This is a genomic window from Rubellimicrobium thermophilum DSM 16684 (assembly GCF_000442315.1).
In the GTDB taxonomy this organism is placed as follows: domain Bacteria; phylum Pseudomonadota; class Alphaproteobacteria; order Rhodobacterales; family Rhodobacteraceae; genus Rubellimicrobium; species Rubellimicrobium thermophilum.
Genome location: NZ_KE557322.1, coordinates 33,118 through 81,966 on the forward strand (window position 1 = coordinate 33,118; position 48,849 = coordinate 81,966).

At 69.5% G+C, this 48,849-nt stretch carries 42 protein-coding genes and 1 pseudogene; 18 read left to right on the top strand and 25 right to left on the bottom strand.

What is annotated here, in order from left to right; all coding sequences use genetic code 11:
* From RUTHE_RS09785 to RUTHE_RS09825, 9 genes are all read left to right on the top strand, one after another.
* Positions 1-1,177, top strand: a 1,177-nt coding sequence (locus RUTHE_RS09785; RefSeq protein WP_021098233.1) for a KpsE/RkpR family capsule polysaccharide export protein, incomplete at its 5' end; no start/stop codon positions are given.
* 12 nt (positions 1,178-1,189) lie between these two features.
* On the top strand, positions 1,190-1,849 hold the full coding sequence (locus tag RUTHE_RS09790; protein WP_021098234.1) for an ABC transporter ATP-binding protein: 660 nt from the start codon (positions 1,190-1,192) through the stop codon (positions 1,847-1,849).
* Positions 1,850-2,035: 186 nt separating this feature from the next.
* Positions 2,036-2,431 (top strand): hypothetical protein, encoded by a 396-nt coding sequence (locus RUTHE_RS09795; protein WP_021098235.1) that lies wholly within the window; start codon positions 2,036-2,038, stop codon positions 2,429-2,431.
* Positions 2,432-2,460: 29 nt separating this feature from the next.
* Complete coding sequence (locus RUTHE_RS09800) at positions 2,461-3,114, top strand: hypothetical protein (protein WP_021098236.1); 654 nt, start codon at positions 2,461-2,463, stop codon at positions 3,112-3,114.
* A gap of 62 nt (positions 3,115-3,176) precedes the next feature.
* On the top strand, positions 3,177-4,754 hold the full coding sequence (locus RUTHE_RS09805; protein WP_281167470.1) for a DUF4214 domain-containing protein: 1,578 nt from the start codon (positions 3,177-3,179) through the stop codon (positions 4,752-4,754).
* A 144-nt stretch (positions 4,755-4,898) separates the two neighbouring features.
* Positions 4,899-5,912 (top strand): GDP-mannose 4,6-dehydratase, encoded by a 1,014-nt coding sequence (gene gmd, locus RUTHE_RS09810; protein ID WP_021098238.1) that lies wholly within the window; start codon positions 4,899-4,901, stop codon positions 5,910-5,912.
* Between the two features lie 45 nt (positions 5,913-5,957).
* Positions 5,958-8,483, top strand: a complete 2,526-nt coding sequence (locus tag RUTHE_RS09815) for a glycosyltransferase (RefSeq protein ID WP_051150437.1) — start codon at positions 5,958-5,960, stop codon at positions 8,481-8,483.
* A gap of 3 nt (positions 8,484-8,486) precedes the next feature.
* Positions 8,487-10,274, top strand: coding sequence for a hypothetical protein (locus tag RUTHE_RS09820; protein ID WP_021098240.1), 1,788 nt, complete (start codon positions 8,487-8,489; stop codon positions 10,272-10,274).
* Positions 10,275-10,277: 3 nt separating this feature from the next.
* Positions 10,278-11,699 carry a mannose-1-phosphate guanylyltransferase/mannose-6-phosphate isomerase gene (locus RUTHE_RS09825; protein WP_021098241.1) on the top strand — a complete coding sequence of 474 codons (1,422 nt, stop codon included), beginning with the start codon at positions 10,278-10,280 and terminating at the stop codon, positions 11,697-11,699.
* 17 nt (positions 11,700-11,716) lie between these two features.
* Here RUTHE_RS09825 and RUTHE_RS09830 read toward each other — a convergent pair whose 3' ends face one another.
* Positions 11,717-12,049 carry a hypothetical protein gene (locus RUTHE_RS09830; protein WP_021098242.1) on the bottom strand — a complete coding sequence of 111 codons (333 nt, stop codon included), beginning with the start codon at positions 12,047-12,049 and terminating at the stop codon, positions 11,717-11,719.
* An 11-nt stretch (positions 12,050-12,060) separates the two neighbouring features.
* Complete coding sequence (locus RUTHE_RS09835; protein ID WP_021098243.1) at positions 12,061-13,146, bottom strand: DUF2793 domain-containing protein; 1,086 nt, start codon at positions 13,144-13,146, stop codon at positions 12,061-12,063.
* A 171-nt stretch (positions 13,147-13,317) separates the two neighbouring features.
* Here RUTHE_RS09835 and RUTHE_RS09840 point away from each other — a divergent pair.
* The 3 genes and pseudogenes from RUTHE_RS09840 (at position 13,318) to pncB (ending at position 16,644) form a co-directional block, all read left to right on the top strand.
* Positions 13,318-14,718, top strand: a pseudogene (locus RUTHE_RS09840) (phosphohexomutase domain-containing protein).
* A 37-nt stretch (positions 14,719-14,755) separates the two neighbouring features.
* Positions 14,756-15,355, top strand: coding sequence for a bifunctional nicotinamidase/pyrazinamidase (gene pncA / locus RUTHE_RS09845; RefSeq protein WP_021098246.1), 600 nt, complete (start codon positions 14,756-14,758; stop codon positions 15,353-15,355).
* Positions 15,355-16,644 carry a nicotinate phosphoribosyltransferase gene (pncB, locus tag RUTHE_RS09850; protein ID WP_040645746.1) on the top strand — a complete coding sequence of 430 codons (1,290 nt, stop codon included), beginning with the start codon at positions 15,355-15,357 and terminating at the stop codon, positions 16,642-16,644. Before pncA ends, pncB begins: the two co-directional genes overlap by 1 nt.
* Before the next feature lie 15 nt (positions 16,645-16,659).
* Here pncB and RUTHE_RS09855 read toward each other — a convergent pair whose 3' ends face one another.
* The 15 genes from RUTHE_RS09855 to RUTHE_RS15505 all read right to left on the bottom strand — a co-directional run bounded on the left by RUTHE_RS09855 (position 16,660) and on the right by RUTHE_RS15505 (position 36,880).
* Complete coding sequence (locus RUTHE_RS09855; RefSeq protein WP_021098248.1) at positions 16,660-18,777, bottom strand: glycosyltransferase family 2 protein; 2,118 nt, start codon at positions 18,775-18,777, stop codon at positions 16,660-16,662.
* A complete protein-coding gene (locus RUTHE_RS17050) occupies positions 18,774-19,166 on the bottom strand; it encodes a hypothetical protein (RefSeq protein ID WP_211217746.1) in 393 nt (130 codons plus the stop codon). The genes RUTHE_RS09855 and RUTHE_RS17050 overlap by 4 nt, the downstream gene beginning before the upstream one ends.
* Before the next feature lie 63 nt (positions 19,167-19,229).
* The gene (locus RUTHE_RS09860) at positions 19,230-21,725 is read right to left on the bottom strand and encodes a motility associated factor glycosyltransferase family protein (RefSeq protein WP_021098249.1); all 2,496 of its coding nucleotides are present in this window, start codon (positions 21,723-21,725) and stop codon (positions 19,230-19,232) included.
* The gene (locus RUTHE_RS09865) at positions 21,722-25,456 is read right to left on the bottom strand and encodes a hypothetical protein (RefSeq protein WP_245542228.1); all 3,735 of its coding nucleotides are present in this window, start codon (positions 25,454-25,456) and stop codon (positions 21,722-21,724) included. Before RUTHE_RS09865 ends, RUTHE_RS09860 begins: the two co-directional genes overlap by 4 nt.
* Entirely contained in the window at positions 25,353-26,294 is a 942-nt protein-coding gene (locus RUTHE_RS17580; protein WP_021098251.1) for a hypothetical protein, read from the bottom strand. The genes RUTHE_RS09865 and RUTHE_RS17580 overlap by 104 nt, the downstream gene beginning before the upstream one ends.
* Positions 26,295-26,346: 52 nt before the next feature.
* Complete coding sequence (locus tag RUTHE_RS09875) at positions 26,347-26,676, bottom strand: inositol monophosphatase family protein (protein WP_021098252.1); 330 nt, start codon at positions 26,674-26,676, stop codon at positions 26,347-26,349.
* A 7-nt stretch (positions 26,677-26,683) separates the two neighbouring features.
* On the bottom strand, positions 26,684-27,160 hold the full coding sequence (locus tag RUTHE_RS15500; RefSeq protein WP_021098253.1) for an inositol monophosphatase family protein: 477 nt from the start codon (positions 27,158-27,160) through the stop codon (positions 26,684-26,686).
* Complete coding sequence (locus RUTHE_RS16675; protein ID WP_021098254.1) at positions 27,157-27,882, bottom strand: 2-keto-4-pentenoate hydratase; 726 nt, start codon at positions 27,880-27,882, stop codon at positions 27,157-27,159. The genes RUTHE_RS15500 and RUTHE_RS16675 overlap by 4 nt, the downstream gene beginning before the upstream one ends.
* On the bottom strand, positions 27,882-28,460 hold the full coding sequence (locus RUTHE_RS09890) for a D-sedoheptulose-7-phosphate isomerase (protein ID WP_021098255.1): 579 nt from the start codon (positions 28,458-28,460) through the stop codon (positions 27,882-27,884). The genes RUTHE_RS16675 and RUTHE_RS09890 overlap by 1 nt, the downstream gene beginning before the upstream one ends.
* A 25-nt stretch (positions 28,461-28,485) precedes the next feature.
* Complete coding sequence (locus RUTHE_RS09895; RefSeq protein ID WP_021098256.1) at positions 28,486-29,538, bottom strand: Gfo/Idh/MocA family protein; 1,053 nt, start codon at positions 29,536-29,538, stop codon at positions 28,486-28,488.
* A 189-nt stretch (positions 29,539-29,727) separates the two neighbouring features.
* Positions 29,728-30,732: a sulfotransferase family 2 domain-containing protein gene (locus tag RUTHE_RS09900; protein WP_021098257.1), complete on the bottom strand. Its 1,005-nt coding sequence runs from the start codon at positions 30,730-30,732 to the stop codon at positions 29,728-29,730.
* A gap of 25 nt (positions 30,733-30,757) precedes the next feature.
* The gene (locus tag RUTHE_RS09905) at positions 30,758-31,438 is read right to left on the bottom strand and encodes a hypothetical protein (protein WP_021098258.1); all 681 of its coding nucleotides are present in this window, start codon (positions 31,436-31,438) and stop codon (positions 30,758-30,760) included.
* Between the two features lie 137 nt (positions 31,439-31,575).
* The gene (locus tag RUTHE_RS09910) at positions 31,576-32,493 is read right to left on the bottom strand and encodes a phosphoglycerate dehydrogenase (protein WP_021098259.1); all 918 of its coding nucleotides are present in this window, start codon (positions 32,491-32,493) and stop codon (positions 31,576-31,578) included.
* 81 nt (positions 32,494-32,574) lie between these two features.
* A complete protein-coding gene (locus RUTHE_RS09915; RefSeq protein WP_021098260.1) occupies positions 32,575-33,243 on the bottom strand; it encodes an acylneuraminate cytidylyltransferase family protein in 669 nt (222 codons plus the stop codon).
* Between the two features lie 133 nt (positions 33,244-33,376).
* Entirely contained in the window at positions 33,377-36,880 is a 3,504-nt protein-coding gene (locus RUTHE_RS15505; protein ID WP_021098261.1) for a M10 family metallopeptidase, read from the bottom strand.
* Positions 36,881-37,164: 284 nt separating this feature from the next.
* Between RUTHE_RS15505 and RUTHE_RS09925 the strand changes: the two genes are divergently transcribed.
* The 3 genes from RUTHE_RS09925 to phoB all read left to right on the top strand — a co-directional run bounded on the left by RUTHE_RS09925 (position 37,165) and on the right by phoB (position 39,365).
* Positions 37,165-37,509 carry a hypothetical protein gene (locus RUTHE_RS09925; RefSeq protein ID WP_144079655.1) on the top strand — a complete coding sequence of 115 codons (345 nt, stop codon included), beginning with the start codon at positions 37,165-37,167 and terminating at the stop codon, positions 37,507-37,509.
* Positions 37,510-37,911: 402 nt separating this feature from the next.
* A complete protein-coding gene (phoU, locus tag RUTHE_RS09930; protein ID WP_021098264.1) occupies positions 37,912-38,670 on the top strand; it encodes a phosphate signaling complex protein PhoU in 759 nt (252 codons plus the stop codon).
* Complete coding sequence (phoB, locus tag RUTHE_RS09935; RefSeq protein WP_021098265.1) at positions 38,667-39,365, top strand: phosphate regulon transcriptional regulator PhoB; 699 nt, start codon at positions 38,667-38,669, stop codon at positions 39,363-39,365. Before phoU ends, phoB begins: the two co-directional genes overlap by 4 nt.
* 118 nt (positions 39,366-39,483) lie before the next feature.
* Here the strand turns inward: phoB and RUTHE_RS09940 are convergent, their stop codons facing one another.
* Positions 39,484-40,092, bottom strand: coding sequence for an alpha-ketoglutarate-dependent dioxygenase AlkB (locus tag RUTHE_RS09940; protein ID WP_021098266.1), 609 nt, complete (start codon positions 40,090-40,092; stop codon positions 39,484-39,486).
* 173 nt (positions 40,093-40,265) lie between these two features.
* On the opposite strand from RUTHE_RS09940, the gene dnaK reads away from it, so the two are divergent.
* Positions 40,266-42,179: a molecular chaperone DnaK gene (dnaK, locus tag RUTHE_RS09945; protein WP_021098267.1), complete on the top strand. Its 1,914-nt coding sequence runs from the start codon at positions 40,266-40,268 to the stop codon at positions 42,177-42,179.
* A gap of 83 nt (positions 42,180-42,262) precedes the next feature.
* Positions 42,263-43,417 carry a molecular chaperone DnaJ gene (gene dnaJ / locus RUTHE_RS09950; protein WP_040645690.1) on the top strand — a complete coding sequence of 385 codons (1,155 nt, stop codon included), beginning with the start codon at positions 42,263-42,265 and terminating at the stop codon, positions 43,415-43,417.
* Between the two features lie 3 nt (positions 43,418-43,420).
* Here dnaJ and RUTHE_RS09955 read toward each other — a convergent pair whose 3' ends face one another.
* From RUTHE_RS09955 to RUTHE_RS09975, 6 genes are read right to left on the bottom strand one after another with little or no spacing between them, the layout of a single operon-like run.
* On the bottom strand, positions 43,421-44,158 hold the full coding sequence (locus RUTHE_RS09955) for an MBL fold metallo-hydrolase (RefSeq protein WP_021098269.1): 738 nt from the start codon (positions 44,156-44,158) through the stop codon (positions 43,421-43,423).
* A complete protein-coding gene (locus tag RUTHE_RS17585) occupies positions 44,155-44,850 on the bottom strand; it encodes an ABC transporter ATP-binding protein (RefSeq protein WP_021098270.1) in 696 nt (231 codons plus the stop codon). The genes RUTHE_RS09955 and RUTHE_RS17585 overlap by 4 nt, the downstream gene beginning before the upstream one ends.
* A complete protein-coding gene (locus tag RUTHE_RS17590) occupies positions 44,810-45,211 on the bottom strand; it encodes an ABC transporter ATP-binding protein (RefSeq protein ID WP_021098271.1) in 402 nt (133 codons plus the stop codon). The genes RUTHE_RS17585 and RUTHE_RS17590 overlap by 41 nt, the downstream gene beginning before the upstream one ends.
* A complete protein-coding gene (locus RUTHE_RS16800) occupies positions 45,208-45,981 on the bottom strand; it encodes an ABC transporter permease (RefSeq protein ID WP_021098272.1) in 774 nt (257 codons plus the stop codon). Before RUTHE_RS16800 ends, RUTHE_RS17590 begins: the two co-directional genes overlap by 4 nt.
* The gene (locus tag RUTHE_RS16805; RefSeq protein WP_021098273.1) at positions 45,978-46,817 is read right to left on the bottom strand and encodes an ABC transporter permease; all 840 of its coding nucleotides are present in this window, start codon (positions 46,815-46,817) and stop codon (positions 45,978-45,980) included. Before RUTHE_RS16805 ends, RUTHE_RS16800 begins: the two co-directional genes overlap by 4 nt.
* Positions 46,814-47,863 carry a polyamine ABC transporter substrate-binding protein gene (locus RUTHE_RS09975; RefSeq protein ID WP_021098274.1) on the bottom strand — a complete coding sequence of 350 codons (1,050 nt, stop codon included), beginning with the start codon at positions 47,861-47,863 and terminating at the stop codon, positions 46,814-46,816. The genes RUTHE_RS16805 and RUTHE_RS09975 overlap by 4 nt, the downstream gene beginning before the upstream one ends.
* A gap of 145 nt (positions 47,864-48,008) precedes the next feature.
* Between RUTHE_RS09975 and RUTHE_RS09980 the strand changes: the two genes are divergently transcribed.
* Positions 48,009-48,584, top strand: a complete 576-nt coding sequence (locus tag RUTHE_RS09980; protein WP_281167471.1) for a TetR/AcrR family transcriptional regulator — start codon at positions 48,009-48,011, stop codon at positions 48,582-48,584.
* Here the strand turns inward: RUTHE_RS09980 and RUTHE_RS09985 are convergent.
* A partial coding sequence (locus tag RUTHE_RS09985) for a glycerol-3-phosphate dehydrogenase C-terminal domain-containing protein (protein ID WP_040645692.1) occupies positions 48,562-48,849 on the bottom strand: 288 nt, incomplete at its 5' end. The two genes, RUTHE_RS09980 and RUTHE_RS09985, sit on opposite strands and share 23 nt — an antisense overlap.

Here is a 48,849-nt window from a genome sequence, read left to right on the forward strand (position 1 = left end):
TCGCCCGCCGGCGGCCCCAGCGTCCCCGCCGGCCAGCGCCCTTGGCGCCGCAGTGGGCCCGACGGCGCGCCCGGCCGGGATCCGCGGCCGGCACATCCTGCTGATGCTGAGCTTCCTGCTCTTCGTCGTGGCCCCGCTGGCCGTCACGGGCTGGTATCTCTGGGCACGGGCGGCGGATCAGTATGCCTCCACCGTCGGCTTTTCCGTCCGGCGCGAGGAGGGGGGGACGGCGATGGACATCCTCGGCGGGATCACGGCCATCACGGGCTCGAGCTCGAGCGATACCGACATCCTCTATGAATTCCTGCGCAGCCAGGAGCTTGTCGCGCGCCTCGATGCCGAACTCGACCTGCGGGCCATCTGGTCCAAGCCTCAGGACGACCCGGTCTTCGCCCTCGATCCCGAAGGAACCATCGAGGATCTCGTCGCCTACTGGAACCGGATGGTGCAAATCGGCTACGACAGCAATTCCGGCCTCATCGAGATCCGTGCCCTGGCCTTCGACCCCGCCGATGCGACGCGGATCACCCGGGCACTGTTCGACCGCAGCGCCGAGATGATCAACGAGCTCAGCGCCGTCGCGCGCGAGGATGCCATCGCCTATGCCCGCCAGGAACTGGCCGATTCGGTCGAGCGGCTCAAGGAGGCCCGCCAGGCCCTGACCGCCTTCCGCAACCGCAACCAGATCGTCGATCCCACGCTGGACCTGCAGAGTCAGGCCGGCCTGATCGGCACGCTGCAGGGCCAGCTTGCCGAGGCCCTGATCGAGGTGGACCTGCTGCGCGAGACGACCTCTGCCAGCGATCCCCGTATCGCCCAGGCCGAAAGGCGGGTGGCCGTCATCGAGGAGCGCATCGCCGAGGAACGCCGCAAGCTCGGCCTCGGGACCGATACCGAGGGCGAAGCCTATGCCGAGCTGATCGCCGAATACGAGAGCCTGGCCGTCGAGCACGACTTCGCCCAGCGCTCCTATGTGGCAGCACTGGCCGCCTATGACGCCGCCCTTGCCGAGGCACGGCGCAAGACGCGCTACCTGGCTGCCCATATCCTGCCCACCACCGCCGAAAGCGCGCGCTTTCCCCGGCGCTGGATGCTGTTCGGTCTGACCGGGCTCTTCCTCTTCATGGCCTGGTCGATCGGGGCGCTGGTCGCCTATTCCCTCAAGGACCGCCGCTGAGGGGACAGGGCCGTGGTCCGCCTCGAGAATCTCACCAAGGTCTTCGTCCTCGAGGGGCGACGCAAGGTTGTGGCGCGCAACATCACCGCCACCTTTCCCACGGGGCGGTCCGTGGCGCTGCTGGGCCGCAACGGGGCGGGCAAGTCGTCCCTTCTGCAGATGATCGCCGGAACGATGCGGCCGACATCCGGGCGCGTCCTGTCCACGGGAACCATCTCCTGGCCCGTGGGCTTTGCCGGCTCCTTCCATGCGGATCTGACGGGTCTGCAGAACACGCGCTTCATCGCCCGCATCTATGGCGTGGACAGCGACGAACTGGTCGCCTTCGTCGAGGATTTCGCCGGTCTCGGCCAGCATTTCCGGCTGCCGCTGCGAACCTATTCCTCGGGGATGAGATCGCGCCTTGCCTTCGGCGTGTCGATGGGGATCGCCTTCGACACCTATCTGGTGGACGAGGTGACGGCGGTGGGCGACGCCGCCTTCCGGGCCAAGAGCACCGAGGTCTTCCGTGCCAGGATGGCCAATGCCGGGGCCATCGTCGTCAGCCACGCCATGAACCAGCTGCGCGAGATCTGCGATTGCGGCGCGGTTCTCGAGGATGGGCATCTCTACTATTACGACGATCTCGAGGACGCCATCGCCCATCACACGCGAAACATGGACGCCGGCTGAGAACGCGGGTGGCCGGTCGGGCCATCCCGGAACCGAACAAGGCAGCGGCATGGCAAGGTGTTGACGCAAGCTTGACCCATCGCGCGCATGCCGCGCGAATGCCTTCGGCCTGCCATCTTCCTTTCCGATCCTGTCGCAAGCCGCACCCGACCCTGCCCGCCAGACGATGGCGAAAGGGCAGCGGGGATGGCGGCCTTCGGAATCGTGCGGGTGCGGGCGGACGGGCCGGCCGATCTGGCCACCGGGATCACGGGCCTTGCCCTGCATGAGGGGAGTGGCACTGTCCGTCTCTATGCCGTGACGGGAAGCCAGGGCGGCATCCTCGCCCGCGACGTGCTGCGCGACCTCGCGCCGGCCGGCCTCACCGCCCATCCGCGCCCGGCAGGCCGCCCGAGCGAGGCCGATACAGCCGTGATCGAACTGGGCGGGCGCAAGGCTCTGGCAAGTTGGGGCCTGGGGCAGGGGGCAACCCTCTCCTGGATCGACAACACGGGCGCGCTGTCGCAACCCGCCGCCCTGGCTCTGGGCACAGACACCCTGACCACGCTGGCCGCCCTCTCCCTCGGGGGGGGCGCGACCTGATCGCCGCAGGCAGCCTGCAGGGGCAGGGCGTGCAGACCTGGCTGCGCGAAGCCGATGGCCGTCTTCTGCCGCTCGATCATCTGTCGACCGGTTGGGCCGCGGGGACGGCGACAGCCCTGCAGGGTGGGGCGGCTCTCGATGTCCCGGATCTGGCCTTTCTCGATCTGGGCGGCGGCAGACGCCTGCTGATCGCCGCCTCGAACATGCAGGGAGGACTTGCCGCCTGGCACATCGGGGCGGACGGCAAGGCCTCGCTTGCCGATGCCCTGGGAGCGCCGGACGGACTTCCTGTCGCCCTGCCCTCTGCCCTGACCTCGGCACAGGCCTGGGGGCGCCATGTTGTCTTTCTCGGGGCCGCGGGCAGCAGCTCGGTCAGCGTCATCGAGGTCACCGCAGCAGGGCAGCTGCGGCCGCTCGATCAGGTCGGCGACGACCGCAACACCCGCTTTCAGGCCATCACCCATCTCGAGACGGCGCAGATCGGGGACCGGACCGTGCTGATCGCCGGGGGGGCCGATGACGGGCTGACCGCCATGACCCTGCTTCCCGACGGACGGCTGCTGCATCTGGCCACGCTCGCCGACCCCGGCGGCACCGCCCTTGCCGGTCTGTCGGCTCTGGCGCTGCGTGTCTCGGGCGGGGGCTCGACATCTTCGCCGCCGGCAGCGGCAGCGCGGGCGTAACCCAGATACGGCTTGATCCGGGGCCTCTGGCGCCCCTGCAGCGCGCCGGCGACAGCGGCGCCATCCTCACCGGCGATGCACGCGGCGACCTGCTCTGGGGCGGGGCCGGGCGCGACAGCCTGTCCGGTGGGGCGGGCGATGACATCCTCTTCGACGGGGCCGGCCAGGATCAGATGCGGGGCGGTCCGGGGGCAGATGTCTTCGTGATGGCAAGGGACGGAACCTTCGACCGCATCGTCGATTTCGAGCCGGGGATCGACCGGCTCGACCTCTCGCGCTGGGGGCCGATCTACGGTCCCGAGGCCCTGAGCCTCCATCGCGTGTCCGGCGGGATCGAGATCCGCTACGGGGCCGAGCGGCTCCAGCTCCTTTCCGCCGATGGCCGGGCGATCGACCCCGCCAGCCTGGGTCTGCGCGATCTGACCGATCTGTGGCATCTCGGCCCCCTTGTCCTGCCCAATCAGCCGCGCACGCTGACGGGAACAGCAGGGGCCGATCACCTCCTCGGAGGGGAGGGGGATGACCGCCTGATCGGGCTGGGCGGGTCCGATACCCTCACCGGAGGAGCCGGAGCCGACCGGCTTCTGGCAGAGGGGAGCGATCCCGAATTCGATGCGGCATCTGCCCGGATCTATCGCCTCTATGGTGCGACGCTCGACCGCCCCCCCGACGAGCCAGGACACTGGAGCTGGACGCAGGCCCTGCTCGGCGGCCGGTCCTATCTGTCGATTGTCGAAGGATTCACCGCCTCGCGCGAGTTCCAGCTGCGCTACGGAGCGACCGATGATCGCCAGTTCGTCACCCTGCTTTACAACAATGTGCTCGACCGGGCCCCCGATCCGGGCGGGTTGGCCCACTGGACCGGACAGCTCGCCTCGGGACAGATGACGCGCCCCGAGGTCGTGCGCGGCTTTGCCGAAAGCCGCGAGTTCCAGACAAAGACGGAGGCCGGGGCGCTCGCCTTCTCGCGCGCGGGTCTGGAGGCGAAATGGTCCGACGAGGTCTATCGTCTGTATGGTGCGGTGTTCGACCGTGAGCCGGATGCGGGGGGGTTTGCGCATTGGGCGGAGGCGCTGGCAGGGGGGCGGCCCTATCTGTCGGTGGTCCAGGGTTTCACCGCCTCGCGCGAGTTCCAGCTGCGCTACGGGGCGACCGACGATCGGCAGTTCGTCACCCTGCTTTACAACAATGTGCTCGACCGGGCCCCCGATCCGGGCGGGTTGGCCCACTGGAGCGGACAGCTCGCCTCGGGACAGATGACGCGCCCCGAGGTCGTGCGCGGCTTTGCCGAAAGCCGCGAGTTCCAGACGAAGACGGCCGCCGGACTGAAGGCCTGGATGCGCGCGCAGGGCGTCGATGACCGGATCGAAGGCGGGCCGGGGAACAACCTGCTCCAGGGCGGCATCGGCGCCGATGTCTTCGTCTTCGACCGCAGCGACGGCGGCACCCACCGCATCGCCGATCCCGAAGCCTGGGACTGGCTCCAGTTCCGCGGCTTCGGCTATACACAGTTCGCACAGGTCATCGAACACATGACCCAGATCGGCACGGATCTCCGCTTCCAGGACCAGGGAACCACCGTCATCCTCTCCCACACCACAGTCGCCGACCTCTCCCCCGACATGTTCCTCTTCGGGTGAGGCCGCCACGGCTGCCGGGAGCGGCAGTCCCTTGCCGGCTGGCCGCCCCTGCCGGCCCGCCGCGCCTTGCGATGCACGATATGCGGCACTATCACTCCGCAGGCGATATCCGGCATGTCGCGCAGCGATTTAGGACCAAGGCCATTGAAAAGTGCATTCATCACCGGCATCACCGGACAGGACGGGGCATATCTCGCGAAATTCCTGCTCGAGAAGGGCTATGAGGTGCATGGGGGGGTGCGCCGCATCTCCCAGGCCGAAACCACCCGGCTCGAGGCGCTGGGCGTGGCAGGCGATGTGCATCTGCACGAATTCGACCTGACCGAGGCCAACGCGATCTTCCGCATCATCCGCGACGTGCCGATGGACGAGTTCTACAACCTCGCGGCCCAGAGCTTCGTCGGCGCCTCCTGGGAGCTGCCCGTCTATACCGCCGAGGTGGACGGCCTTGCGGTGGTACGCATCCTCGATACGCTGCGCACGCTCAAGCCCCGGACACGCTTCTACCAGGCCTCCACATCGGAGATGTTCGGCCTCGTGCAGGAGGTGCCCCAGCGCGAGACGACGCGGTTCTACCCGCGTTCGCCCTACGGGGTGGCCAAGGTCTATGGCCACTACATCACGGTGAACTACCGCGAGAGCTTTGGGATGCACGCCTCCTCGGGCATCCTGTTCAACCATGAATCGCCCCTGCGCGGCAAGGAATTCGTCACCCGCAAGATCACGCTGGCCCTGGCCCGGATCGCCCGGGGCGGATCCGATCCGGTGGTGCTCGGCAATCTCGATGCGCGCCGCGACTGGGGTTTCGCGGGCGACTATGTGCGCGGCATGTGGCTGATGCTCCAGCAGGAGACGGCGGACGACTATGTCCTGGCCACGGGCGTGACGACCCCGATCCGCGATTTCGTACGCTTTGCCGCCGAGGCGCTGGGCATGGATCCGGTCTTCGAGGGCGAAGGCGTGAACGAGATCGCCATCGACCGGCGCAGCGGCAAGCGCATCCTCGAGGTGAGCGAGAAGTTCTTCCGCCCCGCCGAGGTGGACCTGCTGATCGGCGATGCCAGCAAGGCGCGCGAGAAGCTCGGCTGGGTGCCCGAGGTGGATGTGCGCCAGCTGGCCGAGATGATGGCCAGGGCCGATTACGACGCGCTGGGCTGAGGGGGTGGCAGGATGGCCGACGGTCTGGACGGTCTGAGGCGTCGCATGCGCCGGCAGATCGCGCCGCTAGCCCGGCGCATCGGCGTGGGCGGACGCTATCGCGGCAATATCGACGCCTTCATCAATGGCGAGATGATCGGCTGGGCGGCGCGTGCCGCCGACGGGGCCGGGCGGCTCACCGTCGGCCTGTTCACGCTTGACGGGCTGCTGGCCACGGCCAGCGCCTCGATCCAGCGCAACGATGTGCGCGATGCCGGGATCGGCGACGGCGCCTGCGGCTTCGTCTTCCGCCTCGACGAAACGATGCTGACCGCCGCGCGTCAGGCCGGGGGCACGCTGATCGTGCGCGTCATGGACGGGGGCGGCGGGCATGAGATCGGCCGCTGGCAGATCCCCGGCAGCGCGCCCCGAGACGCCGCCGGCAGAGGGGGATCCCGGCTGGCCGTGTCGGCCGCGAACGAACCGCATGCGGCCCAGTGCCGCGGGCTGCTCTACTACGACCTGGTCACCTGGCGGCGTCTCCTCTCCGAGCTGGATCAGGCCGGGGGCGAGCCGGCCCCGCCCCCGCTCGAACGCCATGCCCGCCTCTTCGAACCGGCGGCGGACTGGCCGGCTGCGCAGGAAGGACGCCAGCTCGAACCGATGGCGGCCTATCTCGAATACACCAAGTTCCGCACCCGCAAGGAGCGCGACTTTGACACCGAGGCCAGCCGCGAGGATCGCGACCATTTCCTCGACTGGTATGTCGGCAGTTATGGCGTGATCCGCAACGGCCTGCGACCGCCCCTGCCGCGTGAGGCGGTCGCCCATCTCAACGAACTGCTGGTCATGGGCGGGCAGAAAGTCCCCCTGACGCGGCTGATGTGGTGGCGCCTGCTGCGCCGCCCCCAGGAGGAGATCGCCGGAGCGCTGGCCGATCTGGCGGACCCTGCGCGCGTGACGCGCGTCCTCTACTGGTGGGCCTGGGAGGAGGCGCGCAAGCTCTTCGTCGAGGATTTCGCCGTCACCGACCGCCATGCCGAGATGCTGGCGGCCGTGCCGGTGAGCCGCAAGGACGATGTCTGGCCCTTCTCGCCCTTCCTCGACCATTATCACGCCGCCAACCCCCAGCTGCATTTCCTGTCCCCCGCCAGCCCCGGCGACCGGCGCGTGGTGACGCTGACGCTGATGCTGGCGGCGGCGACACGCCCCGATGTGCTGCGCTACCTCCCGCGCCGATCGGTCGAGCGCGCGCTCGAACCCCAGCCGGGCGGATCGGAGCTGGAGCGGTTCTTCCGTGCCGTCGCGCTGAGCGACGAGCCGCTGCCCCGCGAACGCTATGCCGCCGCGCTGCGGATGCAGGGCTTCGATCTGGAACGCCGGCGATTCCTCTTTGCCACACCGGACGGGCATCGCCTGCTTGCGGCCGCCATGCCGCGCCCCGCGGGAGAGCCGGTGGATGTGCAGATCATCGGCCCCTTCGAGAAGGCCTCGGGTCTGGGCCAGGCGACGCGCCTGTCGGCGGCGGCGCTCGATCGCACGGGCCTGTCGGTGAACCGGGTCAATTTCGGTCTCGACAACCCTGCACCCGAAGGCTTCTCGACCGCCTCCGCCGCCTCGACCCGCTACCGCCCGGCCCGGATCAACCTGATCCACCTCAATGCCGAATCGGTCCCGCTGGTCTTCGCCTACGAACCCGACGTCTTCTCCGGCGCCTACAATATCGGCTACTTCTTCTGGGAGCTCGACAGCCCGGCCCTGTGCCACTATCTCGCATTCGACCTGCTCGACGAGATCTGGGTGTCGAGCGATTACGGCGTGTCGATCTACCGCCCGGAGGCGAAGGGCCGGCCGGTCGTCAATGTCGGCATGGCCTATGAGGATCCCCCCGCCATCGACCGTGCCGCAGCGCGCGCCCTGCTCAACCGGCGACTGGGTCTGAAGGGGGACGAGTTCGTCGTCCTCACCACCTTCGACAGCTACTCCTTTGTCCAGCGCAAGAACCCGCTCGGCGTCATCGAGGCGTTCCGGCGCGCCTTCGGCGACCGCCCGCAGGCCCGGCTGCTGATCAAGACGCAGAACCGGACCAATGTCTTCGATCCCGTGCAGGAACGCATCTGGAACCGCGTGGATGCCGCCCTGGCCGCCGATCCGCGCATCCTCCTGCTCAACGAGACACTGGATTACCGTGCCCTGATCGAGCTCAAGGCCGCCTGTGATGCCTATGTCTCGCTCCACCGCTCCGAAGGCTGGGGCTTCGGCATGATCGAGGCGATGGCCCTCGGCGTGCCGGTCGTCTGCACGGGCTATTCGGGCAATCTCGAATTCTGTTCGGAGGAGACGGCCTGGCTGGTGAACTCCCGAGAGATCATGCTGGCCCCGGACGACTACATCTTCGTCCGCCGCGGCCAGAAATGGGCCGATCCCGACCTGGATCATGCCGCCCGCCAGTTGCGCACCCTGCATGACGATCCCGCCCTGCGGGCCGCCCGCGCCGCCGCTGCCCAGCGCCGCGTGCGGCAGGACTTCTCGCTGGATGCGATCGCGCGGCGCTACGGGGCGCGGCTGCGCGAGCTGCTCAAGGAGCACTGAGGCATGTTCGGCAATTTCGGCTGGCGTCATCCGAAGCCCGCCTCGCCCCCCGGCCTTGCCGGATCCGCTGATCTGGCGCATCCGCGGGAAACGGTCCGCCCCCCGCAAGGACAGAGCCATGACCAGAAGGGCCAAGACATGAGCCATATCCGCGTCGTGACCTGGCCGCGGGGCGGCGAGAGCCTGATCCTGCGCAGCCTGCAGGCGGCCCTGGGCGCGCGCGCACCCTGGCTCGCCGAGGCGTCGGCCCGCGACGACGGGTCCGATCCCGCGGCGGCCCCGCCGGGCACGCGCCTCGTCATCGAGCACGAGGAGTTCCCCGCGGGCGTCGTCCGGCGCTTTGCCGAGGCGGTGGCGGAAGGGCATCCCGACGGCGTGGAGGCCTTCCGCCGCTTCGCCAGCGAGGAGTTCGGGCGCTTCCTCGACTTCATGGAGACCTGGGGAAACCCCGACGCCCCGGACGGACGCCTCGTGGTGCCGCGCGAAGGGCTGCGCGCCGATCCGGCCGCCTGGCTCGCCTGGGCCTCGGGGGCGCTCGACCCCGCACTGCTGCTCGAGGGGACGGCGCTGGAGGCGGCCGCCGCGCATCTGGCCACGCTGACGGCCGAGACCCCGCCCCCCACCCTGCCCGACTTCGTGGACGAGACGCTGGCCGGGCAGATCGGCGCGCTGCGCCTGCGGCGCGAAGCGGTGCGCGAGCTGTTCCAGTCGGTCATGGAGCGCCCTCTCGAGGAGAAGAGCGTCCTGCATTTCCAGGGCATGGCCGATCTCGACCACATGCGGGACGCCCTGCTGCGGTCGCGCGAATACAAGGCCCTTCAGGCCCGCAAGGCCGCCGCTCAGAACCCTGTGGGCGAGCTCGCCGCAGAGGGGCTCACGGATCAGCAGCTCCGCTTTGCCTGGAAGCTCTTCCTGGCCCGCGCCCCCCAGCCGGAGGAGCTGGACCGCCTGCGCAAGGCCGGCGGAACCCTGGCCAAGACGCGCGCCGCGCTGATCCGCTCGCCGGAATTCCTGCGCCTCTTCAACCGGCTGCGCGGTATGGGCGCGAGCGGAGATGAGCCGCGCGTCCTTGTGCATATCCATGTCCCCAAGACCGCCGGCACAAGCTTCAACGGCATCCTGCGCGCGCAGGTCCCGAAGGAGGCCTGGCTGCCCCTCACGGTCGAGACGATGGGCGATCTCCTCCGCCTGCCGATGGAGGCGCGCCGCGCCATCCGCCTTGTCACCGGACATGTCGAGCACGGCGTCGGACAGCATTTCCCGCAGGAGACCCTCTATCTGACCATCCTGCGCAAGCCGGGGCCGCGGCTCTTCAGCTTCTACCTCTTCGTGCGGCGGACCCCCACCCATCCGCTGCACCGGATGGTCAGCGAGGCACAGATGTCCTTCGCCGATTTCCTGCGCAATGCCGACCGCCTGCCGGGGCTGCGCAACGAACTCGACAGCGGCCAGATGCGGCGGCTGGCCGGGATGCTCCGGCCGCAATTCCTCGGCCGCGAGGAGGAGGCCTTTGCCCGGGCCGTCCACAATCTCTTCTCCCCGGACATGATCTTCGGATTGACCGAGGATTTCGACGGCTTCCTCCAGCGGCTCCTGGCCCTGGGAATCATCACCCAGGCCCCGCCGCTGCGGGAGAACATCTCGCCCGAACGGGACCGGTTCGAGGCGGAGGTCGCCGCCCTGCCCCCGGATGCCCGGGCCATCTATGACCGTTTCCTGCACTGGGACAGCAGGCTTTACGACATCTGCTCGGCCTATCTTGCCGGGGCAAAACAGCCGGAAGGAGTCTGAGCCATGATCACCCCCATCCTTCTCTGCGGCGGTTCGGGGACGCGGCTGTGGCCGCTGTCGCGGGCCAGCTTTCCCAAGCAGTTCGCCGCCATCCTGGGCGAGGAGAGCCTGTTCCAGGCCTCGGCCCGGCGATTCCGGGGGATGGGATTCGCCGATCCGCTGGTGGTGACAGGCGATCCCTTCCGCTTCATCGTCGCCGAACAGCTCGAGGCCTGCGGCATCCGCCCCCAGGGAATCCTGATCGAGCCCGAAGGGCGCAACACCGCCCCCGCCGCCGCGGCCGCCGCGCTGGCCGTGATGGAGGCCAATCCCGAAGGGCTGATGCTGATCGTGCCTTCGGATCATGCCGTGGCCGACCCGGCCGCCTTCCGCGAGGCCGTCACACGCGGGCGCGCCGCAGCCGAGGCCGGGCGCATCGTCACCTTCGGGATCCGCCCCACCCGCCCGGAAACCGGATTCGGCTGGCTCGAGGAAGGCGCGGAGGGCGAGGAGGGCGAAGGCGGGGTGCGCCGCCTGGCCCGCTTTGTCGAGAAGCCCGATGCCGCGCGCGCGGCCGAGATGCTCGCCGGAGGGCGCCATCTGTGGAATGCGGGGGTCTTCCTCGCCCGCGCCGCAACCTTCGTCGAGGCCTTCCGCGAGCATGCCCCCGCGATCCTCGAGGGCGCCCGCGCCGCCCTGACAGGCGCCAGACGCGATCTGGGCTTCCTGCGGCTCGACCCGGCGGCCTGGGCCGCCATCCCGGAGGATTCCATCGATTATGCCGTGATGGAAAAGGCCCGCAATGTCAGTGTCGTCCGCTTCGAGGGGCAGTGGTCCGATCTCGGCTCCTGGGAGGCGGTCTGGCAGGAAGCGGGGCCGGATGCGCAGGGCAATGTCCGGCACGGCCCCGTCACCTGCATGGATTGCGAAAACACGCTGCTGCGGTCCGAATCCCCCGATATCGAGGTCGTCGGCATCGGCCTGAAGAATGTCGTGGCCGTGGCCATGCGCGATGCCGTCATGGTCGCCGATCTGAGCCAGGCCCAGAATGTCCGCAAGGCCGTTGCCACGCTCAAGGCCCGGGGGGCCAAGCAGGCCACGCATTTCCCCGTCGATCACCGCCCCTGGGGCTGGTTCGAGACGCTGATCCTGGCCGACCGCTTCCAGGTCAAGCGGATCCATGTCAATCCCGGCGCGGCCCTGAGCCTGCAAAGCCATGTCCACCGCTCCGAACACTGGATCGTGGTCAGCGGCACAGCCCGCGTCACCGTGGATGGCGAAACCCGGCTCCTGACCGAAAACCAGTCGATCTACATCCCCCTGGGCGCCGTGCACCGCATGGAGAACCCCGGCAAGGTGCCGATGGTCCTGATCGAGGTGCAGACGGGCAGTTACCTCGGCGAAGACGACATCATCCGCTACGAGGACATCTACGCCCGCTCCTGAGGGGAGGGCCGGTGCCGTCACGGCCCGGCCCCGTCCTGCCCGGGCAGAGGCACCGGGCCGTCGGCCTCGACCGCAAGAGGGGCCGGGAAGCGCACCGCTTCCGGCGCATCCGCCCCATGCGGCAGCAGAAGCGACAGATGAAGCCGCCCCACACGCCGTTCCACAGGGCCGATGATCCAGGGATGCGGCACCACCACATCCCCCGCTTCGTCCCGCTGCGACAGATCAAGCGGCGCCCCTTCGGCCGCGGCCGACAGATCCACCCTCTCGCCGTTGATGATCAGGGTTTCCCCTTCGCGGATCAGCGTCAGCGTGCTGTCCATCCGAACCGGAACCAGCGTGATGATCATGACACCCCCCCTCAGAACCAGCGGCCGATCGCCATGCGGCTGTGCGGAAGGTTCACCCCCGCACTCGTCATGACCGTCGCCCAGTTGCGATAGGCCTGCGACGTCGTTGTCGCGGCACCCCGCAGGAAACAGCCCCCATAGCGGTCCGACCGGGTGCCCGTAATCGTAACCGCAGGCGGCACGCTGAACGCCGCCGGAAAGGTCCAGGTGATATCCGCCGGGCTGACCCACAAATTCGTGTGCGGGTTGTCCGTCAGCCCCTCGGTCGTCACGATACGTTGCCAGCAGATCTGGGTGCCATCGGCATAGCGCACATAGTCCCCGTTGCTGTTGCTGCCCCGTTCGATCACCGCCCCCGTGGGCACCCCGCCGGACTGGGACACCGAACCCAGCAGATTGCCGCGATGAAAGGCCAGCTGCCCCCCGATGGTGACCCCAGAGGCCAGCGCCACCGCCCCCGTCGATCCGGCAATCGACAGCGCCGTCGCCCAGGACGACCCGTCCGCGCTGACCTTGATGGCAAAGTCGTCCGACCCCGCCGTTCCCATCTCCGCCCGGCCGGACCAGCCGGTCTGGAACAGCAGACTGGCCGTGTCAGACGCCGCCGCCTTGTTCACCTTCACCTGATGCCCCGCACCGGCATGCGTGAACAGCACCGCCGGCGAAGACACCGCCAGGCGGTTGGTCGTGTCGGCAGTGGCGTTGATGCCGAGCGAGGCCGCCGCCAGCGGCGAGGCCGAGCCGTCGTCCCAGCCCGAGGCCAGACGCTGGATCAGGCGCGCTTCGGCCAGCACATGCACCCGCCAGCCCGGGCGGGGGGTGATGAAGGACCAGGCGCCATCCTCCCACACGGCGATCTCGCCATCATGACCGGACCAGGCGCCGGTCGCACCGGCGGCGACCAGATGACGCTGGCCGGGGGCGGGATCGGCCGGAGGGGCCGTGCGGTTGCGGTCCTCCACCGCAAGCTGGACCAGCACATCGAGCAGGCGCAGCGCCTCGTTGTGCGTGACATGCTTCTGCGCCTGGGCCGGCAGGAGATAGGGCAGGCCGAGATGAGGCGAGGCATCGGGCCTTTCGGCGGGCGATTCGGACATCGGGCGGGCTCCGGTCTGGATGCGTGCGATTGCCGCCCGGTCTAGCGGGGGAAAGGTTAAGACTTTCCTACAGCACCGCGCGCCCCGCAGGGCGATTGCGCAACGCCCCGTTTGGGGGTTCAAGGAACAGGCGAATCACCCGCAACCCCTTGACGGACAGGAGAGGACGGCATGGCCCCCAAATTCGGCACAAGCGGCCTGCGCGGCCTGGTCGCGGAGCTGACCCCCGCCCTGGTGGCCGACCATGTGCGCGCCTTCCTGGCGGTCTGCCCCCATGGCGGGGGGCTGTGGCTGGGCGAGGATCTGCGCGACTCCTCCCCCCATCTGGCCGAGGCGGTGGCCGCCGCCGCCCGCGGCGAAGGCGTGCCCGTGACACGGGCCGGCCGCGTGCCGACCCCCGCCCTTGCGCAGGCGGCGATGGCGGCGGGGCAGGCTGCCATCATGGTCACCGGCAGCCATATCCCGGCCGACCGCAACGGCCTCAAGTTCTACACCCCGGCGGGCGAGATCACCAAGGCCGAAGAGGCGGCGATCCTTGCCGCCCTGGGACGCCCCGGCGCGGGACGTGAGGCCCCCCTGCAGGTGGTCGAGGCGGCCGGCCCCTATCTGGACCGGATCGTGACGGGCTTCGGCGCGGGGGCGCTGGCCGGGCTGCGGATCGGCATCTGGGAGCACAGTTCCGTCGCCCGCGATCTGATGCATGCCATGCTGCGCGCCCTGGGCGCCCAGACGGTCGGCTTTGGCCGGGAGGAGAGCTTCCTGCCCGTGGACACCGAGGCCGTGCCCCCCCCACGCGCGAGCGCCTGGCCGCCTGGATCGCCGAGCACCGGCTGCATGCGCTGGTCTCCACCGATGGCGATGCCGACCGGCCGCTGATCGTGGGCGAGGATGGCCGGATCCTGCCCGGCGACGTGCTGGGGCCGGTGACGGCCCAGCTTCTGGGGGCAGAGGTGGTCTGCACCCCGGTCTCCTCCAACAGCCTGGTGGAGGAGATGGGGATGCGGGTCCTGCGCACGCGCATCGGATCGCCCTTCGTCATCGCCGCGATGCAGGCCGAGGGGGGGCGCGTCGCCGGCTACGAGGCCAATGGGGGATTCCTCCTCGGCTTTACGGCCGAAGGGCCGGGCGGGCCCATCCCCCCCCTGATGACGCGCGATGCCGCCCTGCCGATGGTGGCGGTGCTGGTCGCGGCGAAGGCGGCCGGCGGCCTTGTCCCGCTGCGTGCCCGGCTGCCCGCACGCTTCACCGCCGCCGACCGGCTTCAGGAGGTGGACATGGACCGGGCCGGGGCCTTCCTCGCCCGAATCGACCGGGACGCGGACGCGCGCGCGACCTTCCTTGCCGATCTGGGCCTGCCGCCGGAGGAGGGGGCAGACCGCACCGATGGCCTGCGCCTGCGTCTGCGGGGGGGGCGAAGTGCTGCATCTGCGCCCCTCGGGCAATGCGCCCGAATTCCGCGTCTATGCCGAAGCCGCCGCGGCGGACCGGGCCGAGGCGCTGCTCGCCCGGGCGCTGGCCGCCGTGGGCGCGGCGATCGGACAGCGCGTTGACCCCGCAGACAACGGCGCCTAGGCATGAACCGGCGGAGGACCGGGGAAGGGGGAATCCGATGCGCGCAGCCGACGAAGCCCTGATCGTCATCGATGTCCAGAACGACTTCTGCCCCGGCGGCGCCCTGGCGGTGGCCGACGGCGATGCCATCGTGGAGGGCATCAACCGGCTCTGGGAGGAGTTCCCCGCCGTCGTTCTCACGCAGGACTGGCACCCGGCAGGGCATTCCTCCTTCGCCTCGAGCCATGGGGCCGAACCCTTCTCCACCACCCGCATGCCCTATGGCGAACAGACCCTCTGGCCCGATCACTGCGTGCAGGGCACGCCCGGCGCGGCCTTCCATCCCCGCCTGCGCACCGATGCCGACCTGATCCTGCGCAAGGGCTTCCGGCGGGAGGTGGACAGCTATTCCGCCTTCTTCGAGAACGACCGCAGGACGCCCACCGGCCTGGCCGGCTATCTGCGCGAAAGGGGCCTCGGGCGGCTGACGCTGGTGGGGCTGGCCACCGACTACTGCGTGAGCTTCTCCGCCCTCGATGCGGCGCGGCTCGGCTTTGCGGTGACGGTGCAGGAACGCCTGACGCGGCCCATCGATCTGGACGGATCGCTGGCGGCGGCCCGCGCCGCCTGGGCCGAAGCCGGGGTCCGGGTGGCATGATCGACCTTGCGACCCGGGTCTGGAACCATACCTGGAAGATCGATCCCATCGTCCGGTCCCTTCTGGACACGGATTTCTACAAGCTGCTGATGTGCCAGTCGGTGCGGCGCAGCCACCCCCAGACCCGCGTCACCTTCGAGCTGATCAACCGCTCGCGCCATGTGCCGCTGGCGCGGCTGGTGGACGAAGGCGAGCTGCGCGAACAGCTCGACCATGTGCGCAGCCTGCGCCTCAGCCGGGGGGAATCGACCTGGCTGCGCGGCAACACCTTCTACGGCAAGCGGCAGATGTTCCGCCCCGACTTCATGGAATGGCTCGAAGGGCTGCAACTGCCGCCCTATCATCTGGAACGGCAGGGCGACCAGTACCGCCTGACCTTCGAGGGACCCTGGCCCGAGGTCATGCTGTGGGAGATCCCCGCCCTGGCGATCATCATGGAGCTGCGTTCGCGCGCGGTGCTCAAGGGGATGGGACGTTTCGCCCTGCAGATCCTCTATGCCCGGGCAATGACCCGCGTCTGGGAGAAGGGCGAGAGGCTGCGCCGCATCGAGGGGCTGCGCCTGGCCGATTTCGGCACCCGGCGGCGCCATGGCTATCTGTGGCAGGACTGGTGCGTGCAGGCCATGATCGAGGCCCTGGGAGAGAAGTTCATCGGCACCTCCAACTGCCTGATCGCCAAGAAGCGCGATCTGGAGGCCATCGGCACCAATGCCCATGAGCTGCCCATGGTGCGCGCCGCCCTCGCCCCGGATGACGAGGCCCTCCGCCGCGCGCCCTATGAGGTGCTGGCCGACTGGCAGGAGGAGCATGAGGGCAATCTGCGCGTCATCCTGCCCGATACCTACGGCACGAAGGGCTTTCTGGAGAATGCGCCGGACTGGCTGGCCGAGTGGACAGGCATCCGCATCGATTCGGGCGATCCGGTGGAGAATGCCGAACTCGCCCTCCGCTGGTGGCAGGCCCATGGACAGGACCCGCGCGAAAAGCTGCTCGTCTTCTCCGACGGGCTCGATGTGCCCGAGATCGAAGCCCTGCACGCCCGATTCGCGGGACGGGTGCGGCTGACCTTCGGCTGGGGCACGCTGCTGACCAATGATTTCTCCGGCCTGGTGCCGGGGGATGCGCTGGCGCCCTTCTCGCTGGTCTGCAAGGCGGTGGCCGCGGAGGGGCGCCCGACGGTGAAGCTTTCGGACAATCCCGAAAAGGCCATGGGCCCGCCCGAGGAGGTCGCCCGTTACAGGCGGGTCTTCGGCGTGGGCGAACAGATCGCGCGGGCCGTCCGGGTCTGACGGGCGTCCGCCCCCTCAGCCGCCCGCCGGCCGGAGCGCCCCGAGGATCGCGGCCGCGGCCTCCTCCGGCGTGGCCGGCAGGGGAAGGACGCAGGCCGCCTCGCCCCGGGCCTGGGCCCTGCGGACCGCTTCGCCCTGGGCCCCCAGATCGAAGGCGATGACCGGCAGGCCGGTGGCCAGCGCCTCATGCGTGGTGAAGGAGAAGGTCTCGGGCCAGACCGAGGGGATCAGCCAGTGCGTGATCCCGTAGCGACGCACCAGATCCGGGATCTCGGTCTGGACATAGCCCCCATGCACGCGCGCCGGCCGCCGCAGGCGGAAGGCCGGATCGAGATCCCCCAGCACCACGAGGCCGATTCCCCGCGCCCCGTCCCGCGCAAGCTGTCGGCTCAGCGCCGCAAGGACGCCCGCCCCCTTGTGCTCGCCGATATTGCCGAGCACCCCGATGACGGGCCGCGCCATGGGAGAGGGCGGCGGCAGACGGGGCAGATCCACGAGCGGGGCATGCGGGTGCAGCCGGATGCGCCCGGCCGCCTCGGGCCAGACCTGGGTGACGATCTCCCGGCTCGAGCCGGAGAACACGACAATCGCGTCGGCGGCGGCGATCAGCCGGCCCCATTCCCTCTGCCATGCGGCAAGATCCACCAGGCGGCCATCGGGGCGCATCGTGCTGTGCCCGTCCCTCTCCCGCCCCGGCATCGGCACGCCGCGCCAGACCCCATCGGCCCCGAGCAGCGTATAGGCAGGGCTGACGGGGAAATAGTCGTGGAACAGGACCTCCAGCCGCTGCCCCTCGCCCTCGGCCAGGGCAAGCAGCAGGGCCGGGATCTCGATCGGATCCGGATCGCCCACCCCGCAGGCATAGACGACGCGGCGACGCGGCAGGACCGACAGCAGGCGCAGCGCCGTGGCGGCCTCGTCGGTGCCGGCAGCGGTGCTGCCGCCCGGGACATGCAGCTCGATCCGCCAGCGGGCCGCCGTCCCCACCCGCAGGACAACGGCCGCACCCAGCGACTGCACCGCAGCGGCCACGCGGCGGCTCAGGTCGTGACCGGCGCCCCCCCCGAGGGCATGGGCGAGGAAGACCGGCACCGGTCTGTCCCCCGCCCGCGCCGCCGCCCAGGCCAGCCCCAGGGCCAGCCGTTCGGTGACGAGAGGATCCTCGCCGATGAAGCGCTGCACCTCGCCGTCGAAGGCGGGATGGCGGGCCGAGACGATCTGGCCATTGCGCCGCAGCAGGGCTGTCTTCTCTGCGGCCCCGAAGGAGGCGCCGCCGCGATGTTCGACAAACAGACCCGTCTGGCAGAGATGCCGCCCCCCCATCGCCGCGACCCGCTGGCACCAGTCCACCTCCTCGCCATAGCCGCGGCCGAAGACGGGATCGAACCCCCCCGCCTGTGCGAGAAAGCGGGGCGCGATCGCCATGCAGAAGCCGACGCCGGTGGGGGCCTCGGGCAGATCGCTCTGCGCCGGCAATCGCCGGGCCAGTGCATCCACCGCATCGGCTTCGCCCGGCTGCAGCGCCATGGGCCGGCAGATCGTCGGGACGGACATCAGCTCGGCATCGTTCGACATCGGCGTGACGGTGGCCGCCGTGGGATCGGCGAGCGGCGCCACAAGGCGCGAGAGCCACCCTTCGGGCACCAGCGCATCGGTATTGAGCAGCACGACCGGCGCCTGGGGATCCCGCTCGCGCGCCAGGGCCAGGCCGCGGTTCACCGCCCCGATGAAGCCGAGATTCGTCTCGTTCTCGATCAGCGTCGCCCGCGACGGGCCCCAGGCGGCCACCCGCGCGCGCAGGAAGGGGCGGATGCGCGGATCGGGCGAGGCATCCTCGACCAGCAGCAGATGCCAGGGCCTGTCGGAATGGCGTTCCACGCGATCAAGCGCTTCGGTCAGCAGGTCGAAGGCCCCGTAGACCGGCATGACGATCAGGACGGGCTGATCGGTCCGGTCGTCCCTGCCGGAGGGCGGGACGGCAGGCCCTGCGTGCTGCTCAGGATCGGGCAGGCAGGCCGGATCGATGACCAGATCCCGGCCGGGCGGGCCCAATCCCAGCACGCGCTTGACGCGCTCGCGGGCACCGCTGTCGCGCATGCGCAGCCAGCGCAGGGCCGCCGGCGCCGCCTTCATGGCGCGCCAGAGGAAGCCGGGCAGAAGCAGGACCCGGGCCAGGGCCAGGCGCGGGGCCGCAGGCGTGGGCAGGGTGAAGCGGCAGCTCTCCTCCCCGAGGGCGAGATCGAGGATGGCTTCGCCGGGCAGGAAGGGCAGATCGAGGCGGAACGCCGGCAGTCCCCCCCCCGGACCCGTGGATGGACGGCGTTGCGGCGCCCGCCGAGTTCGAGCGTGACGAGATCGGCCTGTGCCTGTCCTTCGACGATGAGGCGACCTTCGGACAGGCTCACCCTCTCGACCCGGCCCAGAGGGCGCCCGCCGGCGTCCTGCAGCAGCGGCCCCCGGAGGCTGATCGCCAGATGCCGCTGCGCATAGCGCCGGTAGAGCCGTCCGAACCGTGCCGTCACAAGGGTGGCCTCCCCGCTGCCCCATGTCCTGCATGCGGCCCTTGCCGGGCAGGACGGCAGGCGTCAACCTGCCCTTTCACGGATGAGTTCGTCGAAATCGCGGCGCGGGAAGATCTCGAGCCGCCCGCCCCGGGTGGCATTGACGATCCGCCCGCCCGTCGTCTCGAAGGCCACCCGGGCATTCAGGAAACCGCTCGAGATGTCGCGCCAGGTGGGCGGGCACCAGGGTCTGGCTTCGCGGTAGGCGGCGATGAAGTGGTTGCCCTCCTCGAAGGAGACGGGGAAGGGATAGCGGGGATCGCGCCGCAGCGTCATGGAGAAGGAATAGTCGATGCCGTAGAGGGCGACATCGCGGATGCCCATCCAGTGCGCCATCTGCAGGGCCACGAAGACCGAGGACCCCCCGACCGAGACATACTGGCCCGGATGCCGCGAGAAGAGCGGCAGCGGATTGTCCCCCGGCGGCAGATGGACATAGGGCCCCTTCAGGGGCGGCATGACCGAAAGGGGCTGGCAGAACAGCGCCAGCCCGGCCGAGCGGTCGATCATCTCCTGCCCGAAATCGCGGATCATGAGCGTATCGGCCGAGACGACATAATCCTCCCGCAGGGGGTGGCTGTCATAGCTGAGATGGAAGCGGTTGAAGCAGAACACGAAGCAGAACACCACGTCATCGGCAGGGATCGCCGCGAGATCCTCGAGCCGCACCGAGGGGCCGTTGCCCACGATCCAGCCGCGGCGGCCCCGATGGATGTCCTGGAGCTTCTGCAGCGGATCCGGGGGCGGGGCGGTCGGCGCGGCCAGCAGAGGGGCCACGGGCAGGACACGCTGATGGACGGATTCGGCGGAGGCGAAGCGGCTGGTGGCGCGCCGCTGCCACAGGGACAGTTCGCTGCGCGTTGTCAGAGGCAGCGGCACCGAGAAGGAGACCGCCACACCGCCGATATCCGGCATGGGCCGGTGTTCGGCCTGGGACAGACCCATCTGGAATCCGCTCCATCCGATCGCCCAGGACGAGGGATCGCCGCCTCTTGCCCAGAAGGCGCCGTGCAGGATCGCGCCATCGCGATGCAGCATGGCGATCTCGGCCTCGAGCGGGAGGAAGCGTTCGGAGGGCACGAAATACTCGGTCAGGACCCCCTCGGCGCCATGCAGCGCGATGCGCAGACCGCCCTGCAGTTCCGTGGGGCTGGCGATGAGGCCGCCTTCCAGGGCGATGATGCGCTGGCGCCGCTGCTGGTCGTTCGGAACCAGCCGGTAGAGCTCGCGGCCCTCGGCATCGAGCAGCCGGACCTCCTCGATCCCCGCCGATCCCCTGATCTGCATCCGTGCGAGCACGAGATGCGTGAGAGGGTTCCACAGCACGGCCGGTTCGCCCAGAAGGACCGGAACGCGGCGGGGGCGGGGAGGCGCGGCGGCAGGGATCGCGGCAAGGCCCAGCCGTTCGGCCGCGCGGCGACGCTGCGCCTCGATGACGCCCTGGGCCTCTTCCGCGATCCGGCGATAATCCTCGGTTCCGAGGGCCGCCGGATCGAGGAGATGGGCCAGGACCAATGCAAGCATCTCCGTGCGGACCGGCAGGAGACCCTCCTGCCCCTCGATCCGCCACAGCGCCGCATCGCGCGGATGGACGAGGACCGGCGTCCCCAGCGCCAGCGCCGCCAGCGCGACGCGCATCAGATCGGGGGTGAGCCAGGGCAGCCAGAGCGCCCGTGCCCCCCCGATCAGCCCGGCCAGATGGGTCCAGTGCGGCTGGACGAGCGCATCGGGCAGCATCTGTGCCAGATCGGGCGGAAAGCCGATCAGCACGATTTCGGGGGCAGGCACGCCGCGCGCCGCCATCGTCCCGAGGGCCGCGCGCAATCCGGCGAGGGTCATGCCGTCGAGCCAGCCGATCCCGGTAGACAGCACGACAACCGAGCGGGCCTTGCTCAGGAAGGCGTCGTCGAAGGGAAAGACCAGGGGGATCTCCTCCGCGGAGGCCAGAAGATCCCGCGACCCTTGCCGGCTTCTGCGGCTCTCCTCGTGCAGAAGCCCGGCCAGCCGGGCATGCCAGCGATATCCGCCGGCATCGGGCATCCGTCGGGCGGCCTCCTCGTGCCAGGCGGCGTGACCGGCCCCGGAGAGGATCATCTCCCCTCCAGCGGACCGCAGAGGGCTGGCCAGCGGGGCGAGGAGGGGATCGGCCAGGACGATCCGCGCAGGCCGCAGGCGCTCGGCCAGGGCGGCCAGTCTCTCGATGCGGCGGGCGGGCAGCCAGGACCGGAAGGGATCCGCCTCGCCCTCCGCCTGGGCCGGCGGGGGAAAGCGGCCGGCCGCCATGCGGCGCGGCCAGGCGAAGAAGTCCGGTGTCCCCTCTCCCCGTTTCCGCCGCCCCGGGAAGAGGCGATCGGACAGGGCCATCCGCATGCGGTCGGCCCATTCGGTGCCCCAGGGATCCAGCGTCACCATGCGCACCTCGCCTGCGGTCGAGAAGGCGCTGCGCAGGGCCTCGGCCGCGCGCTGGCGCGGGCTGCCAAAGGGAAGGGCCAGAGCCGTATCGAAGATGAGGGTCGTCACGCCGATCGCGCCTCTTCAGGGGTGGGCCGGGGGTCGGACAGGGCTTCGGGAAGGACCCGGATGGCGGGAGGGTCCGGCTCCTCACCGGAAAGGACAAGGACGGCCTCCCAGCCACCGCCGGCCACCGGACGGGGATGGACGATGCGGCGCGTCTCCCCCTCCCTGTCCGCCGTCAGCCCCCAGGGCGCAGGATCCGGCCCCGACAGGCGCAGGACCACCCGGCTGCCGGCCAGGCCGACGATCTCCGCGCTCAGGCCGGCGGGCAGGGCCAGCAGACTGCCGGGATCGGCCAGGGGGTCCGCGACGGCTGCCAGCGGCTCCACGTCCAGGCTTCGCAGCAGGATCCCGAGACGGCGCGCATCCGCCGACAGGCCGATCTGCGCCGGGGCCAGGGCATCGGGCAGGGAGAAGGCAATGCTCCGGCTACCCTGGGGAAGGATCAGCGCCACGATCTCGGGCGGGCCGATCCGCAAGGTCAGGGCCGGCTCCCCGTCCAGGGCGAGCAGAACCCTCTGTTCCGGCAGGCCCGCCGGCACGAAGGCCGACAGATCGACAAGGGCCAGCGCCTGACCGCCGATCGGGGCCGGCAGCACCAGGCGCGCCCCGGGCCCGTCGCTCCAGCAGCCGATCGGCTCGGGCTGGGACCAGCCCTCGGCCAGAAGCGCCTGCCCGCCATTCGGGGCGCCGCTGCTGGTGAAGGCATAGCGGGCGGGCAGGGGCAGGGGCGCGTTGTCCGCCGCCAGGCGGGCCGCCATCTGCCAGTGCTCCAGCAGGGCTGCGATGTCTTCCTCCGCCCCGATCCACGGCTCGGTGAAGAGCACAAGACGCCGGTGGGCCGGCCCTGCGGCCTGCTCGCCATCGGACCAGATCTCCACGCCACGCAGCCGGACGGCTGGCCCCAGCAGGGCGACCGTCGCCGTCTCCCGGGCGGGGCCATCCTCTTCCAGGGGCAGCCAGGCCTCCCATCGTCCGTCGTCATCGGCGACCGGCGCCACCAGGGTGGCCCCGTCCGGGGCCCCGATCTGCAGTCCCGCGGGCACCGGCCCCGATCCCAGGATCCGCAGGGCGCGGGCCCCCTCCGGCAGGTCGATCATCCAGGACCGGATCCCCTCGGGCGGGGCCTCGGACCGCGCGAGGCAATGCGTCAGGGACCTCGCGGAGAGGCTGCGCAGCGCCAGCCCGAGTTGTCGGGAATCCGGCCCCATGCCGTGATCGGCAGGACGGCAGGCATCCGGGAATTCCAGCAGGAGATGATCGAGGCCCCGCCGGGTCAGACTTGCGGGGAGAATCGCCGTGAAGGCGGCCGCCCCCCGTCTCAGGACCGCCAGACCGAGGGGCACCGCCCCCGATCGCAGCCTGACCCGCTGGAACCGGGGGGCGGTTTCGCCGGCGGGCAGGAAGGCCTGTCCTTCGAAGCGCAGGAGGATGGCATTGCCGGCCAGGGCGGGCTGGAAGCCCAGGGCCGCCATCGCCCCATCCGACCAGACCCAGTCCGGTTCGGGCGCCGACCAGCCGGCCAGGGGATAGGCAAAGCCGGTCTCCGCGCCCTGCCCGAAGCGGCAGGACAGTCTGTCGCTCTCGATCCACAGATGCGGTGGGGCGAGGGGGGCCCGCGGTTGGGCTGCAGCCGCCCCGGACGGAAGCGGCAAGGCCGGCGCGGCCGAGGAAGGCCCTTTCAGGAAAAGGGCCATGAGCGTGACGCCGGTTTGGGAGTCCGCAGGCCGCGGCTGCTCCGGCGTCAGCACCAGGATCTGCCGCTCCCCCGGCCGCCAGGCATGCCGGGGGACAGGCAGCACATGGCTGGAGACGCCGGCAGGGATGCTTGCGATCCGCCCGAGGGTCTGCCCGTTCAGCAGCACCCGGAGGGCCAGATCGGGCTCCGGCTGTCCGCTGAGACGCAGCAGCAGCTCGATCATGGAGCCGGCCGGCAGGGGGGCCTCATCCTGAAGGCCGAAGCTCAGCAGGGCAGCCTCCTGGCCCATGCGGGCGCCATAGAGATCGCGATCCCTCCAGCCCGAGACCAGCAGACCCGCCGGCACCGGCAGGGTATTGCTGAGGCTGACAACCTCTCCTGCACCGATCCGCACCGGACGGACCGGCACGGTTTCCCGGGGCTCCCGGCGTCCCCGATCGAGGGCGATCCGGTCGAGCAGACGCAGCGGACGGGCCGGCGGCAGCAGCCCGGCCAGCAAGGCCGCAAGGCTGCCCTCCGGCGGTGCCGGCGGCCGCAGGGCCGCCCTCAGATCCGCGTCCAGGGTCTCGCTGCCCTCCTGCAGGAGGGGCCATCCGAGAGCCCTCAGCAGAAGGCGGCCTGCCTGGTCCCCCGCTCCGAGGGCCAGCCCCGCCGCGGCACCCGCCGCGGACAGCAGCCGGGCCAGTTCCGCCTCGGAGAGGATCTCGAGCGCCCCGGCCTGTCCCAGCGCCGGCGGCAACCCGCCGGCCCACAGGCGGCGCGGCAGGATCACCCGCAGCCGGTCGGTCCAGGGCTCGACGGCCGCGAGGGTCCGCAGCAGATCCGGGGACAGCTCCTCGATCACCCGGTCCGGCAGAAGCAGGATGACCGCCCCCGCCTGCGCAGCCAGGAGCGAGCGGCGGGCCAGACGGGCATCGGGCACGACCTCTCTCTGTCCGGGCGGCAGAGCGGCCGCCAGAAGGACCGGGCCTTCCTCCGCCGGCCCGCCCGCCCCGTCATGCAGGAGAAGCTGGAGGCCCCGCCGGCCCTGCGGCAGGTCCATCCCGCATCCCAGGATGGCGAGCGAGGTTTCGCCCGCCTCGGCCAGCCGCGACGGGATCGCCTCGCGGGGCAGCCTCTCCACCCGGTCCATCCAGGGCAGCAGATCGGGTTCCCAATCGGCCAGCCGTTCGGGACCGGGCGCATCCTCCGGCAGCAGCAGGCGGCTCCGCCAGCCCTGCCGCCGCAGGGCCTCGCTCATCTCCGCGAAGGCAGAGAGCTGCAACGGCGCCTGCAGAAGCCGGACGGGATCGGCCGCAAACACGGCCTCCGGCAGGGAGGCGGCGACAAGACGGGATCCGGCCGGCCGTTCGAGCAGGGCGGGCCAGTCCGGATGCAGGGGGATCCCCCCCAGCGGCATCGCCTTGCGCTCCTGGGCCCGCAGCAGGGCGCAATCGGCGACAAGCGCCATGTCCTCGGGCCATCGCTCGATCACCCCCTCGACCTCGAAGGCGCAGCTGCCGTCCGGCAGGGGGTGCAACGGCATCTCGGGCAGGTTAACCCCCTCCAGGGTGCAGCGGAGCCGGTCCTCGGCCGCGGCCCCGGCAATGCGGCCGCGCAGGCGCAGCGTGCCCTCCCGCACCTCGCCCTGAGCATCCAGGAGATGGATCCCGCCCTGATGGCGGCCGGCAAAGGCCCGTATGGCCGGCGCCTCGGACAGCGATGTCCGGGGGATCGGCACCGCAGCGGGCGGGGCCGGGATCGTCGCGATGCGATCCTGCGCCTCTGCGAAGAGCTCCAGCAGGCGGCGCCCGGCCGAAAGCGTATCGGGCGGCTCGGTCAGCAGGCTGCGCGGCAGGGGAGGGCCCGGCGGTCCGTCCAGCGCCGCGCGGACGGCGGCGGCGAAGGCCTCGGCATCCCCGATCGGGACCGGCCGCAGGGCGGGGCCGGCCACCTCATGCAGCAGGGGCAGGTCGTAGCAGACCGTGGGCACCCCCATCCAGGCGGCCTCGACCGGCGGATAGCCGAACCCTTCGAAATAGGACGGAAAGAGCAGCAGCCGCGAACGCGCGAGAAGGCGGGAACTTGATCTCGTCGCTGATGCGCGAATGGACCTCGATGGCGAAATCGCGCGCCGGGGCGAAATGCCGCCGCAGCGCCTCGACATAAGGGGCGGGGACCCCGCGGCCGAAGATCAGGCTCAGCAGATGCCCCTCGAACAGGTCGGGCGGCAGACGCAGCAGATCATGGGCGCCCTTGTGGGGATCCTCGATGCGCGCGAACATCGTCACCCGGCGCCGGAGATCGGGGGAGACCGCGCCCTCCAGCCCCTCTGCCCGCGCGGCGGCCAGATCGTTGATGGGCGGATGCCAGTGACCGAAGACCAGCCTCGCCCCCTGGGTGCCTTCGCCGAAATACTGCCGTGCCGGTTCCACCCCTTCGGCCGCGATCGTCACGACAAGACCGCCCCGGGCGACAACCTGCCGCCAGGATTCGGTCGGCATCGGCGAGCGAGGGAAGGGCGAGAGGGCGTTGTACCAGTTGGGCGTCTCGAAGCTCAGCAGTGCGATGCGGGCGTCGCTCTGGCGGGCATGATCGAGGGCGGCGTTGTAGAACCGGCTGTCGAAACTGCCGGTGGGGATCACCACCACCCAGTCCGACCGCAGATCCGCGGGCAGACGGAAATCATTCCCCACCACCTTGCGGACCGGCCATTGCCGTTCATAGGGGGCGAAGTCGCCGTCGAAGACGGGACGATTGTTGGTGACATAGGTCACCTGCGCCCCGGCCCGGGCCAGCGAATAGGCCAGGATCAGCGACAGGTATCGCCCGCCGGAATAGACCCCCGGCGGCATGGTGGTGAAGACCGTTACCCTGGCCGGATCCGCGACCCCCATCCTCATCCGTCCTCCGGTGTTTTCCGCCGCATCCCCGGCCCTGTCCGCATTCTCAGCGGCCTGTCACAAGTCCCTCCAGGGCAGCCCCGAGCCTGTCGGCACAGGCGGGATGACAGGCGAGGCTGCGTTGCGCCCCCAGCCGCATCATCGCCGCGGGGCGGCTCCAGTCGGCCGCATCGGCGGCCGAATGCCAGATCGCCCCGGCTTCCTTCAGCACCAGGCCCGCCGCCGCCTCGTCCCAGATCCGCGCCTCGACCGAGGCCGCCGCCGCCAGCGCCCCCTCGGCCACGGCGCAGAGCTGGATCGACTGCGCCCCGAGATTGCGGATCTTGCCGATCTCGCGCAGCCGCTTCCAGCGGGTCCCGGCATCCGGGGTCGCCATCAGTCGTCTATTCGATCAGGCCCGTCGAAAGCCCCACAAGCGTCCGCGGGCGTTCCGGGCAGGCGCAGGGGCTGTCCGTCCCGCCAGGCGCCGCCCCCCGGCGCGCCGCATGGAGACCCCCCCCAGGCAGCCCGAGCACCGCGGCCAGCCGCGGCCCTTCGGCATCCACCAGGGCGACGCTGATGCCGAAAAGGGGCAGGCCGGCGATCAGGTTGCCCGTGCCGTCGATCGGATCGACGACCCACCAAGCCTCGCAGGGGCCCTCTTCCTGCGCCGCACGCTCCTCGCTCAGCACCGGCACGCCGGGCAGGAGACGGCCGAGCGCCTCGGCCAGGAAGGCATCCACGGCCAGGTCCACATCCGTCACCCAGTCCTGATGCGCCTTGGCCTGCACATGTGAGGGTCGCACGGCCCGCGCGCCTGCCTCGCGCAGCACGCCGCCCAGCGCCGCGAGCAGCGACACCTCGTCCGCCTGCAGCATCATGGGCCGGTCGTCTCCATCGTGATCCGCAGCTCGAGCACCGGCTGCCCATCGAACAGCAGGCGCAGCCGGGAGCCGGGCCGATAGGGCAGGCAGGCCGTGATGCCGCCGGTGGCGACCCATTGGCCGGGCGCCAGGGGTTGCCCATGCGCACGGGCCAGAGCCAGGAATTCCGCCAGAAGATCGGCGGGCGGCGCCGACAGATCGGCGATGCGCCCCTCGGTCAGAAGCTCTCCGTCGACCTCCTGGCCGAGCCGGCCATCGGCGGGGGGCGGCCCCTCCTGCAGGGGGCCGAGGATCAGCGCCCCCGCCGCACAGCGATCGGCCACCAGCGCCGCGACCCCGATTCCCGGCAGCCCCTCGAGCGGAGAGGACGGCATCTCGAGTGCGACGCACCAGGCATCCGCGCCGCACAGATCCGGGGCCAGGCGCAGGGCGATCTCTGCCTCGCCCTTCAGCTCGGCCAGGGGAAAGCCCGGGGCGCGGGCGGGCCTGTGCAGGATCTCGTCCCGCTCCAGCGCCCCGTAATAGAGACGCTCCACGCCAAAGGCGGCGCGGCTGGCGGCATTGGTGCCGCCCAGTTTCCAGCCGCCCCAGCGATCCGGCTCGGCCCGTTGCAGCGCCGCCTGTCCGGCATAGGCCGCCTCGAGCGAGGCGGGCCGCTCCGCCTCGGACAGGCGGAGGGGTTTCAGGGGGCTGCGCTCGCGACGCAGATAGATCCCCATCACGAAGTCACCACGGCCCGCGTTTCGTATTCGGCCTTGCCGATCACGAGATCGATGGTCGCGGTCAGCCAGATCGCGTGCAGGTTCTCCACGACATTGTAGGCATGCGAGGGGACCCAGAAATCCAGGTCCGAGGCGGCGCGCAGGGGGTTGTCCGCATCGCGCCCGGTGAAGGAGACGACACGCAGACCCATCTTCCGCGCCGCATGGGCGGCATGGACCACCGAGGGCGAGCGGCCCGAGGTGGAGATCAGCACCGCCACATCCCCCGGATCGGCATAATGCTCGATGGCCTTGGCCATCCAGTGATCATAGCCGAAATCATTGGCAAAGCAGGTCATCAGGTTGGGGTCGTGGAAGGTCACGCCGCGCACCCGGCCCTGCTTCGTGAAATCGACGGCCCCATGCTCGGCGATCGAGGCCGAGGCCCCGTTGCCGGCGAACATCATCTTCGCGCCCGCCTGGCGGACACCGAGCGCGATGTCGGCAAAGGCCCGGATACGGGCCTTGACCCCGTCATCGACAAGGAGACGGCGATATTCGGCGAAATAGGGATCGAGGAAGGCATCTTCGGCCACGATGGAACTCCCGGCAGGTGGCGTGTCAGACGCCTTCGAGCTGGTCGGCTTCGGCATTGAGGCGCTTGTAGAGCCGCGGAGCCGTATGCCGTTCGGTCGCATAGATGCGGTCGATCAGCTCCATCACCCGCAGTGCGCCGAGCGAATCGCCTGCCGCAGGGCCGGGCCGGCCGGTCCGGATCCAGCCGGCGAAGGCCAGGGCCTCGCGGTCCCAGCTCTCGTCGGCATCCCAGGTCTGGGAGGATTCCTGTTCCCATGTCGCAGCCGGCGCCACGGAGCGGTTGCGCGCCACGACAAGCTGTTCGGCCCCATAGGTGCCCGATCCCGTCTTGAGACCGTTGAGCACCATGTAGCCGCGCTCCATGAACACCTCGAGGGCGAAGAGATGGCGCCACTGGATCATCGTGGAATGCAGCGAGGCGACACAGCCCGTGCGCGAATTGCGGAACTGGGCAAAGACGTTGTCCTCGATGCCCGGGGTATTCCAGTAGAGATGCGAGACCATCGCCTGCACCTCGTCGAAATCCCCGCCCAGATGCAGGAACAGGTCGAGCATGTGGATGCCCTGGTCGATCAGGATGCCCCCGCCCGCCAGTACGGGATCCGCCCGCCAAGTGGACAGGTAGTTCTCGTCCACCGACTTGCCATAGCGGCCCCGCATCCACAGCACGCGGCCGAATTCCCCGCCTTCGACGATCTCCTTCATGCGCACCGCGGCCCCGTGATGGCGATGGTTGAAGCCATACATCAGGACACGCCCCGCCCTGGCCTCGACGGCGCGCACCTCGCGCATCTCGGCGGCGTTGAAGGCGGGGGGCTTCTCGCAGAAGACATGCTTGCCGGCCTTCAGCGCGGCGATGGTCAGATCCTTGTTGAAGGCATTGACGGTGCAGACATGCACGGCATCGATGGACGGATCGTGCAGGATCGCCTCCGGCGAGGCGACGGCAAGCGCCTCTGGCACCGGATCGCCCGGAAAGCCATGGATGGCGACAACCTCTCCCGTTCCGTTCCGCAGCACCGCCTGGTGCCGCGTCTGCCCCATCTTGCCATAGCCGATGATGCCGAAGCGGATCATGATCGCGCCCTCCAAACTGGTCGATTCGAAAGATTTCATAAAAAAGATGAACAACCTGCGCTGTTGGTAACAGCCGCCTCACGTGGCGGCAACATCAGAAACGGCGATGCCCTGCCTACTCTGCCAACCCTCTGCGCGAATGCCTGCCGATTGGGCAGCCCGGGAACTGTCCCCGGACCTGTCACCACCTCATGACAGGAGTGCGACGTGCTGCCGTTCCTCGGGATCGAGGGCCTCTGACGCAAACCTGCCATGCAGGGCGGCCAGCATCGCATCGTCGCGCCCGCGGAGGGCGGCGGCGATCCGCTTGGCGAAGCGGATGTTGCGGCGCAGGGCCTTCTCGAAGAAGGCCTGGGCGCGGCCGGGATCCTCCTCGAGCAGCTCGATGCCGGTCAGATAGAGGGAATGGGCATCGTTGTTGGCCTCGAGGGACCGGTTCGTCCGTGTCACCTTGGCGAAGGAGCCGATCACGCGGGCATCGACCGGCTGGCGCGTCAGATGCGCCTCGCAGGCGCGGAGGAGAGCGGCGCGGGCGATCTCGTACATCGCCGTCTCGCGCCGGTAGCGGTGGAGGAACTGGGGCAGATCGGCAAGCGGCAGGCGCTCCTTTTCGCCCCTGTTGACATTGTAGGACTTCACCTCCGGGGCCGGCATGTCCAGAAGCTGGAACAGCAGGGCAGCCGAGCGTTCGAAATCCTCGCAGAGGCCGACGAAGTCGATCCCCTCCCGCATCCAGTCCACGACCTCGGCCTCGATGCGGAAATGGCGGACAAGACTGTATTTCCGATAATGCTGGGCGAATTCGGCGATGCTGTCGGTGACGGCGGGATCGCGGAGCCTGCGGAAGGCATGCCAGCTCTCCAGCCGGTCCAGGGGATGCCGCAGGAAGGTGAAGCGGAAGAGATTCTCCCCCGCGCGGTAACCCAGCCTGCCCAGATCGTCCTGCAGGAAGACGGCATCATGGCCGTAGACCACAAGCCGTCCGGCAGGCCGCGATCGCCCTTCGAGACGGGCCAGGGCCGCCTTGCGATCGGCGGGGTTGTGACAGGGGATGGCCCTTGTGCCGTAATGCGCGATCAGGGCCTTTTCCACCGTCGTGCCGGCCGTCTTGTGGGCATGGAAGAAGATCACCAGATGATCGGGATGCGCCAGGATGCGCCGCAGGTCGTCATAGCTGTCATCGAACAGGAGCATCGGCCTTTCCCGTGATTTTCCGTGATCATGTGGCTGGCGACGGATCCGGAGCGGCCCGGTGCAGCCGGCCTTCCGCCCTCAGCCGCCGCAGAAACTCTTCCTCGGCGGCAAAACGCTTGCGCAGGACGGTCATGTCCTCTGCCGAATAGCAGGACAGGTAATCCTGTTCCTGATCGGGATTGGCGTTCAGACGAGGCAGGCTCTGATTCGGAAAGCCCAGCTCGGCGCACAGGTCGCGATAGGTCTGCTCAAGACGGTCGTAAGGGACGAATTCATCCACGAGGAGAGCCCCATCCGCGCCCAAGGCGAAATCCGGCACCGTATCCTCATTGACATACGGGCTGCGCAGATAGGCAGAGAAGGACATCCCGTCGATCCAGGGATATTTGGCGCTGTTCTTCCGGTGATGGCGCTGACAGTAGAAATAGAAGGAGGCAACCCGTTCGGGATAGGGCCGCAGCGAGACCAGATACACCCGGGTGCGATCCTTTCGCAGACCGGTCAGGGCCAGGATCTCGCGCGCCTTGGCATGTTTCCACAGCCCGCCCGCCCGCGCCCCCGCCTGGCTGCGCGCCTCGCCCTCCCGGGTATAGCCGTAGAACTCCACCCGCCGGGGCGGCAGCAGGTCGATCAGCCCCCGGCAGAAGGAGGTGCCTCCGGCCTTGCGCAGATGGACGATGACGATCTTGCGGTCGATGATGAGCATGGGCCTCGCAGGAGTGGAAGTTCGGAAGAAGGAGAGCAGGCCATCCCGTTGCGACCTGGCATCAGCCCCCGGCGATGAAGAGCGGCTCTTGTGACATGGGGCGCCACAGGGCACTCCGGGGACCGGCCGGTCCCCGGTCACCCCAGCACGGACGCCAGATTGCGCAGCGTGTTGGCATGAACCGCCTCGACAGCGCGCAGGCCGTTGTTGGCATTGTGGCTGCTCAGCACGACATTGTCTAGGCGGCGCAGCGGGCTGGAGGCCGGAAGCGGCTCCTCCTCGAAGACATCGAGCCCCGCCCCGCCCAGATGGCCCGACTCCAGCGCCGCCACGAGCGCGGCTTCGTCCACCAGCGGCCCGCGCGCGACATTGACAAGGATCGCCCCCCTGCGCATCGCGGCGAGGAAGCGCGCATCGACGATATGCCGGTTCTCGGGCGTGAGGGCACAGGCGAGGCAGACCACATCCGCCCGCGCCGCCAGATCGAGCGGCGGCACGGAGCCGGCCACGAAGGGGTCATGATGGATGACCTCCATGCCGAAGGCCCGTCCCAGCTCGGCGATGCGGCCGCCGATCGCCCCCAGGCCGATCATGCCGAGCGTGGCGCCGCGCAGCTCCACGCCTTGGGGCTTGGGCCAGGCGCCGGCGCGGATCGCCCGGTCGATCGCGGCCAGATGCCGGCGCAGCATCAGGATCAGGCCGATCGCCACCTCGGCCACCGCATCGGCGAAGGCGCCGGGCGAGTTCAGGACCGGCACGCCCAGTTCGGCCGCCGCTGCCCGGTCGATGCTGTCGAGCCCCGTGCCCCATTTGGCGATCACCCGCAGACGGGGCAGGAAGGCGGACAGCACGTCCCGGGTGATGCGGTCGTCGCCGGCCAGCCAGCCATCCACTTCGCCGGCGAAGGCCAGGCACTGGCCTTCGTCCATGAACTGGCCATAGGTCACGCGATCCGGCGCCCAGAGGGGCTCGTGACCCATGGCGCGCAGCGCGGCGTCGAAGCGGTCCCGCTCCTTCAGCATCATGATGTTGCTCACCAGCACCTGCGCCATCATCCACCCCCTGTCCTGCGGTTCCGTCCTGTCCTGTCGCCTGCCCCCGGGGGCAGGCCACATATCGCCCGGCCTGACAGCCGATCAGGCTCCATGCACCACGGGCCAGAGCGCCGCGGCGATGTCCAGATCCTCCTGCGTCTTGATGACATGCCCGGCCATGCGGCCCACGGAGGCCAGCCCGATGCGCCCGGCATAGGTCGCACAGGCCCCGCGCTCGGCCGCCTCGAGGAAGGTCGCACGGCGCCAGGCCGTCACCGCCCAGACGATGCGGCGCACCGGCTCCAGATCCTGGCTGTTCTGCTTCCTCGCGAAGGTGAAGTTCACCGGCTGGCCCCGGTAGAGGCATTCGAGATTCTCGTCCACGACGCTCATCACCGCGTCATGCTCGTCCCGCTTCACGATCTCGAGGAAGGCGCGCAGATCGGCAACCGTCAGCAGCGGCGCGATGGAATGGACCTGCACGACCCAGTCGCAGTCATGGGCGCGCAGGAATTCGGTGACGAATTCCTCGCTCGTGGCCTCGTTGGAGCCCAGCTCCTCGGGGCGGCGATGGAAGCGCGCACCCTCGGCCTCGGCGATGGGGGCGAAATCGGGATGTTCGGAATTGACCCAGACCTCGTCGAAGGCGCCTGCCGCCTGCGCCTTGCGGATGGCATGGACGATCAGCGGCGCGCCCGCGATCGGGGCGAGGTTCTTCTTCGGCAGGCGCTGGCTGCCCATGCGGGCAGGAATCATGGCGAGGATCTTCAAGGCGGCTCCCCCGGTCTGGACAGGTCGTGAAGCGTTCTAGACGGGCCTGTCGCAGAGGTCCACGATGCGGTCCACGGAAAACGGTCCCCCGCAGGACGGGGGACCGCTGCTGCACGGACGGCACCGGCAGGGTTCAGAAGATGAACTCGTTGGCCGTGAGGTTCGACGCCAGGATGCCGACCAGCGTGATGGTGTTGGCATTGGCGGTGATCACGGCCCCCGAGGCCCCCTGGGTGAGATGGTTGCTGACCAGATCGGCAAAGCTCGTGATGGCGGCCACGCCCGAGAGATCGATCTTCTCGAAGGGATCGGAGATCGAGAAGTCGAGGATCTCGTCGATGCCGAAATTGCCCGAGAAGACGAAGGTGTCCGAATTCGAGCCGCCCCGCAGCGTGTCGTTGCCGGCCGCACCGGTCAGGATGTCGTTGCCGCTGCCCCCGTCGATCGAGTCATCGCCGGCGCCGCCATGCAGCACGTCGTGCCCCGTCCCGCCAAGCAGCTCGTCATTGCCGTTTTCGCCGCTGAGGCTGTCGTCACCGTTGCCGCCGTTGAGTGTGTCGTTGCCGGCACCGCCGCTCAGCACGTCGTTGCCGTCAAGCCCGTTGAGCCGGTTGTCCGCCCCGTTGCCGGTGATCATGTTGTCGAGCGCATTGCCGACACCGTTGATCGACACCGCACCGAGCAGGGTCAGGTGCTCCACATCCGGCGACAGGGCGCTGAGACTGTAGCTGACCCAGGCATAGATCGAATCGGTGCCCCCGCCCGCACTTTCGAAAACGCGGTCGCCGCCATTGTTGACGTAGTAGGTGTCGTCGCCGAGGCCTCCATACATCATGTCCGCCCCGGCCCCGCCATCCAGCAGGTCGTCATCGGCCCCGCCATAAAGGGTGTCGTTATTCGAGCCGCCATAAAGGCTGTCACTGTGCGCCTCTCCGTACAGTATGTCCCGCGCCGTGCCGCCTTCCAGGATGTCGTTGCCGTCCCCGCCCAGGATCATGTCCGCGCCGCCGAAGCCGAAGACGCTGTCGTCCCCTCCGTTCGCCACGATGGTGTTGGCCCGGCGACTTCCCGTGATCGTGTCGCCATTGTCCCCTGTCTCGAGATTCTCGACGCCCACGATCGCCGCGCTGAAGGCCGTGCCGTTGGAGTAGGTGCCGGCAGCGAGATCGACGATGAACGGATCGAAGGCGAACGTCTGGAGGATGACCAGGTCGATGCCCGCGCCGCCGTAGAAGTCGTCGTAGGACTCGCCCGAGACATAGACCATCAGGTCGCTGCCGTCCCCGCCATAAAGGGTGTCGCGCCCGCCCCCGCCATAGAGGATGTCGTCGCCGCCGCCGGTGCGGATGATGTTGGCGCCGGCCGTGCCCCAGATCGTGTCGTTGGCGCCACCGGTCCAGACCTCCTCGAAGCCCTCGAACCGCTCGATCGTGCTCCAGTTGGAGGGCACGCCCGTGGCCATGTCAAAGATGTACTGCACGTTCCCGAAGCTCAGGTCGAGGATGTCCCAGCCCGCGCCGCCGTAGAATGTCTCCGCCCCGAAGCGCGCGCGCATGACATCGTCGCCGCCGCCGCCGTAGAGCGTGTTGCCGTTGCCGGCCGAGATGATCTCGTTGCCGCCTGAGCTGTCGTAGAAGATCTCGATCGACTGCATCGCGAGCGTCGGGCTGTTGGCGAAGCTCGTGATCATGATCTGGTTCAGGAAGTCGAAGGTCGAGCCCGCGGTCGAGTCGGCGGCGTGGCTCAGCGTGTCGGTGCCCGTGCCCCCATAGACCGCGTCGTAGTAGCGCCCGGCGAGCGAGATGAAGGTGTCGTTCCCGGCCCCGCCGTAGAAGGTCTGGGTGCCCCAGGTTCCCGTCATCGTGTCGTTGAGGCTCGTGCCGATGACGGTTTCCACGCCGAGGATCGTCTGCGCCCCTTCGGCCCCGCCGGTCGTGTAGGTGCCCGCGTCGAGGTTCACGTTGACGGCGGCCCAAGTGTAGCCCGACATGCTCAGGGTATCGACGCCGATCCCGCCGAAGATGTCGTCGATGAAGTTGCTCCCGAAGATCGAGACGATGTCGTCGCCGGCGCCCCCGTAGATCTGGTCCACGAACAGCCCGCCGTCGAAGCTGTCGTTGCCGGCCCCGCCGTAGAGAACGTCCTCGCCCGAGTGGCCGTAGAGCGTGTCGTCGCCGCCATTGCCGGTCAGCGTGTTGGCGACCTGATTGCCGTAAATGGTGTCGTGGCCCGACCCGCCGATCGCGTTCTCGATGATGGAGCGCAGGTCGCCGTTGAAGAGCAGCGCATTGGCGATGTTGCCGCGCGCATAGTTGCCGTTGCCCAGATAGGCCAGCTGGGTGCTCGAGAAGGTGGACCAGCCCCCGGGATTGAGATCGAGCGTGAGGTCTGTCGTGTAGTTCGACAGATCGTAGGTGTCGATGCCGCCGCCGTCCCAGATCGTCGCGAAGATGCGGTTGGCGCCGGGGTTGATGGCCACGTTCCCGTTGACGAGGGTCTGCCCCGTCGTCGGGCTCCAGGTATAGACGGTGTTGCCCGAGTTGGTCGTGTAGTCGGCGCCGTACATGTATTGCAGCGCGGCGATGTCGTACATCATGAAGGTCTGGGCAAAGCCCCAGGTCTCGTTCGCGAAGCCCGAGCTGCCCACATAGGACCGGTAGGGCATCACCGAGAATTCCTGCCCGAGCAGATGGGACGGCATCGCGCCATAAACATTCGTCTCGTGCCCGTGCTTGAGCCCGAGACTGTGGCCAAGCTCGTGGAGCACCGCGAACCAGTCGAAGTTGCCCGCCACGGGCGAGCGGTAGCCCACGCCGAAGAAGGCATCGCCGCCGGCCACGCCGCTGCTGGGGTAATAGGCATAGGCCGCTGCACCGACGGTGTTGGGATCCGATGTGTTGGCGACGCGGATCGTCCCCGTGCCCACGCCGCTGCCGGCATAATCGATGGCGAGATTCGTGAAGCCCTCGACGCCGAAGCCGGCCGCCCCGGAAGGCTGCGTGTAGATCGCGCTGTTGAGCGCGAAATGCACCGCGATCATCTGCTGGGCCGTGACCTGCGAGAAATTGGTGAAGGCCTCGGGATGGCTCGCCTGGTAGTCGCTCCGGGAATCGGGGTCGGAATAGGTGATCAGCGTGTTGTTCCAGCGCACCGCGCTCAGCAGCCCGTCGATGCCCTGATTGCCCGAGGCCGCGACCGAGGTCGCGGTGGCGCCCGACCCGTTGTGCTGCGGCCCGTCGCTGCCGACGGGCGTGGCCGTCGGATCGCTGAGCGTGGCGCAGAAGGGGCAGCCGCAGTCCGCCACGGGGGCGACCGTGCCGGTCACGCCAGTCGTGGCCTCGGGCAGGGCGAAGACGGGGCCGAGCCCTCCCACCGGCAGCGGAAACGGAGAGAGGGAGACGAAGCCCTCGACGGCGATGTCGGACAGGCGGTCTGTCAGAGCGGCATCGGCGCCGGCGGCCACCGTCGCCGCCCGTTCGGCGTTCAGACCAGACTCTTCCCCAAGGCCGCCCTCGACCGCATCGCCGATCGGGGTGTCCCGCGGTTCGTCCCCTGGCTCCTCCGGGATCTCCGGGAACGGAGGCTCCTCGTTCAGCTCGGCCGTCTCGCCGAGAAATGCAGTCAGATCATGGGCCATGGAAAAGCTCCGTCCGGAGATCAAAAAGAAAGAGACACGAAATGGCCCAATGGTAAACTTTTCTTGACCCAGCGGCAACGGGAGAGTTGTCATGTCACCCCGGACAGTCCTAGATGGCGGGCGTGGCGCAGTGCCCGCAGATGCCGGAGGCCCGTCCGATGCGGTTGCGTGGATTCGTCCTGGCCGTCCTCCTGCCGGGCTGCACCCTCGCCGCAGGAGAGATCGGGAGGCAGACGGGCGGTCCTGCCGCTCCCTCGTCGGCCTCCATCCCAGGGAACCCCGGCATGTCTGCTCCCCCGGTCCTGCCTCCGCCGCAATACAGCCCGGACGAATCGGCCCGTCGGGCCTTTGATGAGGCTTCGGCCGCCGGCAGCAGCGCTGCCCTGATCCTCTTCCTCGCGCGAGAGCCGGACAGCCCCTATCGCGACGAGGCGCTTGCCCGGCTCGAGGCACGCCGCCAGCCCGACCCGCCGGGGACGGCCGCCGCCCTCGCCCCGGCGGATGCCGCTGTCATCGAGGCCTTCGATGCCGCGCGTCTGGCCGGCAGCCGCAGCGCCTGGGAGGCCTTCCTGGCCGCCCATGGCACGCATCCCCTTGCGGCGCTGGCGCAGCAGCTCATGGCGCGCTGAGACGGCTCGCCGCGGCGGGTCATCGCCGCAACCGTCATCGCACTGTCACGAAACCGTTGCAGAAGCCTCATTGAAACGCCCTAGCCGGGGTGCTGAGGTGGACGGCAGGCCGCAGCCGCGCCACCCTGGGGAGAGGACTCGAGGAGAGCCGATGACGAATGCCCTGACAGCCCTCGTCTTCCGTGCGGGCATCCGTCCGGCCCGGCCCCGCAGGAACGGGGGCCCGGTCCGGGGATCCGGCCGGGCCGGTCGCCCCCCTGCCACCGCCCCCCGGGCCAGGTCCGGCAGAGCCCTGCCCCGACCGCGCGCGGAGCGGGTCGGCAGGCCGGAGATCTTCACCCGTTCCAGGACAAACAGACCGGATCCGGCATCCCGGACCGGATCGGCCGAGGAGTTCCCCCGATGAACGAGCCCCATACCCTCAAGGCCTATGACCGCGATCTCGAGACGCTGCAGGCGCATGTCCTCAAGATGGGCGGCCTTGTCGAGGAGGCGATCCGCCACGGCGCCGAGGCGCTGGCGCGGCGCGATGCAGAGACCGCCGACCGGATCCGCCGCGGCGACCGCGCCATCGACGCGCTCGAGCAGCAGATCGTCGACGAGGTGGCGCGCATCATCGCGCTGCGGGCACCGATGGCCAGCGACCTGCGCATCCTGCTGACGGCGCTGCGGCTGGCCAACAGCCTCGAACGGATGGGCGACTATGCCAAGAACGTCGCCAAGCGGGTGACCGTCCTCGCCTCGCTGCCGGCCTGGGGGGTCGAGGCCAGCCTCGGGCGCATGGCGCGCGAAGTGGGCGAGATGCTGCGCGACACGCTCGATGCCTTCGTGCGCCGCGACGAGGCCATGGCCCGCGACGTGCTGCTGCGCGATGAGGCGCTCGACCAGATGTACAACGCCCTGTTCCGCGAGCTGCTGACCTTCATGATGGAGGATCCGCGCACCATCACGCCGATGATGCATCTGCATTTCATCGCCAAGAACACCGAGCGGATGGGGGACATCGTCACCAACATGGCCGAACAGGTGATCTATCTGGTCACCGGCGAACGGCCGCGCGAGGACCGTCCGAAAGGCGACCGCACCGCCTATGTGGGCGCGCCCGACGACCTGACCGCCGCGCTGTCCGGCGATCCCTCCGGCGGGTCCCGCGCGCCATGAGAGAGCCCTCGCCCTTCGCCCCGCATGTCCTTCTGGTGGAGGACGAGCCTGCCCAGCGCGAGCTTCTGGCCTGGAACCTCGCGGCCGAAGGCTTCCGCGTGACTGAAGCGGCAAGCGGCGAGGAGGCGCTCGAGGCGCTTGCCCTCGATCCGCCCGATGTCGTCCTGCTCGACTGGATGCTGCCCGGCCCGTCGGGGATCGAGATCTGCCGGCGGCTGCGCGCGCGCGCGCCGACGCGGAGCCTGCCCGTCATCATGCTGTCGGCCCGGGCCGAAGAAGCCGACCGCATCCGCGGGCTGGAAGGGGGGGCCGACGATTACGTGGTCAAGCCCTATGCCGTGGCCGAGCTGATCGCCCGCCTGCGGGCCCAGCTCCGCCGCGTCCGCCCGGCCAGCGCGGGCGAGAGGCTCGAATGGGGGGATCTCACGCTCGATGCCGAGACGCATCGCGTGACACGGGCCGGCCGGTCCATCCATCTGGGGCCGACCGAGTTCCGCCTGCTGTCCACCCTTCTCGAGCGACCGGGGCGGGTCTGGACCCGCGATCAGCTGCTCGACCGCGTCTGGGGGCGGGAGGCCGAGATCGATCCGCGGACGGTGGATGTCCATGTCGGCCGTCTGCGCAAGGCGCTGATCCTCGAGGGCGAGGAGGACCCCATCCGCACCGTCCGCGGCATCGGCTACGCGCTGGGCTGAGGAGCGGTCCCCGAGCGTCAGCGAGGGGAGGCGCCAGTCCGGGGGACTGGCGCAAGCGACGAAGGCCCGAAGCGGCAGCGCAGGGCGGGGCAGGAGCGGTCCCCGGCATCGCCGGGGCTCAGGTCACCACCCGCAAAGTGACGTTGATCCGCCCGCCCCCCGGCAGGAGATCCGAGGAGCCCGCCCGGATCCGGTCGATCCCGTGGAAGGCAAGCCGCGCTGCCCCCCCGATCACGCAGACATCGCCCGAATGCAGCCAGATGGAGGCGGTCGGCCCACCCCGCGCGGTTCCCCCGACGCGGAACAGCGCCGCATCGCCGAGCGAGATGGAGACGACGGGCTGGGTCAGATCCGCCTCGTCGCGATCCTGATGCAGCCCCATCCGCGCACCCTCGCGGTAGAGATTGACCAGCGCCGATTCGGGTTCGCGCGCGGCCGGGGCGAGGGCATGCCAGACGGCCTGCAGGCTGTCGGGGATCGCCGGCCAGGGCCGGCCCGTCTCCGGGTGGTGCGGTTCGTAGCGATAGCCGCGCCGGTCCGAGACCCAGCCCAGACGGCCGCAGGAGGTCATCGCCACGCTCATCGGCCGGCCCCACCGGGTGACCGGGCGGATCGGCGGAGCGATCGCCATCACGGTCAGCAGATCGGCCAGCATCGCCTCCTGCTCCGCCCGGCTCAGGAAGCCCGGCCAGATCGTCACGCCGCGCAGATCGAGGGGCGAGCTCATCCCGTCTTCTCCTGCATTCTGGTCCGGCGGCGCCCGTTGCAGCCTCGGACCCCCCCTCCTATATAGGCTCCGACCGCGGCGGGCCCTCCCGCCCGCGCGACCCCGCCAACCATCCACAGGGGGCGCCTCGGCAGGGCCCCCACGCATCAGACCGCCTCGAAAGGGATTTGATCATGGCCAAAGTGATCGGGATCGACCTCGGCACCACCAACTCCTGCGTCGCCATTATGGAGGGCTCGCAGCCCCGCGTCATCGAGAACGCCGAGGGCGCGCGCACCACGCCCTCGATCGTCGCCTTCACCGAAGGGGGCGAGCGCCTTGTCGGCCAGCCGGCCAAGCGTCAGGCGGTGACGAATTCGGAGAACACCATCTTTGCCGTGAAGCGCCTGATCGGCCGCCGCGTCGACGACCCGGAGGTCGAGAAGGACAAGAAGCTCGTCCCCTACAAGATCGTGGACGGCGGCAACGGCGACGCCTGGGTCGAGGTGCGCGGCCAGAAATATTCGCCCTCGCAGATCTCGGCCTTCATCCTGCAGAAGATGAAGGAGACCGCCGAGAATTATCTGGGCGAGCCGGTGACGCAGGCCGTCATCACCGTTCCTGCCTATTTCAACGACGCCCAGCGCCAGGCGACCAAGGATGCCGGCAAGATCGCCGGGCTCGAGGTGCTGCGCATCATCAACGAGCCGACCGCCGCTGCCCTGGCCTATGGTCTGGACAAGAAGGATTCCAAGACGATCGCCGTCTATGACCTGGGCGGCGGCACCTTCGACGTGACCATCCTCGAGATCGACGACGGCCTGTTCGAGGTGAAGTCTACCAATGGCGACACCTTCCTCGGGGGCGAGGACTTCGACATGCGCATCGTCAACTACCTGGTTGACGAGTTCAAGAAGGAGCATGGCGTCGATCTCAGCAAGGACCGCATGGCGCTCCAGCGTCTGAAGGAAGCTGCCGAGAAGGCCAAGATCGAGCTTTCGAGCACCCAGCAGACGGAGATCAACCAGCCCTTCATCTCCATGGGGCCGGGGGGTGCGCCACTGCACCTCGTCATGAAGCTCACCCGTGCCAAGCTGGAAAGCCTGGTCGCCGACCTCATCAAGTCGACGCTCAAGCCCTGTCAGGCCGCTCTCAAGGATGCCGGCATCACCACCGCCGACATCGACGAGGTGGTTCTGGTCGGCGGCATGACGCGGATGCCGAAAGTCATCGAGGAAGTGACCAAGTTCTTCGGCAAGGAGCCGCATCGCGGCGTCAACCCTGACGAGGTGGTGGCCCTGGGTGCGGCGATCCAGGCGGGCGTCCTGCAGGGCGATGTGAAGGATGTGGTGCTGCTGGACGTGACGCCTCTCAGCCTCGGGATCGAGACGCTGGGCGGTGTCTTCACCCGGCTGATCGACCGCAACACCACGATCCCGACGAAAAAGAGCCAGGTCTTCTCGACCGCCGAGGACAACCAGAACGCGGTGACGATCCGGGTCTTCCAGGGCGAACGCGAGATGGCCGCCGACAACAAGCTGCTTGGCCAGTTCAATCTGGAAGGGATCCCGCCTGCCCCGCGCGGCATTCCGCAGATCGAGGTGACCTTCGACATCGACGCCAACGGGATCGTCTCGGTCTCGGCCCGGGACAAGGCGACGGGCAAGGCTCAGCAGATCACGATCCAGGCTTCGGGCGGCCTGTCGGATGCCGAGATCGAGCGGATGATCAAGGATGCCGAGGCCAATGCCGAGGCCGACCGCAAGCGCCGCGAGCTGATCGAGGCCCGGAACCAGGCCGAATCGCTGATCCACACGACCGAGCGGCAGATCCAGGAGCATGGCTCCAAGGTCGATCCCTCGACGGTGGAGGCGATCGAGCTGGCCATCGCCGCGCTCAAGGAGGAGATCGAGAGCGACAACGTCCAGAAGATCCGCTCGGGGATCCAGAATGTCACCGAGGCCGCGATGCGTCTGGGCGAGGCGATCTACCGCGCCCAGGCCGCCGAGGGGCCGGAGGGGAGCGATGCTCCGCGCAGCCGGGCCGACGAGGATGGGGTCGTGGACGCCGACTTCGAGGATCTCGGCGAGGACAGGCGGGGCCGCTGAGGATGCGGGCCTTCTGACCCGGAGAGGCCGGTCCCCCCGGGGGCCGGCCGCTTTCGTTCGGGAGGCGCCGGAGGATGGGACATATGGCGAAACGCGACTATTACGAGATCCTGGGGGTGACGCGCGGCGCCAGCGCCGAGGAGATCAAGAAGGCCTATCGCAGGCGCGCGAAGGATCTGCATCCCGATCGCAACAAGGACAACCCCAAGGCCGAAGCCGAGTTCAAGGAACTCAACGAGGCCTATGAGGTCCTGAAGGACGAACAGAAGAAAGCGGCCTATGACCGCTTCGGCCATGCCGCCTTCGAGGCCGGCATGGGCGGCCGTCCCGGCGGCGGCGCGGGCGCGGGCTTCCGGGCCAATGGCGACTTCGCCTCGGCCTTCTCGGATGTCTTCGACGATCTGTTCGGCGACATCATGGGAACCCGGGGGGCCCGCGCCCGTCAGGCGGCCCAGCGCGGCAACGATCTGCGCTACAATCTCCGCCTGACGCTGGAGGAAGCCTATCGCGGCCTGCAGAAGACCATCACCGTCCCTGCGGCCGTGACCTGTTCCACCTGCCGCGGCACGGGAAGCGAGGGCGGCTCCGAACCCGTCACCTGTCCGACCTGCGCCGGCATGGGCAAGGTGCGCGCCCAGCAGGGCTTCTTCACCGTGGAACGCACCTGCCCCACCTGCTCGGGCCTTGGGCAGATCATCAAGAATCCCTGCCGGACCTGCCATGGCACCGGCCGGGTGGAGAAGGAGCGCACGCTCTCGGTCAACATCCCGGCGGGGGTGGAGACCGGCACCCGGATCCGCCTGGCGGGCGAGGGCGAGGCGGGGCTGCGCGGCGGGCCGCCGGGCGATCTCTACATCTTCATCGAGGTCCGCGAGCATCCGATCTTCACCCGCGACGGGGCCGACCTGCATTGCCGCGTTCCTGTCAGCATGACGACGGCGGCGCTGGGCGGCGACATCGAGGTGCCCACCATCGACGGCGGCCGGGCCCGCGTGCGCATTCCCGAAGGCAGCCAGTCGGGCCGTCAGATGCGCCTGCGCGGCAAGGGCATGCCGCATCTGCGCGGCAAGGAGACGGGGGACCTCTTCCTCGAACTCGTGGTCGAGACGCCGGTCAATCTCACCCCGCGCCAGAAGGAGCTGCTGCGCGAGTTCGAGAAGCTCTCCGAGGGCAACAGCCCCCAGAGCGCCGGGTTCTTCTCTGCGGTCAGGGGGTTCTGGGACTCGATGAAGGGATAGGGGTCACAGCCCCTTTTGCCGCAGCCAGTCCTCGATGATCGCGCGATGCCGGCTGCCGTCGTAGCTGGGGAAATGGCCCCCATGCACGACGCGCACCGGCAGCGCGAGAAGGCGGCGCATCGAGGCGGCATAGGCCGCCGCGTCGGCCTGAGGGCCGTCCTCGATCAGGGGGCCGTCATAGACGATGTCGCCCGAGAAGAGGATTCCCGTCGCCGCCTCCCACAGGGCGATGCCGCCGGGCGAATGGCCGGGGGTATGGATCACCTCGAAGCGGCGGTCGCCGCAATCGAGGATGTCGCCATCCTGCAGGATCCGCGTCGCCGCCGCCCCGCGCACCGTATAGAGCGCCGAGTCATAAGGCGCCGGGGGCAGACGGTCGAAGATGGCATCGGTCACATAGGGATCGGCCAGCGTCGATGCGCGCGTCGGATGGGCCAGGATCGCGGCCTCTGCGGCATGCACGGCGCGGTCCGCGAATTCGTGATGGGCCCCGATGTGATCGAAATGGGTATGCGAGGCGACCGCAAGGAGCGGCCGCTCTGTCACCAGCGGCACCCATTGCCGCAGCGGCACCACCCCCATCCCGCTGTCGATGAGCAGATCGCGGTCGCGCCCCCGGACATGCCACATGTTGCAGCGGTAGAAGGGCCTGATCCAGGGTTCGTCGATCAGGGTCACGCCGTCGCCCTGCGGCGTCAGCCGGTACCAGTCCTCGGGCCGCGCGCGGGGCAGGCCGGTCATGCGTGGTCCTCCGCAAAGACCGACAGATCGGCCGGGTCGGCATGCAGGCGCAGCACCGTCTCCGGGGCCGCCTCGGGCGGCAGATGCGCGACCAGCAGGAGATCCGGTGCCGCTTCGGGCACGACATGGACGCGCCAATGGGTGCCGAGGAAGGCTGCATCGCGCAGCCGCGCCGGGCCGAGATCCCATCCCCCCTCCCCTCCTTCCGGCGCTCGGCGCAGCCGCTCGGGCCGCAGGCAGAGGACCAGCCGCTGCGCCCCTGCCGGGGCCTCGACGGCCACCGACCCCAGGGGCGTGACCACCTGTCCGGCGGGGCCGGGCCGGGCGGGGATGCGGTTCGTCTCGCCCATGAAGCCCGCGGCAAAGAGGCTCGCCGGGCGGCGATAGACGCGCTCGGGCGGGCCGGCATCCTCGATCCGGCCGCGATTGAGGACCACGATGCGGTCGGCGATGGCCATCGCCTCCTCCTGATCGTGGGTGACATGGACAAAGGTCGTGCCGACGCGGCGCTGGATGGCCTTCAGCTCGTCCTGCATGGCGCGGCGCAGCTTGAGGTCGAGCGCGCCCAGCGGTTCGTCAAGCAGCAGCAGCTCCGGTTCCACGGCCAGGGCCCGGGCCAGCGCGACGCGCTGGCGCTGGCCGCCGGAGAGCTCATGCGGGCGCTTGTCCCCCCTGCCCCGCGAGCCCCACAAGGGCCAGCTTCTCCTCGGCCAGGCGGTGCCGCTGGGCCCGGCCCATGCCGGCCATGCGGGGACCGAAGCCGACATTGTCCCGCAGGGTCATGTGCGGGAACAGGGCATAGTCCTGGAAGACGGTGGTCGTGGGGCGGCGGGCCGGGGGCAGGCGGGTCACGTCGCGCCCGCCGATCAGCACCTTTCCCCTGTCGGGCGTCACGAAGCCCCCCAGGACCGACAGCAGCGTGGTCTTGCCGCAGCCCGAAGGCCCGAGCAGAACGACATATTCCCCCGGCGCGATGGTCAGATCGATGTCCGACAGCGCCCGATGGGGGCCGAAGGCATGCGAAATGCCCTGAAGGATCACGGCCGCGGTCATGTCCGCCGCCTCGCCAGCAGGAGGATTTCCGCCAGCACCACGGCCAGGGCGGAGACGAGGAAGACCAGGCTGCCCACGGCATTCAGCCGCGGCGAGAGGCCCGAGCGCAGCAGGCTCCAGATCTCCACGGGCAGGGTGACATCGAAGCGGGTCAGCAGGAAGGCGATGATGAATTCGTCCCATGAGAGCGTGACGGAAAGGAAGAAGGCCGCCAGCAGGGCCGGCCGCAGCATCGGCACCGCGACGAGGAGCAGCACCTGCCATTCGCGGGCGCCCAGATCCCGCGCCGCGCGCTCGGCGCTGCGCTGCTGATCGCCCATCGAGGCATAGAGGATGGCGAAGCAGAGCGGCAGGTTGATCACCACATGTCCGATTCCGGCGGTCCATAGCGACAGGCCGATGCCGAGCCGGGTCAGCACGATCAGCAGGCCGAGCCCCACGATCAGCGTGCTGACCGCAAGCGGCATGACCAGGATCGCGCGCATCAGCGCGGCCCCGGGCAGGGCATGCCGGGCCAGGCCCCAGGCGGCCAGGAAACCCAGGGCGCAGGCCAGCGCCGAGGAGCCGAAGGCCAGCAGCACCGAATGCAGCAGCGCCCGCATCAGGGCCCGGTCCCCGAGGATGTCGGCATACCAGCGCAGCGAAAAGCCCTGGAAGGGCGGCACGGGCAGCCCTCCGTCCTGGAAGGAGAAGAGCACGAGCGCGCCCACCGGCAGCAGGATGAAGCCGTAGAGCGCCAGCAGATAGAGCCAGGACAATGCGCGCGTCACAGCCGGTCGAGCCTCAGCCAGCGGGCCGACAGCAGATAGGCCAGCGTCACCATTCCCATCAGCGCCACCGACAGCGCCGAAGCGAGGGGGAAATCGGCCCGGCGGCCGAGCTGGAGCATGATCACCTGCGGCAGCGCCAGCTCCCGGTTGCCGCCCAGGATCTGCGGCGTCACATAGTCGCCGATGCAGAGGACGAAGGTCAGGAAGGCCCCGGTCACGATGCCCGGCAGGGTCAGCGGCAGGATCACATGGCGGAAGGTCTGCCAGCGGGAGGCCCCCAGATCCTGCGCCGCCCGCGCATAGTTGCGCGGCAGCTGCACGAGATTGGCATAGATCGTCAGCGTCAGCAGCATCGTGAAGAAATGGACGAAGCCTGTCACCGTGGCAAAGCGCGTGTTGGCCAGCGTCAGCGGCGCGTCGGTGAGGCCGATCCCCATCAGGACCCGGTTCACGATCCCTTCGCGCGACAACACCAGAAGCCAAGAGTAGGACCGCACGACATAGGAGGTCCAGAAGGGCAGGATGGCGAGCATGAGCGCCAGGCGGCGCCAGCGCTCGGGCACGCGGAAGGCCAGGATTGCGGCCAGGGGATAGGCCAGCAGCACCGAGACGACCGTGACGGTCAGGGTGATCTCGAGCGAGACCAGCACGGCCCGCGCGATCGCCGGATCGCCGAGCCGGGCATAGTTGCCGAGATCGAATCCCCAGACGAGCTCCCGCCCCTCGAGGCGGGCCAGGCTCATCGCCGCCATCACCGCGAAGGGCAGCACGAAGAAGCAGAGGGTCCAGAGCAGGGCGGGCGCGACAAGCGCCCAGCCCCCCGCACGAGAGGTCATCGCTGGAGCATCTCCAGCCAGAGGTCCTGCATCGCCGCATCGAGCGCCTCATCGGGCGCCGGATAGAGCTGGACGCGCGACAGATAGTCCTCCTGCGAATCCCAGCGCAAGATCCGCTTCTGCTCCTCGGTCAGATGCTCGCCGGCCCGGCGGTTGGCCGGCATCCCCCAGTAGCAGGAGGAGGTGGCCAGCCTGGCCTGCCCCTCGGGGCTCAGGATGTATTCCACGAAGGCCAGGGCGGCTTCGGGCTCGCGGCTGTCGGCCAGAACGCCGATGGCCTGCGACCACAGCACCGCGCCCCGGTCGGGGATGGTCCAGGTGAGTTCCGGCTGCTCGGGTTCGAGAACGCCGGTCAGCCATTCCCCCCCGCCGATGACGACATCCACCTCGCCCGTGGCCAGCGCGGTCTGCGAGGCGACCACCTCGCCCACCGTCGCGGCGCGGTCCTTCATCGCGAAGAGGACCTCGCGGATCGCGGGCAGATCGGCCTCGGTCAGGGACTGGGTGTCGAGCCCCAGATGCGCCGCGGCGATGCCGATCACCGGCAGATAGTAATCATAGATCGCGATCCGGCCGGCATAGTCATCCGTCAGCAGCCGGTCGAGGCTGGCCACATCCGCCTCCGGCACGCGGGCGGAATTGTAGGACAGGGTGTTGTAGCCGAACTTCTCGGTCACGGCATAGATGGCCCCGTCGCGCGTGGTGCGGTCCTCGAGGACCACCTGCGGGAACAGGTCCCCGAGCGGAAGCCGGTCGGCCGGCAGGGGCGCCAGAAGCCCCGCCTCGACCACGCGGGGCACGTCGATGCCATCGATCACCAGCACGTCCCAGTCGCCGGGGCGCGACTGTTCGAGCATGGCCAGGGCGGCGCCTGTCCCCTCGTATTCCCGCAGATTGACCCGGATGCCCGTCGCCTCCTCGAAGGGGGCGATCAGGGCCGGATCGGCATGATCGCACCAGACCAGCGCATTGATGGTCTGCGCGGCCGCCGCGCCGGCGGACAGGACGGCAAGGGCGGTGCTGACAAGAAGTCGGCGAAGGGTCATGGCGGCTCTCCCTGTTGCCGCATGGCGGCGGCGTTTGACATGAAAGCTGAATAGGCTCAGATTTGAAGTCAACACCAAATTTCAGGGAGGAGCGATCCTGACCGGCCTGCGAGCACGCCAGAAGGCGGACCGCCACCGCCGCATCCTGGAATCGGCCGTGCGCCGCTTCCGCCGCGACGGCTATCACCCCGTCCGCATCGAGGACGTGGCCGAGGATGCCGCCGTGTCGGTCGGCACGGTCTACAACTACTACAGCACCAAGGGTGATCTGCTGATGGCGACCGTCACGCTCGAGGTCGAGGAGGTGCTGGCCGCCGGCGAAGCCATCCTGGCCGACCCGCCTGCCGGGGCGGAGGCGGCGCTGCGCCGTCTCATCTGGCAGTATTACGACCATTCGCTTGAATATCTGACCAAGGAGATGTGGCGGGCGGCGATGGCGATCTCGATCGAGGCGCCGCATACGCCCAACGGGCGCCGCTATGCCGAACTCGATGCCCGTCTGGCCGATCAGGTGGCGCGTCTCGTCGCCCGGCTTCAGGCCCGCGGCGAGGTGCGCCCCGATCTCGATCCCCGCCCCCTGGGCGAGATCCTGTTCCACATGCTCAATGCGCTGTTCGTCGCCTTTGTCCGCGACGATGCCATGACCATCGAGGCCCTGAAGGCGGCGGCGGATGACGGGCTGTGCGCGATGGCCGCTCTCATGACCCCGGCGGGGGGCTGACGGCTCCGGGCAGGCGGCCGGCCTCGCCTGTCCCGCCGGCAGCGGCGAACCAGGCCGCCACCGCCTCCACCTGATCGGGGGACAGGCGCAGGCCGAGCTTGGAGCGCCGCCACAAGGCATCCTCGGCCGTTCGGGCCCATTCGCGCCGGGCCATCCAGTCGAGCTCGGCCTCGGTCAGCCCGGCTCCGAAGGCCCGGCCCAGATCCTCCGCCCTGCGGGCGCCGCCCAGCAGCGCCCAGGCTTCCGTCCCATAGGCCCGGATCAG

What these genes read in the sequence shown, in the direction of transcription:
- RUTHE_RS09795 (WP_021098235.1), top strand. Translation starts at nt 2,036, where the DNA reads ATGGCGGCCTTCGGAATCGTGCGGGTGCGGGCGGACGGGCCGGCCGAT.
- RUTHE_RS09815 (WP_051150437.1), top strand. Translation starts at nt 5,958, where the DNA reads ATGCGCCGGCAGATCGCGCCGCTAGCCCGGCGCATCGGCGTGGGCGGA.
- RUTHE_RS09820 (WP_021098240.1), top strand. Translation starts at nt 8,487, where the DNA reads ATGTTCGGCAATTTCGGCTGGCGTCATCCGAAGCCCGCCTCGCCCCCC.
- RUTHE_RS09825 (WP_021098241.1), top strand. Translation starts at nt 10,278, where the DNA reads ATGATCACCCCCATCCTTCTCTGCGGCGGTTCGGGGACGCGGCTGTGG.
- RUTHE_RS09830 (WP_021098242.1), bottom strand. Translation starts at nt 12,049, where the DNA reads ATGATCATCACGCTGGTTCCGGTTCGGATGGACAGCACGCTGACGCTG.
- RUTHE_RS09835 (WP_021098243.1), bottom strand. Translation starts at nt 13,146, where the DNA reads ATGTCCGAATCGCCCGCCGAAAGGCCCGATGCCTCGCCTCATCTCGGC.
- pncA (WP_021098246.1), top strand. Translation starts at nt 14,756, where the DNA reads ATGCGCGCAGCCGACGAAGCCCTGATCGTCATCGATGTCCAGAACGAC.
- RUTHE_RS09855 (WP_021098248.1), bottom strand. Translation starts at nt 18,777, where the DNA reads ATGAAGGCGGCGCCGGCGGCCCTGCGCTGGCTGCGCATGCGCGACAGC.
- RUTHE_RS17580 (WP_021098251.1), bottom strand. Translation starts at nt 26,294, where the DNA reads ATGGGGGTCGCGGATCCGGCCAGGGTAACGGTCTTCACCACCATGCCG.
- RUTHE_RS09875 (WP_021098252.1), bottom strand. Translation starts at nt 26,676, where the DNA reads ATGGCGACCCCGGATGCCGGGACCCGCTGGAAGCGGCTGCGCGAGATC.
- RUTHE_RS15500 (WP_021098253.1), bottom strand. Translation starts at nt 27,160, where the DNA reads ATGATGCTGCAGGCGGACGAGGTGTCGCTGCTCGCGGCGCTGGGCGGC.
- RUTHE_RS16675 (WP_021098254.1), bottom strand. Translation starts at nt 27,882, where the DNA reads ATGGGGATCTATCTGCGTCGCGAGCGCAGCCCCCTGAAACCCCTCCGC.
- RUTHE_RS09895 (WP_021098256.1), bottom strand. Translation starts at nt 29,538, where the DNA reads ATGATCCGCTTCGGCATCATCGGCTATGGCAAGATGGGGCAGACGCGG.
- RUTHE_RS09900 (WP_021098257.1), bottom strand. Translation starts at nt 30,732, where the DNA reads ATGCTCCTGTTCGATGACAGCTATGACGACCTGCGGCGCATCCTGGCG.
- RUTHE_RS09905 (WP_021098258.1), bottom strand. Translation starts at nt 31,438, where the DNA reads ATGCTCATCATCGACCGCAAGATCGTCATCGTCCATCTGCGCAAGGCC.
- RUTHE_RS09910 (WP_021098259.1), bottom strand. Translation starts at nt 32,493, where the DNA reads ATGATGGCGCAGGTGCTGGTGAGCAACATCATGATGCTGAAGGAGCGG.
- RUTHE_RS15505 (WP_021098261.1), bottom strand. Translation starts at nt 36,880, where the DNA reads ATGGCCCATGATCTGACTGCATTTCTCGGCGAGACGGCCGAGCTGAAC.
- RUTHE_RS09925 (WP_144079655.1), top strand. Translation starts at nt 37,165, where the DNA reads ATGTCTGCTCCCCCGGTCCTGCCTCCGCCGCAATACAGCCCGGACGAA.
- phoU (WP_021098264.1), top strand. Translation starts at nt 37,912, where the DNA reads ATGAACGAGCCCCATACCCTCAAGGCCTATGACCGCGATCTCGAGACG.
- phoB (WP_021098265.1), top strand. Translation starts at nt 38,667, where the DNA reads ATGAGAGAGCCCTCGCCCTTCGCCCCGCATGTCCTTCTGGTGGAGGAC.
- RUTHE_RS09940 (WP_021098266.1), bottom strand. Translation starts at nt 40,092, where the DNA reads ATGAGCTCGCCCCTCGATCTGCGCGGCGTGACGATCTGGCCGGGCTTC.
- dnaK (WP_021098267.1), top strand. Translation starts at nt 40,266, where the DNA reads ATGGCCAAAGTGATCGGGATCGACCTCGGCACCACCAACTCCTGCGTC.
- dnaJ (WP_040645690.1), top strand. Translation starts at nt 42,263, where the DNA reads ATGGCGAAACGCGACTATTACGAGATCCTGGGGGTGACGCGCGGCGCC.
- RUTHE_RS09955 (WP_021098269.1), bottom strand. Translation starts at nt 44,158, where the DNA reads ATGACCGGCCTGCCCCGCGCGCGGCCCGAGGACTGGTACCGGCTGACG.
- RUTHE_RS17590 (WP_021098271.1), bottom strand. Translation starts at nt 45,211, where the DNA reads ATGACCGCGGCCGTGATCCTTCAGGGCATTTCGCATGCCTTCGGCCCC.
- RUTHE_RS16805 (WP_021098273.1), bottom strand. Translation starts at nt 46,817, where the DNA reads ATGACCTCTCGTGCGGGGGGCTGGGCGCTTGTCGCGCCCGCCCTGCTC.
- RUTHE_RS09975 (WP_021098274.1), bottom strand. Translation starts at nt 47,863, where the DNA reads ATGACCCTTCGCCGACTTCTTGTCAGCACCGCCCTTGCCGTCCTGTCC.